The 56,027-nt window shown below is 72.8% G+C and carries 53 protein-coding genes and 1 tRNA gene (2 of these 54 only partly in view); 27 read left to right on the top strand and 27 right to left on the bottom strand.

The genetic code is table 11. The features are described 5' to 3' along the window. A protein-coding gene (locus tag P4R38_RS11455; RefSeq protein ID WP_277192240.1) for an FAD-dependent oxidoreductase crosses the window boundary here: on the top strand, window positions 1-1,422 show its 3' portion. The gene continues 78 nt to the left of window position 1, outside the view; the window shows 1,422 of its 1,500 coding nt (coding positions 79-1,500); its start codon lies beyond the left edge, outside the window; its stop codon occupies window positions 1,420-1,422. 168 nt (window positions 1,423-1,590) lie between these two features. On the opposite strand, the gene P4R38_RS11450 is transcribed toward P4R38_RS11455, so the two are convergent. Continuing rightward, entirely contained in the window at window positions 1,591-2,790 is a 1,200-nt protein-coding gene (locus P4R38_RS11450; RefSeq protein WP_277192239.1) for a zinc-dependent alcohol dehydrogenase, read from the bottom strand. 147 nt (window positions 2,791-2,937) lie between these two features. Between P4R38_RS11450 and fdh the strand changes: the two genes are divergently transcribed. The 9 genes from fdh (at window position 2,938) to P4R38_RS11405 (ending at window position 13,852) form a co-directional block, all read left to right on the top strand. Then, window positions 2,938-6,198: a formate dehydrogenase gene (gene fdh, locus P4R38_RS11445; RefSeq protein ID WP_277192238.1), complete on the top strand. Its 3,261-nt coding sequence runs from the start codon at window positions 2,938-2,940 to the stop codon at window positions 6,196-6,198. Then, the gene (locus tag P4R38_RS11440) at window positions 6,195-6,995 is read left to right on the top strand and encodes a 4Fe-4S dicluster domain-containing protein (protein ID WP_277192237.1); all 801 of its coding nucleotides are present in this window, start codon (window positions 6,195-6,197) and stop codon (window positions 6,993-6,995) included. Before fdh ends, P4R38_RS11440 begins: the two co-directional genes overlap by 4 nt. Next, a complete protein-coding gene (gene nrfD / locus P4R38_RS11435) occupies window positions 6,992-7,921 on the top strand; it encodes an NrfD/PsrC family molybdoenzyme membrane anchor subunit (RefSeq protein WP_277192236.1) in 930 nt (309 codons plus the stop codon). Before P4R38_RS11440 ends, nrfD begins: the two co-directional genes overlap by 4 nt. Before the next feature lie 53 nt (window positions 7,922-7,974). Beyond that, on the top strand, window positions 7,975-8,439 hold the full coding sequence (locus P4R38_RS11430; protein ID WP_277192235.1) for a hypothetical protein: 465 nt from the start codon (window positions 7,975-7,977) through the stop codon (window positions 8,437-8,439). A gap of 51 nt (window positions 8,440-8,490) precedes the next feature. After that, on the top strand, window positions 8,491-8,766 hold the full coding sequence (locus P4R38_RS11425) for a hypothetical protein (RefSeq protein ID WP_277192234.1): 276 nt from the start codon (window positions 8,491-8,493) through the stop codon (window positions 8,764-8,766). A gap of 136 nt (window positions 8,767-8,902) precedes the next feature. After that, window positions 8,903-10,111 carry a carboxylate-amine ligase gene (locus tag P4R38_RS11420; RefSeq protein WP_277192233.1) on the top strand — a complete coding sequence of 403 codons (1,209 nt, stop codon included), beginning with the start codon at window positions 8,903-8,905 and terminating at the stop codon, window positions 10,109-10,111. A 172-nt stretch (window positions 10,112-10,283) separates the two neighbouring features. Further along, window positions 10,284-10,649 carry a hypothetical protein gene (locus P4R38_RS11415; protein ID WP_275238223.1) on the top strand — a complete coding sequence of 122 codons (366 nt, stop codon included), beginning with the start codon at window positions 10,284-10,286 and terminating at the stop codon, window positions 10,647-10,649. Between the two features lie 121 nt (window positions 10,650-10,770). Further along, the gene (locus P4R38_RS11410) at window positions 10,771-12,462 is read left to right on the top strand and encodes a phytoene desaturase family protein (protein WP_277192232.1); all 1,692 of its coding nucleotides are present in this window, start codon (window positions 10,771-10,773) and stop codon (window positions 12,460-12,462) included. Beyond that, complete coding sequence (locus tag P4R38_RS11405) at window positions 12,455-13,852, top strand: SDR family NAD(P)-dependent oxidoreductase (protein ID WP_277192231.1); 1,398 nt, start codon at window positions 12,455-12,457, stop codon at window positions 13,850-13,852. The genes P4R38_RS11410 and P4R38_RS11405 overlap by 8 nt, the downstream gene beginning before the upstream one ends. Window positions 13,853-13,995: 143 nt before the next feature. Here P4R38_RS11405 and P4R38_RS11400 read toward each other — a convergent pair whose 3' ends face one another. From P4R38_RS11400 to P4R38_RS11355, 10 genes are all read right to left on the bottom strand, one after another. Further along, complete coding sequence (locus P4R38_RS11400) at window positions 13,996-14,367, bottom strand: sigma-70 family RNA polymerase sigma factor (protein WP_277192230.1); 372 nt, start codon at window positions 14,365-14,367, stop codon at window positions 13,996-13,998. 122 nt (window positions 14,368-14,489) lie between these two features. Further along, window positions 14,490-14,981, bottom strand: a complete 492-nt coding sequence (locus tag P4R38_RS11395) for a glycosyl-4,4'-diaponeurosporenoate acyltransferase CrtO family protein (RefSeq protein ID WP_277192229.1) — start codon at window positions 14,979-14,981, stop codon at window positions 14,490-14,492. Between the two features lies 1 nt (window position 14,982). Next, window positions 14,983-16,137: a glycosyltransferase gene (locus P4R38_RS11390; protein ID WP_277192228.1), complete on the bottom strand. Its 1,155-nt coding sequence runs from the start codon at window positions 16,135-16,137 to the stop codon at window positions 14,983-14,985. Next, window positions 16,134-17,519: a cytochrome P450 gene (locus P4R38_RS11385; protein ID WP_277192227.1), complete on the bottom strand. Its 1,386-nt coding sequence runs from the start codon at window positions 17,517-17,519 to the stop codon at window positions 16,134-16,136. The genes P4R38_RS11390 and P4R38_RS11385 overlap by 4 nt, the downstream gene beginning before the upstream one ends. Further along, entirely contained in the window at window positions 17,516-19,153 is a 1,638-nt protein-coding gene (gene crtI, locus P4R38_RS11380; protein WP_277192226.1) for a phytoene desaturase family protein, read from the bottom strand. Before crtI ends, P4R38_RS11385 begins: the two co-directional genes overlap by 4 nt. Further along, on the bottom strand, window positions 19,153-20,109 hold the full coding sequence (locus P4R38_RS11375) for a phytoene/squalene synthase family protein (RefSeq protein ID WP_277192225.1): 957 nt from the start codon (window positions 20,107-20,109) through the stop codon (window positions 19,153-19,155). The genes crtI and P4R38_RS11375 overlap by 1 nt, the downstream gene beginning before the upstream one ends. After that, window positions 20,106-20,264 (bottom strand): hypothetical protein, encoded by a 159-nt coding sequence (locus P4R38_RS11370; protein WP_277192224.1) that lies wholly within the window; start codon window positions 20,262-20,264, stop codon window positions 20,106-20,108. The genes P4R38_RS11375 and P4R38_RS11370 overlap by 4 nt, the downstream gene beginning before the upstream one ends. Further along, window positions 20,261-21,154 carry a phosphatase PAP2 family protein gene (locus P4R38_RS11365; protein WP_277192223.1) on the bottom strand — a complete coding sequence of 298 codons (894 nt, stop codon included), beginning with the start codon at window positions 21,152-21,154 and terminating at the stop codon, window positions 20,261-20,263. Before P4R38_RS11365 ends, P4R38_RS11370 begins: the two co-directional genes overlap by 4 nt. A 208-nt stretch (window positions 21,155-21,362) precedes the next feature. Continuing rightward, entirely contained in the window at window positions 21,363-22,001 is a 639-nt protein-coding gene (locus tag P4R38_RS11360) for a UdgX family uracil-DNA binding protein (protein ID WP_277192222.1), read from the bottom strand. A gap of 193 nt (window positions 22,002-22,194) precedes the next feature. Further along, on the bottom strand, window positions 22,195-23,481 hold the full coding sequence (locus tag P4R38_RS11355) for an HNH endonuclease signature motif containing protein (protein ID WP_277192221.1): 1,287 nt from the start codon (window positions 23,479-23,481) through the stop codon (window positions 22,195-22,197). A 346-nt stretch (window positions 23,482-23,827) separates the two neighbouring features. Here P4R38_RS11355 and P4R38_RS11350 point away from each other — a divergent pair, with 346 nt between their 5' ends. The 3 genes from P4R38_RS11350 to P4R38_RS11340 all read left to right on the top strand — a co-directional run bounded on the left by P4R38_RS11350 (window position 23,828) and on the right by P4R38_RS11340 (window position 28,949). Continuing rightward, window positions 23,828-24,694 (top strand): sigma-70 family RNA polymerase sigma factor, encoded by an 867-nt coding sequence (locus tag P4R38_RS11350; protein ID WP_277192220.1) that lies wholly within the window; start codon window positions 23,828-23,830, stop codon window positions 24,692-24,694. 142 nt (window positions 24,695-24,836) lie between these two features. Beyond that, window positions 24,837-26,882 carry a hypothetical protein gene (locus P4R38_RS11345; RefSeq protein ID WP_277192219.1) on the top strand — a complete coding sequence of 682 codons (2,046 nt, stop codon included), beginning with the start codon at window positions 24,837-24,839 and terminating at the stop codon, window positions 26,880-26,882. Between the two features lie 78 nt (window positions 26,883-26,960). Beyond that, entirely contained in the window at window positions 26,961-28,949 is a 1,989-nt protein-coding gene (locus P4R38_RS11340) for a SpoIIE family protein phosphatase (protein ID WP_277192218.1), read from the top strand. Window positions 28,950-28,971: 22 nt separating this feature from the next. Here the strand turns inward: P4R38_RS11340 and P4R38_RS11335 are convergent, their stop codons facing one another. Further along, window positions 28,972-30,102, bottom strand: coding sequence for a baeRF2 domain-containing protein (locus P4R38_RS11335; protein ID WP_277192217.1), 1,131 nt, complete (start codon window positions 30,100-30,102; stop codon window positions 28,972-28,974). A gap of 160 nt (window positions 30,103-30,262) precedes the next feature. On the opposite strand from P4R38_RS11335, the gene P4R38_RS11330 reads away from it, so the two are divergent. Continuing rightward, entirely contained in the window at window positions 30,263-30,565 is a 303-nt protein-coding gene (locus P4R38_RS11330; RefSeq protein ID WP_277192216.1) for an STAS domain-containing protein, read from the top strand. An 88-nt stretch (window positions 30,566-30,653) separates the two neighbouring features. Next, window positions 30,654-31,373 (top strand): GAF and ANTAR domain-containing protein, encoded by a 720-nt coding sequence (locus P4R38_RS11325; RefSeq protein WP_277192215.1) that lies wholly within the window; start codon window positions 30,654-30,656, stop codon window positions 31,371-31,373. Between the two features lie 35 nt (window positions 31,374-31,408). Here P4R38_RS11325 and P4R38_RS11320 read toward each other — a convergent pair whose 3' ends face one another. Both P4R38_RS11320 and P4R38_RS11315 read right to left on the bottom strand, forming a co-directional pair. After that, entirely contained in the window at window positions 31,409-32,428 is a 1,020-nt protein-coding gene (locus tag P4R38_RS11320) for a DNA topoisomerase IB (RefSeq protein WP_277192214.1), read from the bottom strand. Beyond that, complete coding sequence (locus P4R38_RS11315) at window positions 32,425-33,525, bottom strand: FUSC family protein (RefSeq protein ID WP_277192213.1); 1,101 nt, start codon at window positions 33,523-33,525, stop codon at window positions 32,425-32,427. The genes P4R38_RS11320 and P4R38_RS11315 overlap by 4 nt, the downstream gene beginning before the upstream one ends. 206 nt (window positions 33,526-33,731) lie before the next feature. Between P4R38_RS11315 and P4R38_RS11310 the strand changes: the two genes are divergently transcribed. After that, window positions 33,732-34,538 (top strand): sigma-70 family RNA polymerase sigma factor, encoded by an 807-nt coding sequence (locus P4R38_RS11310; protein ID WP_277192212.1) that lies wholly within the window; start codon window positions 33,732-33,734, stop codon window positions 34,536-34,538. Between the two features lie 178 nt (window positions 34,539-34,716). On the opposite strand, the gene P4R38_RS11305 is transcribed toward P4R38_RS11310, so the two are convergent. Continuing rightward, window positions 34,717-35,286, bottom strand: coding sequence for a TetR/AcrR family transcriptional regulator (locus P4R38_RS11305; RefSeq protein WP_277192211.1), 570 nt, complete (start codon window positions 35,284-35,286; stop codon window positions 34,717-34,719). Window positions 35,287-35,392: 106 nt separating this feature from the next. Between P4R38_RS11305 and P4R38_RS11300 the strand changes: the two genes are divergently transcribed. Then, a complete protein-coding gene (locus P4R38_RS11300; RefSeq protein WP_277192210.1) occupies window positions 35,393-36,283 on the top strand; it encodes an SDR family oxidoreductase in 891 nt (296 codons plus the stop codon). 172 nt (window positions 36,284-36,455) lie between these two features. On the opposite strand, the gene P4R38_RS11295 is transcribed toward P4R38_RS11300, so the two are convergent. From P4R38_RS11295 to P4R38_RS11280, 4 genes are all read right to left on the bottom strand, one after another. After that, a complete protein-coding gene (locus P4R38_RS11295; protein ID WP_277192209.1) occupies window positions 36,456-37,481 on the bottom strand; it encodes a hypothetical protein in 1,026 nt (341 codons plus the stop codon). Then, a complete protein-coding gene (locus tag P4R38_RS11290; RefSeq protein WP_275238246.1) occupies window positions 37,478-37,975 on the bottom strand; it encodes a SigE family RNA polymerase sigma factor in 498 nt (165 codons plus the stop codon). The genes P4R38_RS11295 and P4R38_RS11290 overlap by 4 nt, the downstream gene beginning before the upstream one ends. A gap of 217 nt (window positions 37,976-38,192) precedes the next feature. Then, window positions 38,193-38,269, bottom strand: a tRNA-Pro gene (locus P4R38_RS11285). Between the two features lie 57 nt (window positions 38,270-38,326). Then, window positions 38,327-39,283: a metallophosphoesterase gene (locus tag P4R38_RS11280; protein WP_277192208.1), complete on the bottom strand. Its 957-nt coding sequence runs from the start codon at window positions 39,281-39,283 to the stop codon at window positions 38,327-38,329. A gap of 82 nt (window positions 39,284-39,365) precedes the next feature. On the opposite strand from P4R38_RS11280, the gene P4R38_RS11275 reads away from it, so the two are divergent. Continuing rightward, the gene (locus tag P4R38_RS11275) at window positions 39,366-39,821 is read left to right on the top strand and encodes a GatB/YqeY domain-containing protein (RefSeq protein WP_275238248.1); all 456 of its coding nucleotides are present in this window, start codon (window positions 39,366-39,368) and stop codon (window positions 39,819-39,821) included. Window positions 39,822-39,891: 70 nt separating this feature from the next. On the opposite strand, the gene P4R38_RS11270 is transcribed toward P4R38_RS11275, so the two are convergent. Next, window positions 39,892-42,165 (bottom strand): transglycosylase domain-containing protein, encoded by a 2,274-nt coding sequence (locus P4R38_RS11270; protein ID WP_277192207.1) that lies wholly within the window; start codon window positions 42,163-42,165, stop codon window positions 39,892-39,894. A 232-nt stretch (window positions 42,166-42,397) separates the two neighbouring features. Here P4R38_RS11270 and P4R38_RS11265 point away from each other — a divergent pair, with 232 nt between their 5' ends. Further along, window positions 42,398-42,709: a WhiB family transcriptional regulator gene (locus P4R38_RS11265; RefSeq protein WP_275238250.1), complete on the top strand. Its 312-nt coding sequence runs from the start codon at window positions 42,398-42,400 to the stop codon at window positions 42,707-42,709. A gap of 21 nt (window positions 42,710-42,730) precedes the next feature. Here P4R38_RS11265 and P4R38_RS11260 read toward each other — a convergent pair whose 3' ends face one another. Both P4R38_RS11260 and P4R38_RS11255 read right to left on the bottom strand, forming a co-directional pair. Beyond that, complete coding sequence (locus P4R38_RS11260) at window positions 42,731-43,906, bottom strand: ArsA family ATPase (RefSeq protein ID WP_277192206.1); 1,176 nt, start codon at window positions 43,904-43,906, stop codon at window positions 42,731-42,733. Next, window positions 43,903-44,946: an ArsA-related P-loop ATPase gene (locus P4R38_RS11255; RefSeq protein ID WP_277192205.1), complete on the bottom strand. Its 1,044-nt coding sequence runs from the start codon at window positions 44,944-44,946 to the stop codon at window positions 43,903-43,905. Before P4R38_RS11255 ends, P4R38_RS11260 begins: the two co-directional genes overlap by 4 nt. A gap of 200 nt (window positions 44,947-45,146) precedes the next feature. Between P4R38_RS11255 and P4R38_RS11250 the strand changes: the two genes are divergently transcribed. The 4 genes from P4R38_RS11250 (at window position 45,147) to P4R38_RS11235 (ending at window position 48,021) form a co-directional block, all read left to right on the top strand. After that, window positions 45,147-46,430, top strand: coding sequence for an NAD(P)/FAD-dependent oxidoreductase (locus P4R38_RS11250; RefSeq protein WP_277192204.1), 1,284 nt, complete (start codon window positions 45,147-45,149; stop codon window positions 46,428-46,430). 108 nt (window positions 46,431-46,538) lie between these two features. Continuing rightward, window positions 46,539-46,697, top strand: coding sequence for a DUF4177 domain-containing protein (locus P4R38_RS11245; protein WP_275238254.1), 159 nt, complete (start codon window positions 46,539-46,541; stop codon window positions 46,695-46,697). A 3-nt stretch (window positions 46,698-46,700) separates the two neighbouring features. After that, complete coding sequence (locus tag P4R38_RS11240) at window positions 46,701-47,165, top strand: RidA family protein (protein WP_275238255.1); 465 nt, start codon at window positions 46,701-46,703, stop codon at window positions 47,163-47,165. 1 nt (window position 47,166) lies between these two features. Beyond that, the gene (locus tag P4R38_RS11235; RefSeq protein ID WP_277192203.1) at window positions 47,167-48,021 is read left to right on the top strand and encodes an NUDIX hydrolase; all 855 of its coding nucleotides are present in this window, start codon (window positions 47,167-47,169) and stop codon (window positions 48,019-48,021) included. Here P4R38_RS11235 and P4R38_RS11230 read toward each other — a convergent pair whose 3' ends face one another. After that, window positions 48,022-48,846, bottom strand: a complete 825-nt coding sequence (locus P4R38_RS11230) for a lysozyme (RefSeq protein WP_277192202.1) — start codon at window positions 48,844-48,846, stop codon at window positions 48,022-48,024. Between the two features lie 129 nt (window positions 48,847-48,975). Here P4R38_RS11230 and P4R38_RS11225 point away from each other — a divergent pair, with 129 nt between their 5' ends. Both P4R38_RS11225 and P4R38_RS11220 read left to right on the top strand, forming a co-directional pair. Further along, complete coding sequence (locus tag P4R38_RS11225; protein WP_275238258.1) at window positions 48,976-49,770, top strand: MBL fold metallo-hydrolase; 795 nt, start codon at window positions 48,976-48,978, stop codon at window positions 49,768-49,770. A gap of 136 nt (window positions 49,771-49,906) precedes the next feature. After that, window positions 49,907-51,844, top strand: a complete 1,938-nt coding sequence (locus tag P4R38_RS11220; RefSeq protein WP_277192201.1) for a S53 family peptidase — start codon at window positions 49,907-49,909, stop codon at window positions 51,842-51,844. 105 nt (window positions 51,845-51,949) lie between these two features. Here P4R38_RS11220 and P4R38_RS11215 read toward each other — a convergent pair whose 3' ends face one another. Beyond that, window positions 51,950-52,627 (bottom strand): Crp/Fnr family transcriptional regulator, encoded by a 678-nt coding sequence (locus tag P4R38_RS11215; RefSeq protein ID WP_277192200.1) that lies wholly within the window; start codon window positions 52,625-52,627, stop codon window positions 51,950-51,952. Between the two features lie 188 nt (window positions 52,628-52,815). Between P4R38_RS11215 and nth the strand changes: the two genes are divergently transcribed. Both nth and P4R38_RS11205 read left to right on the top strand, forming a co-directional pair. Continuing rightward, entirely contained in the window at window positions 52,816-53,508 is a 693-nt protein-coding gene (gene nth, locus P4R38_RS11210) for an endonuclease III (protein ID WP_277192284.1), read from the top strand. Then, complete coding sequence (locus tag P4R38_RS11205) at window positions 53,505-54,164, top strand: NUDIX hydrolase (protein WP_277192199.1); 660 nt, start codon at window positions 53,505-53,507, stop codon at window positions 54,162-54,164. Before nth ends, P4R38_RS11205 begins: the two co-directional genes overlap by 4 nt. On the opposite strand, the gene P4R38_RS11200 is transcribed toward P4R38_RS11205, so the two are convergent. The 3 genes from P4R38_RS11200 to nhaA form a co-directional block, all read right to left on the bottom strand. Next, entirely contained in the window at window positions 54,151-55,068 is a 918-nt protein-coding gene (locus P4R38_RS11200; protein ID WP_277192198.1) for an alpha/beta fold hydrolase, read from the bottom strand. The two genes, P4R38_RS11205 and P4R38_RS11200, sit on opposite strands and share 14 nt — an antisense overlap. Window positions 55,069-55,161: 93 nt before the next feature. Then, a complete protein-coding gene (locus P4R38_RS11195; RefSeq protein WP_277192197.1) occupies window positions 55,162-55,563 on the bottom strand; it encodes a phage holin family protein in 402 nt (133 codons plus the stop codon). 131 nt (window positions 55,564-55,694) lie between these two features. After that, on the bottom strand, window positions 55,695-56,027 hold the 3' portion of the coding sequence (nhaA, locus tag P4R38_RS11190) for a Na+/H+ antiporter NhaA (protein ID WP_277192196.1). The gene runs 975 nt beyond the window's last position; 333 of the gene's 1,308 nt are visible here — the last part of the coding sequence; the start codon falls outside the window, past its right edge; it ends in the stop codon at window positions 55,695-55,697.

Genomic DNA, 56,027 nt, shown 5'->3' with positions numbered 1-56,027 from the left:
GTGGGAGCGGGCCTCACCGGGCTGATGACGGCGCTGCTCCTGAGCCGATCCGGACGCGGCGTGGTGGTGCTGGAGGCCCGCGAGGTCGGTGCTGTCACGACCGGCAACACGACGGGCAAGCTCTCGCTCCTGCAGGGCACCAAGTACACCCGGCTGACCAGCCGGCACCCGGAGTCCCTCGTGCGGGCGTACGTCGAGGCGAACCTCGAGGGCCAGCAGTGGCTGCTGCGCTACTGCGAGGAGCATGACGTCCCGGTGCAGCGGCGGCCCGCGGTGACGTACGCCCCGGACGACGCGCAGGGGCTGAAGGCGGCGCGCGACGAGCACGAGGCGGCCACGGCGGCCGGGCTGGGCGTGCGTTGGGCGGACGACCTGGACGTGCCGTTCCCGCACCGCGGCGGCACGGTGCTGGAGGACCAGGCGCAGCTGGACCCGATGGACCTGCTGGAGGCCCTGGTCGAGAGCGTCCGGGCCGAGGGCGGGCGCATCGTCACCGGCGCTCGCGTGCAGCACGTGTCGCGGCTGCGCTCGCCCACCGTGCGTCTCGAGGACGGACGGTCGATCCGGTGCGAGCACGTGATCCTCGCGACCGGGACGCCGATCCTGGACCGCGGCCTGTACTTCGCCAAGCTCGAGCCCGGCCGGTCGTACGCGCTCGCGTACGACTACCCCGACGCGCCGGAGCTGATGATGCTGTCGGCATCCGGCCCGACCCGGTCGGTCCGGGACGCGCCGGCGACGTCCGGGCGGGCGCTGCTCATCGGAGGCGACGGCCACGTGGTCGGTCGCACCCGTTCCGAGCGAGCGCACCTCAACCGGCTGCGCGACTGGACGGCCGAGTACTTTCCGGGCGCGGTCGAGACGCACCACTGGTCGGCCCAGGACTACACCTCACACGACGGCGTCCCGTACGTCGGTGGCATGCCGCGTAGCCTCGGAAAGGTCTACGTGGCAACGGGATACGCGAAGTGGGGCCTGACCAACGGGGTTGCGGCTGCCCTCGACATCACCGCGCAGATCCTCGACGGCCGGCTGCGCTGGGCCGACCGGATGCACCACCGGGTGACCCGGCCGCGGAGCGCCCTGGAGCCGGTCCGGATGAACGCCGGCGTCGCGGTGTCCGGGCTCCAGCACGTCCTGGACGCCGCGCTGCGCGGCCGGCCCGAGACGCCGCCCAAGGAGGGCACCGGCGAGGTGGGCCGCTCGGGTGTGGTCCCGGTCGGTGTCTCGACCGTGAACGGGCGCACCTGCGCGGTCCAGGCGCTGTGCACCCACCTGGGCGGCGTCCTGGCGTGGAACGACGCGGAGAAGTCCTGGGACTGCCCGCTGCACGGATCGCGCTTCTCGCCGACGGGCGAGGTGCTCGAGGGCCCCGCCACCCGAGCCCTCCCGCGCCGCGGGCCGGACGGACCGACGCCGTAGACCAGTGACCGGGAGTGAGTCCTGGCCCACTCCCCGTCACCGCTCCGGTTTCGGCGCGGTTCGGGCCCGGACGCGCGATGTCGTGAGAAGTGGCCCCGGGTCAGGCGGATGGCGGGGCCAGGACGCGCGATGTCGTGGCAGGTGGCCCTGGGTCGGACGGATGGCGGGTCAGGCGGCGGTGTGCTCGGGCTTGAGAACCACCTTGATGCAGCCGTCCGCCTTCTCCTGGAACATCTTGTAGCCCTCCGGCGCCTCCCGCAGCGGCAGGTGGTGGGTGGCGAAGGCCTCGACGTCGAACGCCTTCTCGTCCTGCTGCAGGATGTCCAGCAGCTCGCCGGACCAGCGCCGTACGTTGGCCTGGCCCATCCGCAGCGTGAGCTGCTTGTCGAACATGTCCATCAGCGGCATCGGGTCGGCCGTACCGCCGTACACCCCGGACAGGGAGACCGTGCCGCCCCGGCGGACGGAGTCCATCGACGCGTACAGCGCCGCGAGCCGGTCGATGCCCATGGTCTCGATCGCCTTGCGTGCCAACGGTTTCGGAGCCCGTCCGACCAGCTTGATCATCTGCTCGGCGACGGGGTTGCCGTGCGCCTCCATGCCGACGGCGTCGACGGCGCCGTCGACGCCGCGTCCCTGGGTGAGCTCGCGGACCATCCCCGGGAGGTCGTCGACGGAGCGCAGGTCGATGGTCTCGGCGCCGTGGCTCGCCGCCATCGCCAGCCGCTCGGGGACGAGGTCGGCGGCGAGGACGCGCTCGGCGCCCATCTGCCGGGCGGACCGGACCGTCATCTGACCGACCGGCCCGAGCCCGACGACCAGCAGGGTGCTGCCCTCGGTGACGTCGGCGTACCGGGCCGCCTGCCACGCGGTCGGGAGGATGTCGGACAGGTAGAGGTACCGCTCGTCGGGCCCGTCCTCGGGCACCCGGATCGGGCCGTACTGCGCCTGCGGCACCCGCAGGTACTCCGCCTGGCCGCCCGGCACCGAGCCGTACAGGCTGGTGTACCCGAAGAGCGCGGCCCCCTTGCCCTGGTCGGTCACCTGGGTGGTCTCGCACTGCGACTGCAGTCCGTGATCGCACATCCAGCAGTGGCCGCAGGAGATGTTGAACGGGACGACGACCCGGTCGCCGACCTGGAGATCGCCCGTGTCGGAGCCGACCTCCTCGACGACGCCCATCGCCTCGTGGCCGAGGACGTCACCGGACTCCAGGTACGGCCCGAGCACGCTGTACAGGTGCAGGTCGGACCCGCAGATCGCGGTCGAGGTAACCCGGATGATCGCGTCGGTGGGCTGCTCGATCCGGGGATCGGGCACCTCCTCGACCGTGACGTTCTCGGGGCCCTGCCAGGTCAGCGCCTTCATCGTCGCTTCTCCTCCAGATCGACTGCCGGTGTCCGGCCTGCGTACCCGGGGGCTGGTGGCCCGAACCGTGGAGGAGCACGATGTTTGCGTGGCGTGCCCGCGGGTACGGCCACGACAGACCCGCCCTGACTGGAGAGGTGTGTGCCGATGAGTCCCGCGCTGCCGTGGCCCGTCATCCGTCAGCTCACCGGCCGCGACAGGTCGGGTCGAGGCTCCGCCGTGAAGTCCTGGCACACCGCGTCGCTGCAGCCGCGCACCGCGACCGCCGACCGGGTCGTGGACTCCGTCTGCCCGTACTGCGCGGTCGGCTGCGGCCAGCACGTGTACGTCAAGGACGAGAAGGTCGTCCAGGTCGAGGGCAACCCGGACTCGCCGATCAGCCGAGGACGCCTGTGCCCGAAGGGATCCGCGACCCTGCAGCTGACGACGGGCGATGCCCGGGAGCGGTACGTGCTGTACCGCCCGCCGTACGCCCGCGACTGGCAGCGGCTCGACCTCGACACGGCGATGGAGATGGTCGCCGACCGCCTGCTGGAGACCCGCGCCGACACCTGGGAGTGGCGGACCGACGAGGGGCTGGAGACGCGGCGCACGCTCGGCGTCGCGAGCCTCGGCGGGGCGACGCTGGACAACGAGGAGAACTACCTGATCAAGAAGCTGTTCACCTCGCTCGGCATCGTCCAGGTCGAGAACCAGGCACGGGTCTGCCACAGCTCGACGGTCGCGGCGCTCGGCACGTCGTTCGGCCGCGGTGGCTCGACGACGTACTTGCAAGACCTGCAGCACGCCGACTGCATCGTCATCGAGGGGTCCAACTTCGCCGAGGCGCACCCGGTCGGCTTCCAGTGGGTCATGGAGGCCAAGGCGCGCGGCGCGAAGATCATCCACGTCGACCCGCGCTTCTCCCGGACCAGCGCGATGGCCGACCTGTACGTCCCCATCCGCGCCGGCACCGACATCGCCTGGCTCGGCGCCCTGATCAACCATGTCCTGACGAACGATGACTACTTCCACGAGTACGTCGTGAGCTACACCAACGCCGCGACGATCCTGCACGAGGACTTCCAGGACACCGAGGACCTGGACGGCCTCTTCTCTGGGCTCAACACCGAGTCGATGGTGTACGACCAGCACTCCTGGCAGTACGAGGGCTCGGAGGTCGCGGCCGCGTCCGGTGACCGCGACAGCCAGTACGACGACGTGACAGGGGGCGGTCGGAGCACGGCGGAGTCCGGGCACGCCCACTCCCACGGGTCGGGTGGTCCGTCGATCCGCGGGACCTGGCGGCGGGACGAGACGCTGCAGGACCCGCGCTGCGTGTTCCAGGTGCTCAAGCGGCACTACGCGCGCTACACCCGGGAGATGGTCGAGGAGGTGTGCGGCGTCCCGCAGCACCTCTTCCACCAGGTCGCCGAGGCCCTCGTCGCGAACTCCGGCCGGGAGCGGACGACGGCGTTCGCGTACGCGGTGGGCTGGACCCAGCACACCGTCGGTGCGCAGTACATCCGGACCGCCTGCATCCTGCAGCTGCTGCTCGGCAACATCGGGCGGCCCGGCGGCGGCATCATGGCGCTGCGCGGCCACGCGAGCATCCAGGGCTCCAGCGACATCCCGACGCTGTTCGACCTGCTGCCCGGCTACATCCCGATGCCGCACGCGCACCGCGAGCAGGACCTGCACAGCTTCCTGGAGGCGGACGCCGCCGACCGTGGCTTCTGGGCGCTGATGCCGGCGTACGTCACCAGCCTGCTCAAGGCGTGGTGGGGGGACGCGGCCACCGCCGAGAACGACTTCTGCTTCGACTACCTGCCCCGGCTCACCGGCAGCCACAGCACGTACGAGACCGTGCAGGCGCAGCTGGACGGCCAGTGCAAGGGCTACTTCCTGATGGGGGAGAACCCCGCGGTCGGCTCCGCCAACGCCGGCCTCCAGCGGCGGGGGATGGCGCAGCTGGACTGGCTGGTCGTGCGCGACTTCTCCCTCATCGAGAGCGCGACCTGGTGGCAGGACGGCCCCGAGATCGAGACCGGGGAGATGCGCACCGAGGACATCGGCACCGAGGTGTTCTTCTTCCCCGCCGCCTCGCACACCGAGAAGAGCGGCAGCTTCACCAACACCAACCGGCTGCTGCAGTGGCACGACACCGCGGTCGAGCCGGAGCAGGACCGGCGCAGCGACCTGTGGTTCATGTACCACCTGGGTCGCATCGTCCGGGACCGGCTGGCGAGCTCCACGGACGAGCGGGACCGCCCGGTCCTGGACCTCACCTGGGACTACCCCACATCCGGCGCGCTCGACGAGCCGGACGCCGAGGCGGTGCTTGCGGAGATCAACGGACGCGACGCGCAGGGAGAGCCGCTGTCGGCGTACACCGAGCTCAAGGACGACGGCAGCACGACGTGCGGGTGCTGGATCTACTGCGGCTGCTACGCCGACGGGGTCAACCAGCCGCGCCGCCGCAAGCCGCACACCGAGCAGACCGTCTCCTCCCAGGAGTGGGGCTGGGCGTGGCCGGCGAACCGGCGCGAGCTGTACAACCGGGCCTCCGCCGACCCCGACGGCAAGCCGTGGAGCGAGCGCAAGCGGCTGGTCTGGTGGGACGCGGACGCGAAGAGGTGGGTCGGTGACGACGTGCCGGACTTCGAGCCGACCAAGCCGCCGGACTACCGGCCGCCCGACGACGCCGAGGGCATCGACGCCTTGTCCGGCATCGACCCGTTCATCATGCAGGCGGACGGACGGGGCTGGCTGTACGCCCCGGCCGGGCTGCTCGACGGTCCGCTGCCGACGCACTACGAGCCGCAGGACTCACCGGCCGACAACGCGCTGTACGGCCAGCAGCGCAACCCGGTCCGCCAGGTGTTCTCGCGGCCGCGAAATCGCTACCATCCCAGCGGTTCCGAGCCGGGGGCCGAGGTGTTCCCGTACGTCGTCACGACCTACCGGCTGACCGAGCACTTCACCGCGGGCGGGATGACGCGGTGGCTGCCGTACCTCGCGGAGCTGCAGCCGGCGTTCTTCTGCGAGGTGTCACCGGAGCTGGCGACCGAGCGCGGCCTGAAGCACCACGGCTGGGCGACGATCGTGACGGCGCGGGGCGTCGTCGAGGCGCGGGTGATGGTGACGCGGCGGATGACGCCCCTGCGGGTGGGCGGGCGGACGATTCACCAGATCGGGATGCCCTACCACTGGGGTCCGAACGGTCTCACCAAGGGCGACGCGATGAACGAGCTGTCCTCCGTCGCGATGGACCCGAACGTGCACATCCAGGAGGTGAAGGCGCTCACCGCCGATATCCAGCCCGGCCGCCGACCACGCGGCGCGGACGTGCAGGCCCTGCTGGACCGCTACATCGCGCGGGCACGGATCGACGACCGGACCGGGATGGAAGGAGTGTCGAGGCGATGACCAAGGTGGACCTCGGAATGCCGCGGATGGGCTTCTTCACCGACACCACGGTGTGCATCGGCTGCAAGGCGTGCGAGGTGGCGTGCAAGGAGTGGAACGCCGTCCCGGCCAAGCCGCTGAACCTCACCGGCGAGTCCTTCGACAACACCTCCGGGCTGACGGCCGACTCCTGGCGCCACGTCGCCTTCATCGAGAAGACGGTCCCCGCGCCCGGCGACGACGGCGCCAAGGACGTGAAGTGGCTGATGTCCTCGGACGTCTGCAAGCACTGCACGCACGCCGCGTGCCTGGACGTCTGCCCGACCGGGTCGCTGTTCCGTACCGAGTTCGGGACGGTCGTCGTCCAGCAGGACATCTGCAACGGTTGCGGCTACTGCGTTTCCGCGTGCCCGTACGGCGTCATCGACCAGCGCGAGGATGACGGCCGGGTGTTCAAGTGCACGATGTGCTACGACCGCATCGGCGACGGCGGCGAACCCGCCTGCGCCAAGGCCTGCCCGACCGACTCGATCCAGTACGGCGAGCTAGACCTGTTGCGGGACAAGGCTTCTCGGCGCGTCGCCGAGCTGCACGCGCAGGGTCTCACCGACGCGCGGCTGTACGGCCAATCACCGGACGACGGCGTCGGCGGCACCGGCGCGTTCTTCCTGCTGCTGGACGAGCCCGAGACGTACGGCCTGCCGCCGGACCCGGTAGTCACGACGCGCGACCTGCCGGGCATGTGGCGGCGTACGGCGGTGGCCGCGGCAACGCTGCTGGCCGGTGTTGCGGTGTCGTTCGCAGGTGCGCGCCGATGAGCCCGCGGCGCGAGCTGGAGCCCGAGTTCGCCTCGTACTACGGGCGGCCCATCCTCAAGGAGCCGACGTGGGAGGCCCGCGACATCGCTGGCTACCTGTTCGCCGGCGGTCTGGCCGGAGCGTCGTCCGCGATCGCCGCGGCGGCACAGCTGACCGGACGGCCGGCGCTCGCGCGCGTCTCGCGGATCGGTGCGGTGGGCGGCCTCGGGTTCTCCGTCGTCGCGCTGGTGCACGACCTCGGGCGGCCCGCGCGGTTCGTCAACATGCTGCGCGTCGCCAAGCCGACCTCGCCGATGAGCGTCGGTTCGTGGCTGCTCGCCGGGTACGGACCGCTGGCGGGCGCGGCGCTGCTCAGCGACCTCACCGGCATCGCCCGCCCGGCCGGGTACGCCGCCGGAGTGGGCGCCGGCGTGCTGGGTGCGGGCGTCGCGACGTACACCTCCGCGCTGTTCGCCGACACGGCCGTACCCGCCTGGCACGAGGGGCGGCACGAGCTGCCGTTCCTCTTCGCCGGGTCGGCGGTGTGCGCGGCGAGCGGGTTCGCGCTGATCGGTTCGCCGACCGCTCAGGTCGCGCCGCTGCGGACGCTCGCCGTCGGAGGAGCGGCCCTGGAGCTGTCGATGAGCGCGCGGATGCCGCGCAGCGCCGGTCTCGCGGGGGAGACGTTCGGCCTCGGGCGCGCCGGTGCGCTGATGCGCTCCGCCCGCGTGGCCACCGCGGTCGGCGCCCTGGGCGCCGGGGTGCTCGGCGGGCGCAGCCGCGCGGTCGCGGCCGCCTCCGGTCTGGCGCTGCTGGCGGGCTCGGCCCTGACCCGGTTCGGCATCTTCGAGGCGGGCCGGCTCTCCACCCAGGACCCCAAGTACGTCGTCGTCCCCCAGCGCGAGCGCCTCGCGCAGCAGGACCGGGAGGCCGCCACCGTCGGCTGAGGCGACCTTCGATTGCGGGGGTTCGACCGGCGGCGGATGGGTAGCAAGCAGTCATGGGACGAGGAATTCTGCGAGGAGCCGTCGCCGGCGCCGCGGGTACGACCGCCCTTGACGCCGTCACCTACCTGGACATGGCGGTACGCGGCCGCGGCACGAGCAGCACACCGGAGGACACGGTCGAGCGCGGAGCCCACGTCGTCGGTCTGAAGATCCCGGGCGAGGGCGAGACCCGCGCGAACCGGGTGCAGGGCCTCGGCCCCCTCTCAGGGATCGCCGTCGGCGTCGGTACGGGCGTCGCGAGCGGCGTCGTGCAGGCGACCCTGCGCTCCCGCGGGCAGCGGCTGCCCGCGGCGGTCGGCGTCCTGGCCGTCAGCGCGGCGGCGATGGCCCTGGCCAACGGCCCGATGACCGTGCTCGGCGTCACCGACCCGCGCACCTGGTCCGCCACCGATTGGCTCAGCGACGCCGTCCCGCACCTGGCGTACGGGCTGGTGACGTATGCCGCGCTCCAGGACTAGCTCAGCGATCTGCCGATTCCGACCGCCCCGCTCCGAGGAGGACGCACCACCATGGCATCCCAGCGCAGCACGACCACCGATCACGACGAGATCCGTGCGTGGGTGGAGAAGCACGATGGACGCCCGGCGGCCGTGAAGTACACCGCCACGGGCGACGACCCCGGCGTCCTGCGCATCGGCTTCCCCGGAGGGATGGGTCCCGACGTCATCGAGCAGATCACCTGGGACCAGTGGTTCGGCAAGTTCGAGGACGAAGGTCTGGCGTTCTGCTACCCGCGGCGCCAGGGCGAGGAGGACAGCACGTCGTTCCGGCTCGTGGAGCGCTGACCTCGGTCACCGTTCGCCCCGCCGACCGCGGCGCTCGGTGCGCTCGGTGCGCTCGGCGTTCCGCCGTGGACGTCGGGTGCGGCGGTTCTTCCGTCGCGGGCGCGTGAGCGTGCGTGCGCCCGGGTAGAACGGCGAGATGATGGATGAGCGCCTCCAGGAGGCGACCCGTAGCCCTGCCCACACCGAGGACATGAGCGCCCAGTCCGTAGGAACCCTCTCGACCGGAACCCCTCAGGAGGAGGTCACGGCCGGCACCCGCACGGTCGGTGTCGAGGAGGAGTTCCTGCTGGTCGACCCGCACACCGGTCGGACGGTGCCCATCGCGTCCGCGCTGCTGCAGTCGGGCACCGGTCCGGACACCGAGGACGAGCACGTCGAGGCCGAGCTGCAGGAGCAGCAGCTGGAGACCCGCACCGACCCGCACGCCCGTCTCGCCGCGCTGCGGGAGGGCCTGATCGAGCGCCGACTTCAGGCGGACGAGATCGCCCGGACCGCCGGCGCGCGCATCGTCGCGCTCGCGACCGCGCCGCTGCCCGTCACGCCGATCACGACGCCGGCCGCCCGCTACCAGCGGATGGCGCAGCGGTACGGCCCGATCGAGCAGTCCCAGCTGAGCTGCGGCTGCCACGTGCACGTCGCCGTCGCCTCCGACGACGAGGCGGTCACTGCCATCGACCGCATCCGCGGGTGGCTCGCGCCGTTGGTCGCGCTGACCTCCAACTCCCCGTTCTACGGCGGCGAGGACACCTCGTACGCCAGCTTCCGTACGCAGCTGTGGTCCCGCTGGCCCTCGACCGGGCCGATCGAGGTGGTGCACACCCCGAAGGCGTACGAGGAGCTGGTCACCCAGGTGCTCGCGACGGGCTCGGCGATGGACCGCGGGATGGTCTACTTCGACGCCCGGCTGTCCGAGTCGTACCCCACGGTCGAGGTCCGGGTCGCGGACGTGTGCCTCGACGTCGACGACGCCGTGCTGATGGCCGCGCTCGTCCGGGGCCTGGTCGACTCCGCGACCGCCGAGTGGGTCGACGACGAGCCGATCCCCGTCGCCGCCCACGTCCTGCGCGGTGCCGGGTGGCGGGCCTCCCGGTTCGGGCTGTCCGAGGAGCTCTACCACCCGGTGGAGGGGCGCTCGCTGCCCGCGAGCGAGGTCGTCCACGACCTGTACTCCCGCATCCGGCCCGCGCTGGACCGGTACGGCGACGCCGACTGGGTCGGGCAGCGCCTCGAGCACCTGCTGCGCGACGGCAACGGCGCCGACCACCAGCGGACCGTGTACGGGCGTACCGGCTCGCTCGAGGCCGTCGTCGCGGACGCCGTCGAGGTCACGACCCGCCAGCCGTAGTCTCCCCTTCCGCGAATCCCGTCTGTTCGGCCCTCCATGGACGGCCGAACAGACGGGATTCGCTGTCGGTGGGGGCCATCGGGGTCGGCCGGGTTGGAGCGGGCAGCGCGTGGGTAGGGCAGCACAGAGCCGTTGCGAGCGGCGCCCGCACCCCTGTGACCGAGGAGCTGTCATGACCGTCACCAGGTTCCAGGACCTTCCGCTGGCCGACCGGGACCGCGAGTGGGACGGCGACGCCGCCGAGAAGCGCGTCCGCGCGTGGGCCGACGCCGAGGACGGACCCACGGCGAGGTACCGCGACGCCCACGTCTGGTACGACGGCGACCACCCGGACAACTTCACCGCGTACAAGCTGCTGATCGCCGACGTGGTCGACGGCCGGCTGCAGGCGGTCCCGCACGGGATCATGGCCGCCGCCGGAGTCGTCCAGGGCGCGCGGGGCGGGGTCGACATCCCGGCGGGCGACGCCGACCGCGTGCGCAACCACCTGCGCCGCTACTACGAGAAGATGCACGACGACGCCCCATGGGAGGACTGACACCTTCCGCCGCCCGGACTGCCCCCGCGATGATCGTGTGTCGGCACCGATCCACCGGGTACCCCTGTCGAACCGAGGCGGTCGACGGCCGCCACCACGACCGGTCCGGAGGTGGACGCCCGTGGTGAACCGCTCCCAGGAGAGCGTTCCGGACGCTGTCGTCGTCGGGGCCGGACCCAACGGCCTCGTGGCAGCCAACGCCCTCGCCGACGCGGGTTGGACGGTCGTCCTGCTGGAACGCAACGACGAGCCGGGCGGTGCCGTCCGCAGCGCCGAGGTGGCGGCTCCCGGATTCGTCAGCGACCTGTTCAGCGCCTTCTACCCGTTGGCGGCAGCCAGCCCGGTGATCCGCGACCTGCAACTGCAGGACCACGGGCTGCACTGGATGCATGCCCCGGCCGTCGTGGGCCACGCCACACCGGACGGAGGCGCGGCGGTCCTGGAGCGTTCGCCCGAGGACACTGCAGCCGGGCTGGAGGCCCAGGCCGCAGGCGACGGTGAGGCGTGGCTGGCGATGTACCGGCACTGGCGCGCCGTGCGCGACCCCTTGCTCCAGGCGCTGTTCACCCCGTTCCCGCCGGTCCGGGCGGCGCTGCGACTCGCGCGCCGGCAGCGGACGGCCGGTCTGGTCGAGCTGGCCCGGCTGGCGGCGGTGCCCGTCCGGCGGCTCGGGCACGAACGCTTCACCGGGCCCGGTGGACGGCTGCTGCTGACCGGCAACGCCATGCACAGCGACGTGCCACCCGACGGCGCCGGCAGCGGGTTCTTCGGCTGGCTGCTGGCGATGCTGGGCCAGGACGTCGGCTTCCCCGTCCCGCGCGGCGGTGCCGGTGAGCTGTCGGGCGCGATGGCGCGTCGGGCCGCCTCCGTCGGCGTCGAGATCCGTACGGGCACCGCCGTCCAAGAGGTCCTGGTCGAGGGCGGTCGGGCCGTCGGCGTACGCCTCACGGACGGAACGACGGTCCGGGCCCGGCGCGGGGTGCTCGCCGACGTTCCCGCCCCGCTGCTGTACGAGCAGATGCTTCCGGCGGACGCAGTGCCGGCGAAGGTGCGCGCGGACCTGGACCGGTTCGAGTGGGACTCCGGCACGCTGAAGGTCAACTGGGCCCTCGACGGCCCGGTTCCCTGGGCTGCGCCCGGCCTGGACCGCGCGGGCACCGTCCATCTCGGAGTCGACGAGGACGGTCTGCTGGAGGTCGCGAAGGACCTCGCGCTGCGCCGTGCTCCTGCTCGGCCGTTCCTGCTGCTGGGCCAGATGACGACGGCGGACCCGACCCGTTCGCCGGCGGGCACCGAGTCGACGTGGGCGTACACCCACCTGCCGGTCGGCAGCGACTGGAGCGAGGAGGCGATCGCCGAGCAGGTCGGCCGGATGCGGCACGCGGTCGAGGAGGTCGCGCCGGGGTTCGGAGCACGCATCGTCGGGGAGTACGTGCAGTCGCCGGACCAGCTGCAGGACTGGAACCCCAGCCTCGTCGGCGGCTCGATCAACGCGGGGACCTCCGCGATCCATCAGCAGCTGTTCCTGCGGCCCGCCCCCGGGCTGGGTCGCGCTGAGACGCCGGTGGAGGGGCTCTACCTCGCCGGTGCGTCTGCGCACCCGGGTGGTGGCGTGCACGGGACGTGCGGGTGGAACGCCGCACGGGCGGCGCTCACCGCGCACGGTCCTCTCGGCGTGGTCAAGCGGGCGCTCGTTCGCACGGCGTGGGAGCGGCTGCTGCACGAACCCGGCGGTCGGACCGGCCCGGTACCGCTGTCCGCCCGACCGACGGCCGACCACCTGGCAACCTCGAGAGCAGGGATCGATGACTGAGGCACAGCACACAGCACGGCCCGTGGCGCTGGTGACCGGCGCCTCCAGCGGGATCGGGCTGGCGACCGCCCTCCGGCTCGCGGCACGCGGCACGACGGTGGTGCTGGTCGGCCGCAGCGAGGAGACGCTGGCCCAGGCTCGGCGCGCCTGCGAGCTGGTCGGCGGTACGGCCGTGGTCGCGGTCGCCGACGTCCGGGACACCGACGCGCTGCACGCGGCGTTCGAGACCGCGGCCTCGCTCGGACGGCTGGAGACTGTCGTCCACTGCGCGGGCGTCCTCGCGTACGGCCGGTTCGAGGACGTGCCGCCGGAGGTTTTCGAGGCCGTGCTCGACACCACGCTCGTGGGGGCGACGCGGGTCTGCCGTGAGGCGGTGCGGCGCTTCCGCGCGGCCGAGGGCGGCAGCGTCGTCCTCGTCGGCTCGCTGCTGGGGAAGGCGACGGCGCCCGGGATGATCTCCTACACCACCGCCAAGTGGGGGATGCACGGTTTCGTGCGCACCCTGCAGCAGGAGAACCGGGACCGTCCCGACGTCCGGATCTCGCTGATCTCACCCGGGGGCGTCGACACGCCCATCTACCAGCTGGCCGGCACCTACCTGGGGCGGCACGGTCAGGCGCCACCTCCCGTGGCGGGCGCCGACCGCGTGGCCGAGGCCATCCTGAAGGCGCTGGACCGGCCCCGGCGCGACCTCGACGTGGGCGTGGCCAACAAGGTCATCGTGCTCGGCTTCCGCACGATGCCTGGGTTGTACGACCTGCTCGTCGGTCCGCTGCTGAGCCGGCTGGCTCTGCAGCCGGGCAGCGGCGTGCCAGCGGGTTCCGGCAACGTCCTCCAACCCCGGCCGGCGGACGAGATCCGGGCCGGCCGCTCGCTGCTGCTCGGTACCGACGACCGCAACTCCGAAGGAGACGTCATGAGCTCGAACGGCACGTCCGAGGGATGGCGGCTGCACCGCACGGTGGCTGCCCCGACCGACCGGGTGTGGGAGGTCCTCGCCGACGGATGGAGCTACGCCACCTGGGTGGTCGGCACGGCGCGCATCCGCGCGGTGGACCAGGCGTGGCCCGCACCCGGCAGCCGCATCCACCACTCCGCCGGCGTCTGGCCGGTGCTCCTGTCCGACACGACCGTGGTGGAGGCGTGCGAGCCCGGACGGCGGCTGGTGCTCACGGCGCGCGGCTGGCCGGCGGGGGAGGCGCGCGTCCGGCTGACGCTGGAGCCCGACGGCGAGCACGCCTGCACCGTCACGATCCAGGAGGACGTGGTGTCCGGCCCGAGCCGCGTTCTCCCGAAGGTGCTGCGGCAGAGCGGGATCGCCCCGCGCAACACCGAGACGCTGCGCCGGCTGGCCCTGCTCGCCGAGCGGCGCGCCGACGCCGACGAGTAGCCGAGGGCGTCATCGAGACCCGGCGACGCGCGGGGAGGGTCTCCCTGCGGGTCACCGGGTCTCGATACGGGCATCACTTCGTTCGCCCTACTCGACCGGCGTGGGGGCGTTGGCCCTGCTCGACCGGCGTGGGGGCGTTGGCTCTAGTCGGTGGGCGGTCGGGACGGGACGGCGCTGACCTCGCTCGCTTCCGGGGGCGGTGTCGGATCCTGGTCGTGCTCGCCGCGGGGGCAGCGCTGGAGGAGGGCGACGATCGTCGCGGTGGCGTAGGCGGTGAAGCCGTCGGGGTCGCCCGGCCGGTAGCGGCGTACGGCCAGCACGAGGCCGAGCACCGCGGCATCCCGCAGCTGCTCGCGATCGGCGCCCTCGTCGAACCCGTCGGCCAGGCTCAGGGCCAGCGGTCGGTGCAGCTGGACGACCCGGTCACGCACCCGCGCGGCCACGGCCGGCGACTGCCTCGCGGCGTGCCGCAGCAGCTGCTCGGCATCGGTGAGAAGGGATGCTTCCGTGCTCATCGGCGACGACCTCTCCGGACCTGCGCAAGAGAAGGACCAGCCGCTGATTCGAGCTGGAGGATGCCGGGACAGCATAACCGCGCGGGTCGATCTGCGCGCCCGTACGAGAGGTGGTGGGTCCGTCAGACCGTGCGGCTCCTCGCGGCGAGCACCGCCTGGGCGCGGAAGCGGTTGTACCGCTGGATCGCGATGAACGGCGCGTTCACACCGACCCCGTACGCGACGAGCAGGGCGGTCGCCAGCGGCGGGTTCCACAGCGCGAAGAGCGGACCGCAGGCCATCGCCCACCAGTGCGTGAGCTCCGCCCGACGCGTCTCGCGGACGAACAGCGCCAGCCCACCACCGTCGGACACGGGCAGCCGCGCCTTGCTGACGCCGCCGGAGAAGAGGTCGCCGGCCTCGGGGAGCCGGTCCTTCCACCGGTCGATCCGCAGTCGCCGCCGGTACCAGCGGCCGCCGTCCTCGAACCGCTTCGCCCGCAGCAGCGGTCCGTCCCGCCTGAGGCGTCGCTCGTCCAGCCGGTGCGCGAGGTAACCCGTCCCGGCGTGGAAGGCGCCCCAGGCGATCACGTCGACCACGACGGTGAGCGGCAGCGGCATCACCGGCTCGAGCAACTCAGGCGTCCTTCGTGCTCGCAGGACCCCGGGCCAGCTCGACGTCACGGCCCCGCCAGCGCACCGACCGCCGCAGGTACGTGAGCACCAGCGAGCGCGCGAACAGCAGCCCGAAGGCGAGCAGCGGGACCGGGAAGACCGCCCAGGTCCACCACCGGAAGGAACCGATCCGGTGCAGGAACCACCGCAGCTGCAGCGCCGCGCCGAGCCAGGCGAGCAGCCACGCCACCAGCGACCCCGAGGACAGCGGAACCGGACTTCCGGCGACGGCTCCGGCGACCGACAGCAGCGTCCCGACCGCCACGGCGAAGTGCGCGGCGACCCAGACCGCCGCGGCCACCGCCGGACCGGTCGCCGCCTGGCTCGCGCCGGAGGCGATGTTCTTCGTCCACCCCTCGGCCAGCTGCCGGGGGCCGCCCGGGTACATCCGCATCCGCACGAGGTCGCCCCCCGCGAAGCAGCGGACGGGGAGACCGGCCTGCGCGTACGCGGCGGCCAGCCCGGCGTCGTCGAGGATGTTGGCGCGCGCCGCGGCGTGACCGCCGGCTCGTTCGTAGTCGGCGCGCGTGGTGAGCAGGCACGGGCCGAACGCCATCGGACGACGCCGCTCACTGTCGGAGAACGCGCCGCTGCCCATCAGCGACACGACGTTGAAGTAGGCGGACAGCTGCTCGTACGGCCGCTCGACCTGGTGGTACGGCTGCACCGACACGAGCCCGCCGCGGTCCTGGTGCAGCGCGAGCAGCCCGTCCAGCGCGTCAGGTGCGAGCACGGTGTCGGCGTCCAGGAACAGCAGGATCCGCCCGGTGGTGGCCTGCGCGCCGAGGTGGCAGGCGTGCGCCTTGCCGGTCCATCCGGCGGGCACCGCGGTGACCGGGAGGACCCTTGCTCCGCGCGCGCGGGCCACCTCGGCCGTGCCGTCGGACGACCCGTCGTCGACCACCACGACCTCGGCCACCGCTGACTCCAGTGTCGCGAGCGAGGTCAGCAGGGCGGGGAGCCGCGTCGCTTCGTCGCGGGCCGGGACCACGACCGACACCTCGCCGCCGCGGCCGTCCTCGGGTCCGCCCCGAGGGACGGGGCGCAGGCCGGCGAGCTGCCGGTGACCGAGCACGCCGGCGATCACCAGCAGGACGACCAGCAGCGCCGTACTCACGGGTGGCGCCCACCGAGCGGGGTGACGTGCAGGGGCATCCCACCGCGCGGGTGGACCGCGATCAGCGCCTGCGGGACCGGCGGGGACCAGTCGCGCGGCAGGCCGATCCGGTACGCCGTCAGCAGCCGACCGAGCACGATCGTCATCTCGCCGAGGGCGAACTCACGCCCGATGCACAGCCGGGGGCCGGCGCCGAACGGCAGGTAGTCCGACCGGGCGGCCGAGCGGTCCAGGAACCGTTCCGGCCGGAAGGCGTCCGGCTCGGGCCAGGCGTCGGCGCGGCGGTGCAGCAGCCAGGGGCTGATGATCGCGGTCGTGCCGGCCGGGACGTCGTGGCCGCTGAGGACGTCCGGCTGGTGGGAGCGGCGGGAGATCACCCAGGCCGGCGGGTACAGCCGCAGCGCCTCGTCGACGACCGCGCGCGTCCAGGGCAGCCGTTGCGCGGTGCCGACCATCGGGACGGGCCCGATGTGCGCGAGCGCCTCGGCCCGCAGCCGGTCCTGCGCGTCCTGGTCCTGGGCCAGCAGCATGAGCGACCAGGTCAGCGCGGCGGCCACGGTCTCGTGGCCGGCGATGACCATCGTGACCAGCTCGTCGCGGATCTCCTGGTCGCTCAGCCCGCTGTCGACCAGGAGCCCGAGCAGGTCGTCGCCACCGGCTCCGTCGCCGCCGACTCCGGTCGCCCGCCGCGTGGCGATCAGCTGCAGGCACAGCGTGTCCAGCTCGCGCCGGGTCCGTACCAGTCGACGGTTGAGCGGCGTGGGGATCCGCTCCGGCACCGGCACGATGCCGCGGCCGAGGCGGACGACGAGGCGAGCCGCGGCGCTGGTCGCCTCGAGCAGGCGGTGCGCCTGGTCGGACAGGTCGGCGGAGAAGAGCGCGCGTCCGACGACGTCCAGCGCGACGCCGAGGGTCAGCCGTGCGACGTCGACCGTGGCGCCGTACGGCGACGGGACGTCCCAACGGGCCAGCGCCTCGTCGGTCGCCTCGGCCACGTGGACGCCGACGCGGTCCAGGCGCTGGTGGTGGAAGGCGGGCGCGGCGAGACGGCGGTGGTCGATCCAGCTCGGCTCGGAGGAGGCGAGCAGGCCGGGCCCGGTGACGCGGCCGAGAGCGGCGTACTGGACGGTGTCCTTGCCCCAGGTGCGCGCGGAGGTCTGCAGGACGCGGCGGACGTCGTCGGGGTCGGACAGCAGCAGCGCAGGCGGCCCGGGGATGGGGAAGGCGACCCGGTCGCCGTACCGCTCCCGGGTGGCCGCGAGGTAGGACAGCGGGTCGGCGCGGATCGACCAGAAGCCCGTCGCCATGTCGCGCGGGGTGGGTCCCGGGATGCCGACGTCGATCGGCCGACGCGTCCACGCCGGGGCGGTCAGCGAGCTCATCGCGCGCCACCTCCGGTCCCGGCCGGGGACGGACGGCGTGCGGGCAGCGGCTCGGACAGGCGCTCGGTGGACCGGTCGCCGCGGACGGCCTTGAGCAGGACCTCGGCGCTGATCAGGCACATGGGCAGGCCGATGCCCGGGATGGTGCCGTGACCCGCGTAGTACAGGCCGTCGACCGTGCGCGAGGTGTTGCGGCCGCGCAGGAAGGCGCTCTGGCGCAGCGTGTGCGCGAGCCCGAGCGCGCCGCCGGCCCACGCGTTGAGGTCGGCCACGAAGTCGCCGGGACCGATGGTGCGACGGACCACGATCCGCTCGGCCAGGTCGGGAACGCCGGCCCAGGAGGCGATCTGGCGGACGGCGGCGTCGGCGACCCGCTCGACCTGCGGGTCGCCGTCGCCGTCGAGCCCGCCGCGTCCCAGCGCGGGGTCCGCAGGGACGGGGACGAGGACGAACAGGTTCTCGTGGTCGGGCGGCGCGGCGTCGGAGTCGGTCGCCGACGTCCGGGAGACGTAGATCGACGCGGGGTCGGGTACGGGGTCGCCCGAGCCGGCGAGGACGTCGAAGTGCCGCTCCCACTCCCGGGTGAACAGCAGCGAGTGGTGCGCGAGCTGCGGCAGCGAGCCACGGACGCCGAGCAGGACGAGCACCGCTCCGGGGCCGGGGTCGCGCCGGCGCCACCACGACTCGGGCCGGCTGCGCAGCGGCTCCGGCAGCAACCGCGTCTCGACGTGGTGCAGGTCGGTGGCGCCGACCACGACGTCGGCCGGGACCGTCCGCTCCTGCCCCTCGGCGTCGTGCACCCGCACGCCCCGGACCTGCGCCGTACGGCGATCGCCCCGCAGCGGCCGGGCCGCGCGCGGTGCGGTGACGATCTGCGTCGCTGTCGACCCGGTGTGGATGCGGACGCCCTCGGCCTCAGCCAGAGCCGCCAGCGAGTCGACGAGCCGGGCGAACCCACCCTGCGGGTAGAAGACGCCCTCCACCAGGTCGAGGTGGCTCATCAGGTGGTACATGCTCGGCGCGCGCGAAGGGGACGTGCCGAGGAAGACGGCCGGGTAGCCGAGCACCTGGGCGAGCCGGTGGTCGTGGACGTACCGGCCGGCGAACCGGTCCAGCGGCTGCCCGAGCAGCCGGGCCAGCCGGCCGAGCCGCCGCAGCACGTCGGGCCGTGCGAGGGGCAGCATCGAGGCGTACGTCGTGTAGAGGAAGCGTCGGACGGCCAGGTCGTACGTCTCCCGAGCGGACGCGAGGTAGGCGGTGAGCGCGGTCCCCGCGCCGGGCTCGACCCGCTCGAAGGCGGCCGCCACGGCCGCCGGGTCCGAGCGCACGTCCATCGGGCTCGGGTCGCCCTCGAAGAACACCCGGTACGCCGGGTCGAGCCGGACGAGGTCCAGCTGGTCCTGCGTGGTCGTGCCGAGCAGGCGGAAGAAGTGGTCGAACACGTCGGCCATGAGGTACCACGACGGTCCGGTGTCGAACCGGAACCCGTCGCGGTTCCACCGGCCGGCGCGGCCGCCGAGGACGGAGTTCTGCTCGTGCAGCTCGACGTCGTGCCCGTCCCGGGCCAGCAGCGCGGCCGACGCGAGGCCGGCGACGCCACCGCCGATGACGACTGCCGTGGGGCGCGCAGGCATCAGGACCGGTCGCGCAGGTAGGTGGCGACGGCGATCCGGGCCTTGACCGGGCCGGGTACGCGGACCCGTTGCCGCAGGATCTCGGTGGCCGGCGTGGCGCGCAGCCGCTCGGCCAGGTCGGTGAAGACCGCGTGCGCCACCGCGACCGCTGAGCGGCTGCTGTCGGGGAGCAGGGTGACCGCGGTCATCGCCGTGGCGAGGTCGGCGTCGATGTCGTCCAGCAGCAGGTTCTTCTGCGCCTCGGTCAGCTGCTCGGGCCGGACGTCGGGGAAGTAGCGGCGGCCGCGCAGCCGGTAGTCCTCGGCCAGGTCGCGCAGGAAGTTGACCTTCTGGAAGGCCGCGCCCAGGGCCTGGGCGCCGGGAGCGAGCCGGTCGTACGCGTCGCGGTCGTACCCCTCGTCGTGGCCCGGTGTGGCGAGGAAGGCCTTGAGGCACATCAGGCCGACGACCTCGGCGGACCCGTAGACGTACCGCGCGAAGCTCTCGGCGTCGTGCTCGCGCACCGTCAGGTCCGTGCGCATGGACGCGAAGAACGGTGTCACGAGATCGGCGCCGATGCCGCACTCGCGGGCCGTCGCGGCGAACGCGTGCACCACCAGGTTCGAGCTGTAGCCCTGGGCCAGGGCGTCGGTGGTCTCCAGCTCCAGCCGGTCCAGCACCTCGGCCGCGCGGTCGGGGTGGCTGACGCCCATCCGCCCGTCCACCACCTCGTCGGCGAGCCGGACCAGGGCGTACACCGCGGTGATGCGGTCGCGGACCGGCTGCTGCAGCAGCCGGCTGGCCAGCCCGAAGGAGGAGGAGTACGCGCGGATCACCGAGGCGGCCGCGTCGCGGGCCACGTCGTCGTAGAGCCGTTCGTCGTAGAGGTCCTGGCCGTCGACCGGCGGCTGCCCGGACCGACCCGGCCAGGAGAGGCGCCGGGTCCGGCGCAGCGGCATGGACATCCGCAGGCTCATGCTGCGGCCTGCCGCGGCGGCTGGATGGGGTCGGGCAGGTGCCTCGTCACGGCTGGGTCCACACCGAGCAACGCTATCTCGCGGGCGGCGCCCAGCAGGCCAAGGCCACCGGCGAGGATCCCGCCGGCGCCGGGGAGGGGGCGGGATCCGGTCATGTGCTCACCTCGGTCCGGCGTGGACGGTCGTGGGGCGTTCGGGTGCCGATGAACCGGTGGCCGCGGCCCGTGCGCTGCGTGGCTTGGGCCACCGCGACGGCGACGACGGCCGTGGCCCAGCCCGCGACGACGTCGATCACGTAGTGCTCGCCGGTGTACACCAGCGCGACCGCCATCACCGCGGCGTAGGCCGCGAGCGCAGCGCGCCACGGCCACCGCAGCACCGGCCAGAGGAAGAGCAGGAGGAGCACCGGGGTCGCCGCGTGCAGGGACGGCACCGCCGCGACCGGGTTGCTGCCGGCCTGGCCGTCGCCGAGCAGGTGCCGTACGAGCGGCAGACCGAGCGCGTCCCAGCCGAGGCCGGAGATGCGCCGCACCGGGGCGACGGCGCCCTGCTGCGAGGCGAGCCACGGGGGAGCGGCCGGGTACACCGCGTACAGGAGCATGCCGACCGCGGTGAGGGTCAGCACCGCCGTGATCCACGCGCGGAACCGGTCGCGGTAGTGCAGCCACACCAGCGCCGTGCCCACGGGCAGGACGACGAAGTGACTGACGTAGACGAGCGCGGCCACCGCGTCGTACCAGTGCGCACCGCCCCCGACGAGCCGCTGCTGGAGCCACGCCGACGGGACGACGCCGAAGACCGCCCGGTCGACCGCCGGCGGCGCCGTGACGTGCAGCCCGAACCCGAGCCGGTTCGTCACGCCCTGCCGCGGCCGTGCCGTGATCGGCGCGCTGATCCACTGAGCGAGCACATAGGACAGCAGGACCAGCGTGAGCGGGGAGCACGCCAGCAGCAGCTGCACCCAGGTCGGCTGCAACGGCCGGGGGAGGCGACGGGCGGGCTCCTCGGCGCTTGCACTGATCGGCCGAGCCGGCGTCCGCCTCATCCGCATCATCCGCTTCGTGTCGGCCTCCACTCGGCCCGTTGCCGGGCCGAGTCGTGCCGGTCCGCCTTCTACGGGTACCCGGTCGTACCCGAATGAACCAGCCGCCCTCGCGGAGCCGGTCGAGGGTGGTGCCCCGCCCGCGGATACGCGTCCGGTCGGCGCCTCCACCGGCGTTCGGGGCCGCGATGTGGCCGCGGTGGGGCCGCAATCAGGAAGCGACGCGCCTGAGGTCGTCGACGAGGGCGGCGAAGTCGGCGTCGTGGTCGTTCGACCGCAGCACCGACGACGGGTGGACGGTGGCCAGCAAGCGCTCGGGCGGCTCGTCCAGCGGCAGCCGGTCCGGCCAGGTCAGCAGCTCACCGCGCCGCTCGGTCACGCTGAAGTCGGTGCCCATCACGGCCTTCGCGGCGGTGGCGCCGAGCAGCACGACGGTGCTCGGACGGACGTCCGCCAGCTCCGCGTGTAACCACGGCACGCACGCCCTCACCTGCCAGCCGGCCGGCGACTTGTGGATCCGCCGCGTGCCGCTGGGCATTGTGAACCGGAAGTGCTTCACCACGTTGGTCCGGTAGATCGTCGTGGGGTCCAGCCCGGCCTCGGTGATCGCGCGGACGAGCAGCTTCCCGGCCGGGCCGACGAACGGCTGGCCGGCCTGGTCCTCCTGGTCGCCCGGCTGCTCGCCGACCATCATCACCCGGGCGTCCGGCGGTCCCTCACCCATGACCGCCTGGGTGGCGTTCTCGTACAGATCGCACCCGCGGCAGCGCTGTACGGCGGCGCTCAGCGCGTCGTGGTCGGCGTGCTCGGGCACCCACTGCTCGGCCCCCGGCCAGTCCTTCGCGGTCATCGATCCGGCTCCGTTCGCGCTCGTTCGGGCTGGTGGTGGTCGGCACACATGGAGCGGCCAGGCCGAGCAGGGCGCGGGCCGGCGGCCCGGGCCTGGCTGCTTCCCGTGCGTCGTACCCGTCGAGCGGGAGACGAACCAGGGTTACGGCCCGCCGTCCGGGTGGGCCGGGCTGGCGGGCCAGCGGGCGAGGTGGTCATGGCGGTGTGCCTGAGCTGTGGGTGAGATGCCAGCTGACGCCGGCCGAAGTGAGGGTGGCGACGAGGTCGCGGCGGTGGACATGGGTGTGGTGGCGTCCGCACAGCAGGGCTGCGTTGTCGAGATCCGTGGCGCCGCCGCGGGACCACCACGTGACGTGGTGGGCGTCGCACCACTGGGCGGGGATGGTGCAGCCGGGGTAGGTGCAGCCGCGGTCGCGGTGGCACAACGCGCGGCGCTGGGCAGCGGTGAACAGGCGGTGCTCGCGCCCGACGTCCAGGACCTCGCCGGCGGTGCCGAGGACCATCGGGATGATCCCGGCGTCGCACGCGTGCCGTCTGACCTCCGCGGCGGACAGCACCTCGCCGGTGGCGGTCACTGCGGCGCCGGGCCGGTCGGCCAGGAGCTGGTCGAGGGCCATGGTGATGACGACCTGGGCCTTGCTCGTGCGGGGACCGGTGCCGGGGGAGGAGACGCCGCGGCGGACAACCTCGATCAGCGCGTCGCCGCGGCGGCGGGCAGGGGTCCGCAGGTCCGGTTCGCCGTGCGGTCCGGTGACCGGTGCGGACAGCCCGGCTACGGCGGCGTCGATGACGGCGGCGGCATCGGGGTCGGCCAGGAGGCGGTACTCCGCCAGGCCGGCCGGTCCGGGACGCTTGGTCAGGCACCGGCCGCGGGCGCGGGCTTCGTGGGCGGCGTCCAGATCGCGCTGGGGCCTCATCAGCTGCCCGGCATAACGGATCGCGGTGCTCAGCTCGCGCGGCGTGAGTCCGGTCCCGTCGGCGCCGTCGACGGCGGCGTGGACCAGGTCGGTCACCACCTCGGCGACCTGCTCGGGGACCGCGACCGGACTCACCTCGGTCTCGAAGCGGGCGAGCTGGTCGGCCTTGCCCGACCCCAGGTGCCCGGCCGTGAACGCCTCCCACACCGCGCGGGCGCCGGCCCGGTCACGCGTTGCCGTCAGGCGCAGCACCCTGCTGATGTGGCCGGGGTCGCTGACCGCGGCCCCGCCGCCGCGCTGCTGGCAGGAGCGCACCCAGTCCACCGCGCCGTACCCGCGCTCGGCGGGCAGCCCGCGCGACGCCCCTTCTCGGACGGCGGCGACCTCAAGACGGTCCAGCACCGCCCGGATCGCCGCGACCGAGCCGACCAACGCCTCGACCTGATCGCCGGACAGACCCCAGAACGACGCTCCTTCGACGGCGGACAGGCTCGCCACGACAGCCTCCATCGCCCCGGGCACGGAGTGCGCGGGGGTGGCGGTGGTGAGCGACTGAACGGCCATGACTCGAACATACATTCGAACACCGACAGCCGCCGAGAACGCCTCGGAGCGAGGTGGCGACGCCCGCCGTCGCGGGCCATCGAGCCGCCCAGGATCGGTCGTCCGGCAGGCGTACGACCGTTGCGTCCTACCCGATCACGGGGGTGCACAAACCTTGCACAGCCTGTCGATTTTGTTGAAGGTCTCGTCTAGGGTTTTGACCACGGCGGCGCGCTGAGCCACCGCTGTGGCGGTTGGCCACCCGCCGCAGATCCGGACCCCCGACCGATCCCGAGAAAGGCCCGGCGATGGCAATCTTCCCCGATCTTCGACTGCTCGGCACGCCCCGCGAGAGCGGTGGTCGGCGATGAGCACCGCAGCCCTGGAGAGCGCCGGAGCGGGCACGTCCCGGCCGCAGCACGATCACCACCGGAGCGAGGAGCCGGCGCGCCCTGTGCTGCGCGCCGTACCCGACGAGCTCGACACCGACGGCCTGCTCGCCCTCGCGGAGGCCGCGGCCGACCCGCGCGAGGCGGCTCGGCTCCGCGGCGAGGTGGTCCTCGAGCACCAGGGCCTCGCGCGCCGGCTGGCGCGCCGGTACGCCGGACGGGGCGTGGAGCAGGAGGACCTGGAGCAGGTCGCGCTGCTGGCCCTGGTCAACGCCACGCGGCGGTACCGTCCGGGCGCGCCGTGCGGGTTCGTGGGCTACGCCGCACCCACGATCACCGGCGAGATCAAGCGCCACTTCCGTGACCACGGCTGGACGGTGCGGCCGCCGCGCTCCCTGCAGGAGACCGTCCAGGGGTGGCGTCGGGCCCGTGAGGATCTCACCCACCAGCTGGGCCGTACGCCGACCCGCGCCGAGCTGGCCGACCACCTCGGGGTAGCCGTCCACGTCGTGGCGCAGGCGGAGCAGGTCCACGGCGACTACCACCCGGCGTCACTGCACGCCCCGACGTCGTTCGACGCCGACCTCACCCTGGGCGACGCCATCCCCGACGACGCGCCGGACCGGTACGCGGAGGCGGAGACGATGGCCGTCCTCGCGCCCGCGCTGGCCCGGCTCACCCCGCGGGAGAGGGACATCGTGCGGCTGCGGTTCGTGGAGAACCTCAGCCAGCGACACATCGGCGAGCAGCTGGGGGTCAGCCAGATGCAGATCTCGCGGCTGCTGCGCCGCATCCTGGCCACTCTGCGCGAGCAGATCGGCGAGGTGAACGCCCAGCTCGCGTAGAACCCGCGGCGGCGGGCTCCGGGAGGCCGCGGTTCGTCGGCGCTCGCGAGTACGCACACGCACCCCTCGCGCCGGCCCGCCTTCCTGCGCGGGCGGTGCACTCCGGGTCACACTGGAGCTCCACCTCTCGGAGGGAGCGGGTGTGCTGCTGCGTCGATCCGTGATCATGGTGATCGTGCTGCTGGCGCTGGTCGCGTCGGCTCCGGCCCCCGCGACCGCCGCTGCCGGACGGGTGGCGCCCGCCCGCACCACCCTCCCGGCCTCGCCCGCCACGGCACCCGCCGCAGCGGCACACCCCGCCTCGGCACCCGCCGCGACGGCACCGGAGGACGAGGTGCGGCTCGCCCAGCGGTTCGCCCCGGTGCTCCGGCTGGTCCGCCAGGACCGGCCTTGCGACTCCGGCGAGCCGTACGCGCCCGCCGACGTCGCCGCGTTCCTCGACAACGACACCGTGGCGCTGCGCGGGCCGTGGGGTGCCGACGACCTGATCAAGGTCGGGCCGACGGCGCAGGACCTGGCCAAGGGTTTGCCCGACTACCACCTGGACTTCCCGGGCGACCCGTTGCGGCCGGGTTGCGACTACGAGCAGTGGGCGCGCTCGGTGACAGGGGGTCACCGGCCGACGATGTACGCGCACGTGGTGGCCGACCGCGACCGGCCGGGCCGCCTGGCCCTGCAGTACTGGTTCTTCTACGCGTTCAACGACTTCAACAACACCCACGAGGGCGACTGGGAGCTCGTGCAGCTGGAGTTCGACGCCCCGGACGCCGCGACGGCCTTCGCCAGGACCCCCGTACGCCTGGGCTACAGCCAGCACGAGGGAGTCGAGACGTCCGCGTGGGAAGACCCCAAGCTGGCGATCGTCGGCGGCACGCATCCCGTCGTCTACCCGGCCGCCGGCTCGCACGCGAGCTACTACGAGCCGGAGCTGTACCTCGGCCGCTCGGGGCAGCGCGGGTTCGGCTGCGACGACGCCCTCGGGCCGCAGGACGAGCCGGACATGGCGCTGCAGGTCGTCCCGCAGGACCCGCGCGCGGCTGTGGCCGCCTTCCCGTGGCTGGGCTTCCGCGGCCGGTGGGGTGAGCGCCAGCAGGCGTTCTACAACGGCCCGACCGGCCCGAACATGAAGGACCGCTGGACCCGGCCGGCCGACTGGGTTGACGAGAACGGCCACGGCACCAGCTACTCCGTACCGGCGGGCGGCCTGTTCGGCACCCAGGTCACCGACCTGTTCTGCTCGGGCGTCGGCACCGGATCGCGGGTCCTGCGTCGCGCCACCTCCTCGCCGAGCACAGCCCTCGTGCTCGTCGCGATCGTGCTCGTGTTCGCGGTGTGGCAGACGCAGCGGACGTCGTGGGAGGGCTCACGGCCGCTACGGGCGGCGCGTCGCCGCTCCTGGGGCCAGACGGTCGCCGCCGCGGTCCGGATGTACGCGGCCCGTCCCGTGCTGTTCACCAGCGTCGGGCTGCTCACCGTCCCCCTCGTGCTCCTGCTCGCGCTGCTCTCCCGCGCCGACCTCGGCGGCCCGGTCATCGGGGGCGGGGCGGGCGACGCGTCCGGTGGCATCCGCCTCGGCCTGACGGGCGTACTGGCATCGGTGGAGATCGGCGTGGTCATCGTCCTCGTGCAGGCCGCCTCGACCCAGGCGCTCGCCGAGATCGACGCAGGGCGTGACGTGACGGCGTGGTCGGCGTACCGGCTCGCGCTCGCGCACTGGCGTCCGCTGCTGATGAGCTGCGTCGTCTGGGCGGCGGCGGTCGGGCTGCTGGTCCTCTCGACGCGGTACACCGTGCTGCTCGCCGTCATCGTGATCGTGCTGTGGGGACTGTTCGTGCCGGTGCTGATCCTGGAGCGGCGGGGTCCGGTGGAGTCGTTGCGTCGCAGCGCCCGCCTGGTCCTCCCGCGGATGCTGCGCGTCATCTCGCTGATCGCGGCGGCCGTCGTGCTGGCCGGCGCGACCGGGCCCCTCATCGGCTTCGCGCTGCTGCTGCTGATCCCGAGCCTGCCGTTCGCGCTGCTCAACCTGCTCAGCGGACTGGTCTACGTCGTCCTCTTCCCCCTCGTGGCGCTGACCACGGCGTACGTCTACTACGACGCCGCGGTGAACGAGGCGCGTACCGGCGAGGGCGGCCAGGACGTCCTGCCCTCCGAGCTGCCGGACCCGGACCAGGGGGCACGGGCCACCTGACCGGACCTCGGTGAGGCTGCGGCGGCGTACCTCGCCCTCTTCGGTGTCAGCGCCGCTGCGACAGGGAAGGGTGGGCAGGTGAGTACCCCTGAGCAGGAGGCCGGCCGGGCCGGTGACGCCGAGGACGTACGCCGCGCGTTCGACGAGATGCCGCTCGCTCAGGTGGCCCTCGACGGACCGGAGCACCGGTTCGTCGCGGCGAACGCCGCCTACCGCGCGATCGTCGGCCGCGCGGACGTCATCGGCAGGTCGGTCCGGGAGGTCACTCCCGAGGTGTCCGGCCAGCCCTTCTTCGAGATGCTCGACCAGGTGTGCGCGACCGGGGAGCCGGTGGTCGCCCGGGAGTGGCGGGTCCGGCTCAACCGCGGCGCCGACGGTGCGTCCGAGGACCTGTACCTCGACGTGAACGTCCTGCCCCGGCCGAGTGCGACCGGCGAGACCACCGGCCTGCTGGTCTACCTCGCCGATGCGACCGCGCGGGTACGGCAGCAGCAGGCCGCGCAGCGCGAGGCGGCTGAGGCAGAGCGGCGCTACGAGGCGGCCCGTGACGTGGTGGTGGAGCTGCAGGAGGCGCTGCTGCCGACCGCGCTGCCGGTGCTGCCCGGGGCGACGGTGGCCGCCCGCTACCTGGTGGCGGCGGTCGACCAGGCGGCCGGTGACGACTGGTTCGACGCCGTGCCGCTGCGCGACGGCCGGCTCGCGCTGGTCGTGGGCGACATCGTCGGGCACGGCGTGGCCGCTACGGCCGCCATGGGCCAGCTGCGCGTGGTACTGAGCGAGATGCTGCGCGAGACCGCCGACGCCCGGCACGCCGTCGCGTGGGCCGACCGGATGGCTGCCCGGACGCCGACGATGCGCGCCGCCACCGTGGGTGTCGTCGTGCTCGATCCGGCCACCGGTGCGCTCGACTACCTCACGTGCGGCCACCCGGCACCGCTGGTCGTCCAGGCGGACGGATCCGCACGGTACCTGCCGGCGTCCGGGGGTGGGCCGCTGGGAACCGAGGGCGACCGGATCTCAGCGCAGAGCACGCTCGACCCGGGCGCTCTCGTGGTGCTCTACAGCGACGGGCTGGTCAAGCGCCCGGGCGAGGTGCTGTCCACCGGGCTGGACCGGCTGGCGCGGGTCGCCGGGGACGCGGTCGGCAACCGCGCCCTGCCCGCCGGCGCGCCGACGTCTGCCGCGGAGCGCGCCTGCCAGCTGTCGGTGAAGCAGCTCACCCGCACCGGGTACGACGACGACGTGACCATGCTGGCCTGCGAGCGCAGGGCCGAGTCGGTCGGCGCGTGGCGGTGGCGCCGCGACCCGGCCGGGCTGGACGACCTGCGCCCACGCCTGCGGGAGTGGCTGGCGGGCATAGGGGTCGAGCACCGCGACGTGCAGCACCTGGAGATCGCGCTCACCGAGCTGGTCGCGAACGCGGTCGAGCACGCGTACGCCGACCGCCCCCCTGGTGAGGGGCCCGGTCCGGTGGAGGTGGTCGCCGAGCTGGAGGCCGACGGAGTCGCCCGCATCCGGGTCGACGACGAGGGCCGTTGGCAGCCGCCGTTCGGGCCGGTGCCGACCAGCGGCCGCGGGCTGTGGCTCGTCGAGAGCATGGTGGAGGAGATGGCGATCGTGCGTGGCGGCACCTCCGACGATCCTGCCGGCGCCGGCACGGCCGTGACCGTACGGCACCGGCTGCACCGCCCGGCGCTGCCGGGTGCCGAGCCACCCGCCGTCCCGCTGCGTCGGGAGGGGACGTTCGCGGCCGTCCTGGAAGGAGGGCCGCCGCGCCGCCTCGTGGTGTCCGGGCCGGTCGACATCGCCACCGCAGAGGAGCTGTCCGAGCGGGTCGCGTACGCCGGTCGGGGCGGGCTGTACCCGCTGGTCGTCGACCTGTCGGGCGTCGAGATCCTGGCCAGCGCCGGCGTACGGGTGCTGCTGGAGCTGCGGGACCGGCTCGCCGTGCACGGTCATCCGCTGCAGCTCGTGGCGGCCGCGGACACCCCCGCCGCGCAGGTCCTCGACCTGCTGGACCTCGACCACGAGGCGCGGCCGCTCGCCTCTCCGGACATCATCAGCTGACCAGGGGGCAGGTCGGGCGGGCTCACGGCTCGTTCGCGAAGTCGGAGGTCTTTCCCTCCCGGCCCGCCCAGCCGGGGCGCTCGCCGTGGCCGGGCATGCTCGGCGCGGAGTCGTGCTGGGTCTCGGAGTCCGACCAGCGCAGCACCGCGGCGATGCCGTCGGCCAGCTCGTCGCCGTCCGGCAGCAGGCAGACCTGCGCGTGAGTCCGCAGGGCGAGCGCGGCCGCCTCCGCCGACGTTCGGGCGTTGACCGGCGGGTCCACGAGCAGCAGCGTGTCGACCTGCCCGCGCCCGAGGGAGTCCAGCACGGCGGACCGGCCCTGCACCGCGCGCTCCTGCCGGCCGTCCTGCTCGCGGAAGCGGTCCATCCACGCCTCGATGTCGGCGTCGATCACCGCGTCCAGGTGACGGCGGACGTCCTCGGCGAACGCCTCCTCCGAAGTCCCCGCGGCTCGCCCGCCGGACGACAGCAGCCGGGACCGCCCGCGTACGAGGTCGGACACGCTGCCGCGCAGCGCACCGAGGGCACGGTCGTCGCCGGCGACCAGCACGGCCGTCGGCCGTACCCGCCGGACCAGGTCGTCCAGCTCGGCGGCCACCTCGTCGGCGTTGCGCTCCCAGGAGTCCACCGCGCGCCGCTGGAGCCGCTGCTGCGAGGACGCCCCGCCGGGCACCTTGTGCAGCACGTCGTGGTCGCCGTCGACGGTCGTCCGGGCCGGCGTCTCGTCGAACGAGCTGTAGGCGGTGATGTCCGCGCCCGCGCGGTCGGCCTCGACGGTGACGTACGTCGGGTACCGCTGGCCGCAGCGCAGCAGGGGGAGTAGGTCGGGGACGTCGGCCCAGACGACGCGCTCCCGGTCGGGTGCCTCCGGCAGGGAGACGTCCAGGTCGACGCGGGCGTCGCCCTCCGAGCCGACGCTGCCGATGAGGAACCGCCCGTGCTCGCCGGCCCTGCGGTCGCGGCGGACGGCGACGGGCTCGAGCAGGTCGACGAGCGCCTTCGGTGCGCCCGACTCGAGGAGCTCGGTGCGCGCGGCTCGCCAGCGCAGCTCGATCTCGTGGTTGCCCTCCGGCCCCTGGCGCGAGACGTCCAGCGCCACGGTCGCCACCTGCCGGTCGGTGAGGTCCAGGTCCTGCCAGCGGTCGAGTCGCACGGGTCCTCCGATCGTTGCCGATCCCTCCATCCTGACGGCTCGCCGTTCAACCGTCCACGAACCCGTCGTAGGCGCGATACCGTCGCGAGGACCGACCCTGTTCGCTGCATCCCACCTCGACCGGCCCGTTGGGCTGCGTCCGCCGCGAAGGAGCACCGACGTGGAGCTCGCCGTCCACCTGGAGGTGGGCCCGCCCCAGGTCCTGAGGGTGGCCGGTCCGCTCGACATCACCACGGCTCATGTGTTCGCGGCCGAGGTCAGTGCGGCCAGCCGGGGCGGGACTCACCCGGTGGTGCTCGACCTGCGGGGCGTGGACGTCCTCGGCAGCGCAGGGGTGAGTGAGCTGTTCATGGCTCGCGAGGAGCACACGGACCACGGTCACCGGCTGCGGATCCTTGCGTCCTCCGGCAGCCTCGCGGCCAAGGTCCTGGACCTGGTGGGTCTGGAGTACGAGCCGCAGTGATGGTTGACCGTTCGCGTCCCGCCCTCGCCGCACCTAGGCTCGGGCGACGACGGTGCATCCACGAACGGAGCACGGGAAGGGGTGGGCCATGACCGAGTCGGACCCCGCAGGTGACCTGGCGATGGAGTTCGCTGAGCTCAACGACCACCTCCGGACCGCCGACCAGCGCGAGGTCGCGCTGCAGCGGGTTGTGGACCTGGCCGTGAAGTCGGTGCCCGGCTGCTCCTCGGCGGCGGTCACCGCCTGGCCGGTCCAGCGCCAGCCACGCAGCCTCGCCACCTCGGACGAGGTCGCCGCCGCGATCGACCAGCTCCAGTACGACCTCGGCGACGGTCCGTGCCTGTCCGCCGCCAGCGAGCACGAGTCCGTCCGCATCGCCGACATCCGCACTGAGCGCCGCTGGCCGACGTTCGCCGAGGCCCTCGCGACCGACTTCACGATCCGCGCGGTGCTGTCGTTCCACCTCGTCGACGAACCGCAGCGGTCGGCGCTCAACCTCTACGCCGAGGACGCCGAGGTCCTGGACGAGGAGTCGTTCGCCACCGCAACCCTGTTCGCGGCGCACGCCCGGGTGCTGCTGATGCACGCCGCGAGCGCGGGACGGGCCGGCAACCTCGAGCACGCCCTCACGACGAGCCGCCAGATCGGCTCGGCCGTCGGCATCCTCATGCACGCGTACAAGATCAGCGACGAGGAGGCGTTCCGGCTCCTGCGCGTCACGAGTCAGCGGCTCAACCGTAAGCTGGCCGACATCGCCCAGGACGTCGCCGACACCGGCACCCTGCCCCGCCGCGACCCGGCGGACTGACCGGAGCCCCGCTCGCCGGCCGGACCGACCGCGGCTCAGCCGGCCTCCTCCAGCGGCGAGGCGGTGTCGGACAGCAGGCGTGCCAGCTCCCGTTCGATGCGGCGTCGTACGGCCGGGGAGTGCTCTTCGCCGGGACGCCGGGGCGGCGTGACCGTCCGCCCCTCCCGGTAGGCCGACAGCAGGCGCGGGTCGACGTAGCTGTTGCGGGCGACGGAGACGGTGTCGCCGAGGGAGTCGGCTGCGACCTGGACGGCGTCCCTGATCGCCGCGTCGACGCCCCTCTCGTCGTCGGCGGGTCCTGTGGCCGCCAGCGCTTCCGCGGCGGCGACCGTCGCGGCCCAGGTGCGCAGGTCCTTGACCGTGTGGTCCGGGCCGACCAGCGCGGCGAAGCGGTCAGCCACCATGGTGGCGCTCACCTCGACGGTGCCGCCCTGCCCGTCCCGGTATCGCATCAGGTGGTCACCGTGGCTGCCCGCCCGACGGAGCGCGCGCAGAGTGCGCACGGTGGGCGGATGGTGCAGCAGCATGGTCGAGGTCTGCCCGCTCTTGGCGGGGAACTCCAGCTCCACGCCGTCCCCCCGGTCGCGGACGTGGTCGACCAGCAGCGTCGTCGCCCCGTGCGAGCCGTGCTCGTCCTCGTACGCCGTCGAGCCGATGCGCAGCGCGCCGGTGTCGAGCAGCCACAGAACGAGGGCGATCACCCGGGCCCTGCTCAGGCGACGCTCGCCGAGGTCGGCGTCGACGGCGCGGCGGAAGCGGGGGAGCCGACGGGTCATGGCGGTGACGCGCTCGAACTTCTCGGCGTCGCGCTCGACCCGCCACTGCGTGTGGTAGAGGTACTGCGTGCGTCCCGCGTCGTCGACGCCGGTGGCGAGCAGGTGCACGTCGGGGTCGGTGCTGATCCACACCTCGGTCCAGGCGGGCGGGATGGCCAGCTCGCCGATGCGGGTCCGTACCTCGGCGCTGACCAGCCGCCCGTTGGGCAGGTGGTAGCTGAAGCCCTCGCCACGCCGCCGTCGGCTGATGCCGGGCGCGTCGGGATCGGTGCGTCTCACGCCTGAGCTCCTCGGTGGGCGGCGAACGTGCGGACGGCGCGCTGCAGGTTCACGGCGACGTCCAGGGCGTGCTGGCGCTGCTCCCATGGCTGGGCCTTGTCCTCGACGTGCTCGATGAGTGCGCGGACTCGCTCCTCGACCTCGGTGACGCGCCGCGAGTGGGGGCCGATGTCGTCGGTCGTGGTCATCACCTCGGCGAGGCTGCGGGCCCCGACCGCGGCAAGGTGGGCCGTCCGGCGATCAAGGGACGGGTTCTCGGCCCGGTCGAACTCCATCATCGTGATGCTGACGTCCTCGACGAGCCAGGCGATGCGTTCCAGTGCCGCTGCCGCTGCGAGCGACTTCGCCTGGGGCTCGGTCCAGCGGCGTCGCCGCAGGTTGCCCCGGCGGGCGCGACGAGAGCGGTCAGCGCTGTAGTGGAGTCGCTCGCGCGGTGCGGAAAGGTCACCGAGAAGGCCGCGCCACTCCTCCGCGGACGGGCTGGAGTCGCGAGCCAGCGCGTCGGCAAGCGCCTCCAGCTGGGCGGCCACCCGATGCCGGACGTCCACGACGGCCCGGTCGAGGTCGTGCAGGGCCAACGGAGGGAACACGATCGAGTTGATCGCCAGACCGACGGCGGCACCGAGGGCGACCTGCACGACGTACGCGGCCACGAAACCCTCGGTGTCCGCGCCGCTCGCGGTGAGCACGAACAGCGCCGCGAGCGGGATCCATGAGCTCTGGTCACCGATCAGGGGGATGCTTCGCAGCGCGGTGGCCACGCCGACGACCAGCATGACGGTGAGGGCGCCGGGCTCCCAGACCAGCAGGACTGGCAGCGCGACCGCGGAGCCGATCATCAGCGCGGTGAGGGTGCGCAGCGCCTCCTTGGTCGAGTCGCTCAACGTCAGGTACATGACGGTGAAGGCACCGAGTGGCGCGTAGTAGGGGTAGTGCGAGATCGGCTCCGGCATGAGGGTGCCGAGCTGCCATGCGATACCCGCGGCGAGCGCTGACTTCAGCGACAGCGCCGTCATCGGGTGCTGGGTCACGCCGGTCGTCCGCAGGAGCGCTCGCGTCCGCGACGAGGTGCTGCGGACCCGTTCCCCGGTGCTCACACGGGACCTTCTACCCGCACCGGACCGGACGCAATCCTCCCGCTGCGGCGGTCGGCGACGGCCTGCAGCGCAACGGTTCTCGCCGCACGCCGGACCCGCGCACCGGCCCGGAGCACCCTTGTGGTCTGGGTCAAGGTGTGTTGTCCTGGGGAACAAGCCCAACTCAAACAAGCGGTTGGATTCCCTTTTCGTGAATCGAGCCGCGCATGTTCTCTGGCACCCCGTCGGGCTCTCAATCGGAGGACCTCGAGGTCCGCACCGAACGGCTCCTGCAGGCCGCCGTATCCGCGACGGATCCGCAGCGGGCGGCACAGTACCGCGACGAGGTCGTCCTCCTGAATCGTGGCCTTGCCCTGCGGCTGGCCCACCGTCTCGGCCATCGGGGGATCGATCCGGACGACCTGCACCAGGTCGCGCTGCTCGGTCTCGTCCTAGCCGTCCGCCGGTACCGGCCCGGAGCAGGGCCTGGCTTCACCGCCTTCGCGGTCCCCACCATCACCGGCGAGCTCAAGCGTCATTTCCGCGACCACGGCTGGGCGGTCCGTCCGCCCCGTGCACTGCAGGAGGCGCACCGGGACATCCGTACGGCACGCGAGGACCTGGAGCACAGCCTGCGGCGCGAGCCGACCACGCCCGAGCTCGCGGACGCGATGGGCGCACCGGTCAGCACCATCCGGGACGCGCTGCTGGTCGAGAGCCAGTACCGGTCGGTCTCGCTGGACAGTCCCCTCGGTCCGGCGAGCGCGGTCTCGCTGAGCGACGTGCTGCCCGCCGCGCACGGTGAGGACGACCTCGAGCGGGTCGACGCGCTCGTCACGCTGCGGCCGGCGCTGCAACGCCTCAGCGCGAGGGACCGCACCATCGTGCGGCTGCGGTTCGTGGACAACCTCACGCAGCGGCAGATCGCCCGGCAGATCGGGGTCAGTCAGATGCAGGTCTCCCGGCTGCTCGGGGCGATCCAGCGCCGACTGGCCCGCGAGCTCGCCGACCCCGCACCCGCCCGCGCCTCCTGACCCCACCACGGCCCTTCTCCGCCGCTCCACCACACCACCCCGCCCTTCCCCGCCGAGTGCGCGTGTCCTGTCACTTCTCGAGCTCGACAGTGACAGGACACGCGCACTCGACCCGGCGTACGGGTGGGCGTGCTGGCCGGGGTTCGACCGGGCGTACGGGGTGGGCGGGGACCCGCGGTCAGGCGGAGGTGCCGAGCCGGGTCAGCTCGCCCAGGACGGACTGGGCGATGGCGTCCAGGGAGCGGCGCTCACCCGGACGGATCCACGTGGTGAAGGCGATCCCGAACACCGTCGCGCCGGACTCCGCCGCCAGCGTGGCCGCGGGCTCGGGTACGTCGCGGGCGCGCAGAGCCTGCCCGACCGACGTCGCGAGGCCGGCCATCTTGTGACGCTCGCGCTCCTGCAGGGCGGGGTGCTGGTCGATGACCGACTGACGCGTCAGGGCGTGCTCGCGACGCTCGTCGGGGAAGAAGGTGGCGGCCGACCTCAGCGCCGCGGCGATCAGGCCGAGGGGCGGGGTGTCTGCCGGCGCGGAGTCGATCCCGTCGACGAACACGGCGGTGAACTCGTCCTGGCCGTGGAAGAGGACGTCGCGCTTGTCGCGGAAGTGCCGGAAGAACGTGCGCTCGGTGACTCCCGCCCGCTGCGCGATGTCGGCCGCGGTCGTCTGCTCGTACCCCCGGGTCGAGAACAGCTCGAGCGCGGCGTCCTGCAGCCGTCTCGGGGTCTCGGGTTGCCAGCGCGACACGGGGGCATCGTAGGTGATGACAGCCGCTGACATGAAGTGCTAGCGTCATGTCAGTCACAGACATCAAGGCGAGCGGCGCCCGAACGCCCCGCGAAGGAGGATCCTCATGAACGTCTTCATCACCGGCGCGTCCGGCTGGATCGGCTCGGCCGTCGTCGACCAGCTGCTGGAGCACGGTCACCAGGTCACCGGCCTCGCGCGCTCCGACAGCTCGGCAGCCGCCCTGGAGGCCAAGGGCGTCACCGTGCAGCGCGGCGACCTCGACGACCTCGGCGGCATCCGCTCGGGAGCGGACCAGGCCGAGGCCGTCATCCACCTGGCCAACAAGCACGACTTCTCCGATCCCGCCGTGTCCAACGCCGCCGAGCGCGCTGCGGTCCAGACCATCGCGGACGCGCTGGAGGGCAGTGGCCGCCGGTTCTTGTTCGCGTCCGGAGTCGCGGCGCTGGCCCAGGGTCGGCCGGCGACCGAGGAGGACCCCTCGCCGTTCCACGGCCCCGACTCACCACGCGGCGGCGCGGAGAACCTCGCGTTCGAGTACGTCGACCGCGGCGTCGACGCCATCAGCCTGCGGTTCGCCCCGACCGTCCACGGCATGGGCGATCACGGGTTCATCTCGGTGGTCGCGGGCGTCGCGCGGGAGAAGGGCTTCTCCGCCTACCCCGGCGACGGCACGAACCGCTGGGCCGCCGTGCACCGCGTCGACGCCGCCCGGATGGTCGCGCTCGGCCTGGAGAAGGCACCGGCGGGCGCACGGCTGCACGCGGTCGCCGAGGAGGGCATCGCCACCCGCGACATCGCCGAGGCCCTCGGTCGCGCGTTCGACCTGCCGGTGCGCTCGGTCTCGCCCGACGACGCGGCCGACCATTTCGGCTGGATCGGGAGCTTCTTCGGCATGGACCTGTCGGCCACCAGCGCCGCGACCCGCGAGTTGCTCGGCTGGACGCCCCACGAGCCCGGTCTCCTGGACGACATCGCCGCCGGCGCCTACCGCTGAACCGCACCCCCCGCCCGCGTTTCCGCCGACTTCTCCGGCCCACCTTCCCGGCCGACTTTCCCGGCCGAGTGCGCGTGTCCTGCGCGATTCCGGCTGTGACGGCACAGGACCCGCGCACTCGGCGGAGCGCGGCGCAGGACACGCGCACTCGGCCGGGCACGGCGCGGGCGGGTCAGCTCAGGTGCACCGTCCCCGCGGCATCTCGCCAGCGGAGGGAGACCGATCCGGACCCGCCATCGGTCGACCGGCTCCTCATGAACCAGGCGACGGTATGGTCGGGCCCCAGAGGTGCGTGCTGGACGGCGTCGACGGTGACGGCGCGAGCCCGGCTCGGCGGGACGACCGGCCCGAGGATCGTGGATCCGGGCGGCAGGATGCCGGCCGTCGTCCAGACCCGATTCCGCGTGGCGGACGCGAGGTGCCCGTCTCCGGGTGCCCCGTGCCAGCTACCCGACAGGCCCGGCAGCGACATCCCGTACAGGCCCTGCCCGACGAACTGGTACATGACGCCACCTCCGATGCCGACGGTGGCCGCGTGCTCGCCCGTGGACGCGACGACCTCACCGCTGCGCGTCCGCCACCACCAGCCCTTGACCGCCGAGGGCGCGATGTGGTGCTCGGTCACGAAGACCGCCGCGGTGCTGCCGCTTCGGGTGATCACGCCGCCGCTCTCCATGCCACCCGGGTCGACGCCGCTGCTGATGTCAAGCGAGGCCTCGAGGGTGTCGGCCGGGACGGGTACGACGACGACCGTCCGGTCGTGGTCGTTGGTGCTGGTCCCGATGCCCGCCTGGTTGCGGAACGTGCCGACGACAGGCAGGTCCACGTAGCTGCGGTCGTCGCCGCGCCGGATCCGCAGGACACCGCTTCTCTCGACGATCGAGTACGTCGCGGTGCCCGAGCCCACGCTCGACTGGAACTGGTTCGTGGCGACAGTGGGGTCGTGGGTGAAGAACGGGCTGGTCGTCCGGGCCGTCGGGCTGTGCCGCGCGGGCTGGAGGGATCGGGTGTCGTACGACTGCCACCCGGCGACGCCGGCCACGAGGACCAGCAGGGCCGCCGCCAGCCCGGCACCGACGTACGTGAGCCGGCTGCGCGCGACCCGACGCCGGCCGCCGTCGACGACGCGGTCGGGGTCCACGCGCATGGCCGGGGCGGGGGAGTCCTGCAGGATGCGCTCGATCTCGCTGGTGTTCATGACTGCTCCTGTGCGGCCAGCGCGGCTCGCAGCGTGGCGAGGCCGTGGGATGCGGTGCTCTTGACGGTGCCGACGCTGATGCCGAGGAGGTCGGCGACCTCACGCTCGGGCAGGTCGGCGTAGTAGCGCAGCACGACGACCTGTCGCTCGCGCGGCGGCAGCGTCCGCAGCAGGCGGGTGGCCTCGTCGCGCTGGTCGGCCACGCCGAGCGCGTCGGGGGCGGCGACGTCCCGCAGCACGCCGGTCGCGCTCACGGACTCCGCGCCCGAGCGGCGCCAGCGGCTGATGTTGAGGTTGACCAGGATGCGCCGGGTGTACGCCAGTGGTTGCTGGTGCTGCACCCGGCGCCACTTCGGGTACAGCCGCTCCAGCGACTCCTGCACGAGCTCCTCGGCGAGATGGTGGTCCCCGGTGAGGAGCCACGCCGTCCGCAGCAGACCCGGCGACGCGCTGGTCACGAAGCCGACGAACGTCGCCTCGTCACTCGCGCGCATCGAGGTCCCCCCTGATGTCGATGTTCATGCCCCTCCCAACCGCAGGATCACTGAAAAGGTTGGGTCATGAGCGGACCGTTCGATTCCGAGCCGCGTACTGGTGCGACCGCGGGCACCCGTCTCACGCGCGAACACGGTCGCGGCGGCGCCGGGTCTACGTCGGGCAGCGCAAAACCGGCCCCGACCCGCGATTCCGCAGGTCAGAGCCGGTTCTGGTTGGTCGGGGTGACAGGATTTGAACCTGCGACCTCTTCGTCCCGAACGAAGCGCGCTACCAAGCTGCGCCACACCCCGGTGCGCCCGCACAACCGTGCGGGCACGAGAGCACACGATACCCGCTGCCCCCTCCAGTCATGAAATCGGTTCGGCACCTCGGGGGACGAGGGTCAGCAGACTGGCCTCCGGACGGCACGCGAACCGCGCGGGCGCGTACTTGCTGTGCCCCAGCCCGGCCGACACGTTCAGCAGCGACGCGCCGGTCGGTGCCTCGGAGGAGGGCCGGCCGTGCGCGCCCGGCCACCAGCGTGAGACGCCCTTGGCGCGCCCGCGGTCGAGGTCGCAGTTGGTCACCAGCGCCCCGTAGAACGGCACCGCCAGCTGTCCGCCGTGGGTGTGCCCGGCCAGCAGCAGCTGGGCGCCGTCGGCACTCATCCCGTCCAGGACGCGGGTGTACGGCGCGTGCAGGACTCCCAGCGTGAGCGCGGCGTCGGTGTCGGCCGCCGCGGACACGTCCTCGTACCGGTCGTAGTCCAGGTGCGGGTCGTCGACGCCGACGAGCTCGACGTCCAGGCCGCGGATGTCGACCCTCGTACGCCGGTTGTTCAGGTCGGTCCAGCCGCCCCCGGTGAACCCGGCGACGAGCTCGTCCACGGGCAGCGGGGTGGACCCGAGGTTGGCCCCTCGCTCGTGAGAGAGGTTGAAGTAGCGCATCGGGTTCTTCGGTGTCGGCGCGAAGTAGTCGTTGGACCCCAGGACGAAGCAGCCGGGTACCTCCAGCAGCGGCTCGAACGCCCGCAGCACCGCCGGCACCGCCTCCAGGTCCGAGCAGTTGTCGCCGGTGTTGACGACGTAGTCCGGCTCGAGCCCGGCCAGCGCCTGCACCCACCCGATGCGGTGCTCCTGCCGCGGCACGAGGTGCAGGTCGGACACGTGCAGCACGCGCAGCGGCCGGCTACCGGGCGCGAGGACGGGCAGGGTGGTCCGGCGCAGCGCGTACCAGTGCCGTTCGACGAGCGTGGCCCAGCCGAGCGCCGCCGCTCCGGCGCCGACGGTGAGGGCAGCGGCACGGCGTACGGACATGGCGGTCATCCTCGCACCGCCACAGCCGAGCGAGGCATGGGGCGCGGGCAACTCGATGGAGCCGACTCCAGCCGCCTGCCAGACTGGCGCCATGACCGACCTGAAGGCCACTCTGCGTTCCGACCTCACCGACGCCATCCGTGCCCGTGACCAGCTGCGCTCCGGCACGCTGCGGATGACCCTCGCCGCCATCGGCAACGCCGAGGTCGCCGGTACGGAGTCGCGGACGCTCTCCGACGACGAGGTCCTGACGGTCATCACCAAGGAGGCCAAGAAGCGCCGCGAGGCCGCGCTGGCCTTCGACGGCGCCGACCGCTCCGAGCTCGCCGACAAGGAGCGGGCCGAGCTGGCGGTGCTGGAGACCTACCTGCCCAAGCAGCTCAGCGACGAGGAGCTGGACGCCCTCGCCGCCGAGGGGGTCCTCGAGGCCGGCGCGTCCGGGATGGCCCAGATGGGCGACGTGATGAAGGTCGTGCAGCCCAAGGTCGCCGGCCGCGCCGAGGGTGGTCGGGTCGCCGCCGCCGTACGCCGCGCGCTCAGCGCCTAGTCGCAGGACCTACGCACGACGAGGCCCGCCGGAGCGATCGCTCCGGCGGGCCTCGTCGTGCACGCCCGGACTACTTCTTCTTGCCCTTGGTGCCGGTCGGCTGGCTCGTCGGCGAGCTGGTGGGGTTGCTCGCGCCCGGGTCCTTGATGGTGGTCATGGCGTCCGGCGGCGCGGTACCGACCATCGTGGCCGGAGGCGCCGGGAACCGGAGCATCGGCTGACCCTTGAGCGTCTCGTCCATGATGGTCTTCCACATCGGGGCGGCCAGCGTGCCACCGAAGACGTACTCGTCACCGGTGTCCAGGCCGGGCAGCTTGATGCCCTTCATGGCGATGAGCGTGCCGTCGTCGTTGTGCTTGCCGCCGTTCGGGCCGTCGTCCGCGCGGCCGACCCACACCGCGGTGGTCAGCTGCGGCGTGGATCCGACGAACCAGGTCGAGATCGCCTGGTTCATGGTTCCCGTCTTGCCGAACGCGTCGCGCCCGCCGGCGAGCTTGGACTTCGTGGCGGTGCCGCTCGGGACGTTGAACGGTGCGTGGAAGATGCTGACCGTGCCGGCCGCGATCTGCGGCGAGATCACCTGCTTGCACGGGTCGACCTTGAGCGGCAGGGCCTTGCCCTGGCTGTTCTTGATCGAGATGACGGGGCGGGGCGAGCAGTACTTCCCGCCCGCGGCGACGGTCGCGTACGCGTTCGCGAGCATCAGCGGCGAGCTGTTGTCTCCCAGGGTCACGGCCGACGGTCCGCGGTAGATCGGGTCGCCGTTGACCCGCTTCATGCCGAAGTCGGTGACGGTCTTGTGCACGTTGCACGAACCGACCTCCTTGACCAGCTCGGCGAAGCCGGTGTTGATCGACTGCCCGAGGAGCACCGGCAGCGTGCGCGGTCCGGGGGAGAAGGTCGTGTCGTTGCGGACGTGCCAGTCACCCCGCGGACTGCGACCGAGGCCGCAGGCCTTGAGCGGGAAGTCCTTGGAGGTGAACTTCACCGCCGGGTCCTTGTCCTCACCGCGCGTCTCGTTGTACGCCGGCACCTTGACCGTCGAGTTGATCTGCCGGCCCTCCTTGAGGGCGGTGACGATCGAGAACAGCTTGGCCGACGAGCCGATGTTGAACCCGCTGCTGGACGGCGTCGGAACGACGTAGTTGAGCCCGGTCTTCCCGGCGCCGCGCGTGTTGCTGTAGACGGTGTTCTGGCCCATCGCCTGCACGAGTCCGGTGCCGGGCTGGATCATCACCGCGGCGGTCTGGATGTCAGCCGGGTCCGCGACGGGCACGCGGCTCTTGAGCGTGCGGTCGATGGTGGCCATCTTCTTGGGGTCCATCGCCGTCTGCACCTGCAGGCCGCCGGCTTGCAGGGCCCGCAGGCGCTCGCGCGGCGTCTTGCCGAGGGCCGGCTGACCGAGCAGCCAGTCCTGGACGTAGTAGCAGAAGTAGGCGTACTGCTTCTTCTGCGCGCAGCTCTGGTCGAAGTTCGTGACGCGCAGGTCGTCCGACATCTTCCGGGCGCGCGCCTGGGCGTGCTGCTCCGGGGTGATGTACTTCTGCTCCAGCATCCGGTCCAGGACGGTGTTGCGGCGGGCGGTGGACGCCTGCGGGTCGTGGATCGGGTCGGTCTGCCCCGGCCGCTGCACGACACCGGCGAGCGTCGCCGCCTGGCTCACGCTCAGCCTGGACGCCGGCACGTTGAAGTAGTGCTTGGCCGCCGCCTCGACGCCGTACTGCTGGTCGCCGAAGTAGACCGTGTTGAGGTAGCCCTCGAGGATCTGGGTCTTGGACATCTTCTGCTCGAGCGTCACCGCGTACTTCAGCTGCTGCAGCTTGCGCAGGTAGCCCTCGGTGCCGGTCCGGGAGATGGCGTCCTGGGCGGCCTGCTTGTCGCCGGACTTCAGCGCCTGGCTCTGCATGACGACCTTGACGTACTGCTGCGTCAGCGTGGAGGCGCCCTGGGTGCCGCTGCTCACGACGTTGGAGACGACCGCGCGCGCCAGGCCCTGGGGGTCCACACCGCCGTGCTCGAAGAAGCGCTTGTCCTCGATCGCGACCTGGGCCTGCTGCATGAGCGGCGAGATCTTCGACAGCGGGACCACGATCCGGTTCTCGTCGTACGGCGTCGCGATGACCGAGCCGTCGGCGGCCAGGATGCGGGACTGCTGGTTCAGCGGGTTGAGCTCGAAGTCGCTCGGCAGCCCGTTGAACATCGAGACGCTCTTCTTGGCGGCCTGGCCCGTGGCGCCCACCGCCGGTAGGACCAGTCCCGCGGCGAGCAGTCCGAGCACCATCGAGGTGGCGAGCAGTGCTCCGAGAAGGCTCAGGACATTGGCCATCCGGGTCGCTTGACGCATGGTCATCAGGGTAACCCGCCGACCCGTGCGCTCCGGCCAGGGCGAGGGCGGGGCGTCGCCGGGGTGTCCCCGTCGCGTGATCCCGGTCGCACGACCTGGTCACTAGTCCGAGTAGTCCTAAAGGACTACTCGTAAATGGTCCCAGCGGGCTCTACCGGGGTGCTGCCCGCCCTTCGTAGCCTTTTTGCACCCGTGGGGGCGGGTACGACAATTTATTGGAGGCCACACCCTCATGACCGCGATTGCTCCGGAAACGCAGCTGTGGGACGACAACTGGGCCGCCCGGGCCGTGTGCCGCTCGGGCTCACCGGACGAGCTCTTCGCCAAGGGCGCCGCACAGCAGACCGCCAAGGTCATCTGCCAGCGCTGTCCTGTCGTGGCGGAGTGCCTGGCGGACGCCTTGGACAACCGCACCGAGTACGGCGTCTGGGGTGGGATGACCGAGCGCGAGCGTCGTGCGCTGCTGCGCCGTCGCCCGGACGTGCGTTCGTGGGCGTCCCTCTTCAAGACCGCGCGTGCGGACGAGGCGAACAGCCTCACCTGATGCACGACCGCCGCCCGGCCGTCACGCGCCGGTCAGGCTCTCACCGATCTGACGTAGCTCCTCGACGTCGTTGACGTCGTGTGCCGCTGACGGCACCTGCACCTGGGCGATGTCCGGGTGGGAGGCCGTGAAGCGGCCCACCGCGGCGGCGTGCCTGACCGACTGCTCGGCGATGTCCGCGTGCAGCCGCAGGAGGGCTGCCGAGTCGGCCGGTGACCAGCCAGAGCGGGACGGCTCGTCGTCGAGACTCTCGGCGGCGGCGACCGCACGCGCGGCGGACAACGACGGCACGTATGTCATCTGCACCCGGTTGACGACCAGCCCGGCCAGGGGCATCCCCTCCTCGGCGAGCCGGTCGACGAAGTAGGACGCCTCGCGCAGGGCGTCCCGCTCGGGGGTGGCCACGACGAGGAACGCCGTGCCGGGGTTCTGCAGCAGCGCGAACGTCTGCTCAGCCCGCTCGCGGAACCCGCCGAACATCGTGTCCAGCGCGGCGACGAAGGTCTGCACGTCGGCGAGGAACTGGGCGCCGAGGACCTTGGCCATCGCGCCGCTGACCGCTCCGACGCCCACGGAGACGACCTTGAGGTAGGCGCGGCCGCCCACCTTGGCGGGCGCCGTCAGCAACCGGATGAACCGCCCGTCCAGGAACGACCCGAGCCGCTTGGGGGCGTCCAGGAAGTCCAGCGCGGACCGCGACGGAGGGGTGTCGACGACGATCAGGTCCCAGCGCGGACGTCCGTCCACCCGCTCGGCCATCAGCTGGCCGAGGCGCTCCATCGCCATGTACTCCTGCGTCCCTGCGAACGAGCTCGACACCGCCTGGTAGAAGGGGTTCGCCAGGATCTGCTGCGCCTTGTCCGGCGCGGCGTGGTTGAGCACCACCTCGTCGAAGGTGCGCTTCATGTCCAGCATCATCGCGTCGAGTGAGCCGCCCGCCGAGCGGTCGACGGTCGGGACGGGGACCGGCTCGTTGCCCATCTCCTCCAGGCCCAGCGCCTGAGCGAGCCGACGGGCCGGATCGATGGTGAGCACCGCGACCGTCCGGCCGGCCTCGGCGGCGCGTACGGCGACGGCCGCGGCCGTGGTCGTCTTGCCGACGCCGCCGGACCCGCAGCACACGATGGTCCGGGTCGCGGAGCTCTCGATGAGCGTGTCGACGTCCAGAACGTCCACCTCGTGGGTCACTGCGGTCATCCGGCCGTCCCCTCGCTCTCGTCCTGGTTCGCGCAGATGCCCTGACCGGCGAGCGCGTCGGCCAGCTCCCTCAGCCCGCCGGCGTCCAGGCCGTCCCGCAGCAGCGGCAGGTGGTACGTCGGTCGCTCCAGCCGGGCGATCTCGGCGCGCTCCTGCGCCTCCAGCTCCAGCCGGTCGCCGAGGTCGAGGCCGGTCTGGACCAGCCCGCCGGTGAGCACCGGCCCGACCCGTAGGCCGGCCGAGCCGAGGTCCTTCTCCAGCAGGGTCGTGCCGTCGGGGTCCTCCCGCAGCGTGGCGACCGCCTGCGGGCTCAGCAGCGGCTGGCGCTCCTGGTTGACGATGATCGCGCCGACGCGCATCCCGATGCGCTCCAGCTCGGCGGCGGCGTCGATGGTCTCCTGGACCGGCATCTCCTCCAGGAGGGTCACCAGGTGGACCACGGTCTGGGGCGACTGCAGCAGCCGGGTGATGGAGTCGGCCTGCTGCCGTACCGGCCCGACCTTCGCCAGACCCGCGACCTCGTGGTTGACGTTGAGGAACCGCCCGATCCGTCCGGTCGGCGGTGCGTCCAGGACGACGGCGTCGTACGTCCGGTCCCCGCCGCGCCGCTTGCCCTCGCGACGCCCGACGGCCTCGTACACCTTGCCGATCAGCAGGACGTCCCGGACGCCCGGCGCGATCGTCGTCGCGAAGTCGACGACGCCGAAGCGCTCGAGCATCCCGCCGGCGCGCCCGAGCTTGTAGAACATCTGGAGGTACTCCATCAGCGCGGCCTTGGCGTCGACCGACAGGCCGACGACCTCGCCGCCGTGCAGCCCGCGGGCGACGCGGCGTTCCTCCTCGCCCAGCTGCGGGACGTCGAAGGTCTGGCTGATGCCCTGACGGGCCTCGACCTCGACGAGCAGGACGCGGCTGCCCTCGGTGGCGAGTGCCATCGCCAGGGCCGCCGCGACGGTCGTCTTGCCGGTGCCGCCCTTGCCGCTGACGATGTGCAGCCGGACGCCCGCCCAGTCGGATGAGGTTGGTCGGCGGTCGCTCACCCGTCCGAGACTAGATGTCGACTCGGCGCCCGGGGGAGGGGGCGTCCCATGGCCTACTCGCGAGTACGCGCCAGACATGACACGGTGCCGACGATCGTCGCGGCATCGCGTGCACCATCGTGGACGAGATGTCAGGTCGATCATCAAGGAACGATCGCCGGGCCCGCGCGGACGCGCCCCGACGGAGGCAGGAGGCAGCAATGAGCTCGGAACGGCTGACCCCGGTACGACCCAACGGTCGCGCGCACGTCGTCGTGGTCGGTGCGGGAATGGTCGGTCTCTCGACCGCCTGGTTCCTGCAGGAGCACGACGTCGACGTGACGGTCATCGAGCGCAGCGGCGTCGCGGCCGGCAGCTCGTGGGGCAACGCCGGCTGGATCTCGCCCGGCCTGAGCGTGCCGCTGTCCGACCCGTCGGTGCTCAAGTACGGCCTCAAGGCGGTCCTGGACCCCAACTCGCCGCTGTACGTGCCGCTCCGGCCGGACCCTCGCCTGGCCCGCTTCCTGCTCGGCTTCGCCCGCCGCTGCACGCCGGGTCAGTGGATGCGCACCATGCACGACTTCGTCCCGGTGAACCGCCGGGCGCTCGGGGCGTACGACGCCCTGGAGGCCGGTGGCGTGAAGGCCATCTCGCACGAGGCGCCGATCATGGCCGCCTTCCTCAAGGCCGCGGACGCCGCGGGCCTGGAGCACGAGATCGAGCTGATCCACCAGGCCGGTCTGGACCTGGAGACCACCGAGGTCGACAACGCCACGCTGCGCGCCGAGCTGCCGATCGTCTCCGACCGCGTCGAGCGCGCGATCCGCATCGGCGGCCAGCGCTACATCGACCCCGGCGCCTACGTCGACGCGCTCGCCGCGGCCGTGCAGGAGCGCGGTGGCGAGGTGGTCATCGGCTCGAACGTCCGGGCGCTGCGCCACGGTCCGCAGGGCGTCACCGTCGAGATGGTGTCCGGCGAGCCGGTCCACGGCGACGCGGTCGTCCTGGCCACCGGCGCCTGGCTGCCCGAGCTCGCCGCCCGCTGCGGCGTGCGGGTCCCGCTGCGCGCCGGTCGCGGCTACTCCTTCTCGGTCGCGGTCACCGAGCCCGCCGCCAAGCCCGTGCCGTGCCCGGTCTACTTCCCGTACGAGCGGGTCGCGTGCACGCCGTACGGCGACCGGCTGCGGGTCGGCGGCACGATGGAGTTCGCCGACACCGAGGCCCCGCTCAACGCCGACCGCGTCGACGCCATCGTCCGCTCCGGCCGGCCGCTGCTGTCCGGCGTCGACTGGGACGACCGGCAGGACGTCTGGGTCGGCGGCCGTCCGGTCACCGTCGACGGGCTGCCGCTCGTCGGGGCGACCAAGGTCCCGCGCGTCTGGGTCAACGGCGGTCACGGCATGTGGGGCATCACCCTCGGCCCGCTGTCCGGCCAGCTGCTCGCCGAGCAGATGGTCAGCGGTGTCGTCCCGTCCGAGCTGCGCCCGTTCGACCCGACCCGCTAGCCCCCGCCCCCTCCGGCAAATCTTGATCGCCGGCACAGGCATGCATGTGCCGGCGACCACCTTCTGCCGGGGGTGGGACGTCCCGGGGCGGTCGTTAGTCTCTCGCTCATGACTGCATGGGAGTACGCGACTGTCCCGCTCATGATCCACGCGACCAAGCAGATCCTCGACCAGTGGGGCGAGGACGGCTGGGAGCTGGTGCAGGTCGTGCCGGGTCCTGACGGCACCGGCCTGGTGGCCTATCTGAAGCGTCCGAAGGAGAGCTGATCCATGTCCGTCGTCGAGGACAACCTCGCCGCCCTTGGCCTGTCCGTACCCGATGTCGCCACGCCCGCGGGGTCGTACGTCCCCGCGCTGCGGCACGGCGACCTCGTCTACACCTCGGGGCAGATCCCCGTCGCCGGCGGTGAGCTGCAGGCGGTCGGCAAGGTCGGCGCCGAGGTGTCGGCCGAGGACGCCGCAGCGTGCGCGCAGACCTGTGTCCTGAACGCCCTGGCCGCGGTCAAGGCTGTGATCGGTGACCTCGACAAGGTCACCCAGGTCGTGAAGGTGCTCGGCTTCGTCGCCTCCGACCCGGCGTTCGACGGTCAGCCCGGTGTCATCAACGGCGCGAGCGACCTGATCGGGAAGGCGTTCGGCGACAAGGGCGCCCACGCCCGCTCGGCGGTCGGCGTCGCGGTGCTGCCGAAGAATGTGCCGGTCGAGGTCGAGATCGTCGTCGCGGTCCAGGACTGACGTGAGCGCTGAGCCGAGCACCACGGCCGTCGACTTCCCGGTCGGCGGCCGGCTCGGCGAGGCGGCGCTCGCCTCGCTCGACGGTCGTGCCGACCCGCCTCCCGCCCCGCGGCTTGCCTCGACGGTCATGCTCGTGCGGCACGGATCCGCCTGTCCCGTCGAGGTCTTCATGCTCCGCCGGGTGCCGACGATGGAGTTCGCGCCGTCGATGTGGGTGTTCCCCGGCGGCGGCGTCGACGCCCGCGACGCCGATGCCGGTCTGCCGTGGGCCGGTCCGTCGCCGGCCGAGTGGGCCGCGCGCATCGGCGTCGACGAGCCCACCGCGAGACAGCTCGTCATCGCCGCGGTCCGCGAGGTCTTCGAGGAGTGCGGTGTGCTGCTGGCCGGGACCGACGCCGACCGGGTGGTCGGCGACGTGTCCGGGGACGAGTGGCAGGCCGAGCGCGAGGCGCTGCTGTCGCGCGAGCAGTCGTTCGCGCAGCTGCTCTCCCGTCGCCGGCTGGTGCTGCGCTCGGACCTGCTGACGCTGCAGGACCACTGGCTGACCCCGGAGTTCGAGCCGAAGCGGTACGACACGTACTTCTTCGCCGCGCTCCTGCCCGAGGGACAGATCGCCGACGACGCGACGACCGAGGCGGACACCGCGGTCTGGGTCGACCCGAAAGACCTTCTGGCGCAAGCCGACTCGCGCGAGGCCCGGATGCTGCCGCCGACGGTCGTCAACGTCCGCCGGGTGGCCGGTGCGACGAGCCCTGAGGAGCTCGTGGCGGCCCGGCCGCCCGTCGTCCGCGTCATGCCGGAGCCGGTGCGTACCGACGGCGGCGTCGTGCTGCGGGCCTACCTGCCCGACCGGTGATCAGCCGTTGGCGAGGGCGGTCAGCCGCGACAGGTCGCCGTTGAAGTAGTCCTTGTCGACCGGCGTGCTCGTGTACTGCCAGAACGTGTAGTACCCCCACCCGTTCGGGAGGGTGCCGGCCGAGCCGGCGTACTTCGCGATCCACAGCGGGTTCGTGCCGCCGAAGGCTGCGCTGTTGCCGGTGCAGGTGGTCCACCAGTCGGTCGTGCTGTAGATGATCGCGTCCCGGCCGGTGCGGGAGCGGTAACGATCGGTGAAGGCCTTGATCCAGGAGACCATCGCGCTCTGCGAGAGGCCGTAGCAGGTGGCGCCGTACGGGTTGTACTCGATGTCGAGCACGCCGGGCAGCGTCTTGCCGTCGCGCGACCAGCCGCCGCCGTGCGAGATGAAGTAGTCGGCCTGCGTGGCGCCGCTGCTGTCGTTGGGGGTGGCGAAGTGGTAGGCGCCACGGATCATGCCGACGTCGTACGAGCCGTTGTACTGCTGGGTGAAGTTCGGGCTGACGTAGTAGTCGCCCTCCGTCGCCTTGGTGTACGCGAACCGCACCCCCTGGCCCCAGTAGGTGGCCCAGTCGACATCGCCCTGATGGGAGCTGACGTCGATCCCGTTGACGACGGCGGCGAGTCCGGGTGACGGCGCGGACGCCGGTGCCGCGCCGGCGGTGTCGGACCAGCCCATGTACGCCTCGCCGCGCTGGTCGACCCCGTGCGCGCGGGCGTTGGGGGTCGGGCCGGACCGGGTGGCGGCCTCGGCGACCGTGGAGGTGGCCAGCCCGAGGGCGGCGACGATGCTGATGGCGGCGGTGAGGGGTCGGGTGAATCTCATGGGGCACTCCCGGAGGATGAGCGGCCTGGCCGGATGATCAGCCTTGCCCAAGGTAAGAGTGAGAATGTCAAACAGTTACCAATCTCGGGTCAAGGCCTGGTCAGAGGCGACGTTGCTAGCGTTCCCGCTGTGACGACGAACTCCGCGAGCGAGGCCTGGTCCGGCGGCCGGGTCGGCGAGCGCGCCCTCTGCGTGCGCTGCCCCAACCCCGGCCCGATGACGTTGGAGGGCACCAACACCTGGGTCCTGGCCGAGCCGGGCGCCGACCGCGTCGTGGTGGTCGACCCCGGCCCGCTCGACGAGGACCACCTGGAGCGCGTACTGGAGCAGGTCGGGACGCGTACGGTCGCGCTCACCGTGCTGACCCACAGCCACGACGACCACGCCGGGTCCGCCGAGCGGTGGGCCGAGCTCACCGGCGCTGCGGTGCGCGGCGCCGGCCGCGGTGAGCCGTTCGCCGACGACGAGCGGATCACGGTGGCCGGCCTGGAGCTGCGGGTGATCCTGACCCCCGGCCACACCCGTGACTCCGTGTCGGTCGTGCTCCCGGCGGACCGCCTGCTGCTCACCGGCGACATGGTCCTCGGCCGGGGCACCTCGGTGGTCGCGCACCCGGACGGCGACGTCGCCTCCTACCTCGCCTCGCTGGACCGGATGATCGCTCTCACCGACGAGGAGGTGGACGCGATCGCGCCGGGCCACGGGCCGTTCCTGCCGGACGCACGCGCGGTGCTGCAGTACTACCGCGACCATCGCCGGGCCCGGCTGGAGCAGGTCCGCGCCGCGCTGGACGAGGGCGCGGCCGAGGCCGACGACCAGGTCGAGGCCGTCGTCGAGAAGGTGTACGCCGACGTCGACCGTGCGGTCTGGCCGGCGGCCCGGCTCACCGTCCGCGCCCAGCTGGACTACCTCGCGCGGGCCTGACCCAGGGAGCGGTCCGAACACCTGACATCTGTCATGGGCGGGCGCGCGGCGTCCGTTGTTCGATCAGCGCACCGGCGTCATCCACCGGTGCCGCCCGTCGGGGGAGGACGGCAGTCATCACCCCGAGGGAGTCTTCGTGTCTCATCCATCATCCCGTCTGCTCCTCGCCGCCGTCGGCGCCACCGCGCTCGCGGCTCTGTCGGTCGGAGCAGCCGACGCCTCCTCGTCCGGCCGCCACGACCTGGCCGGCAGCAAGGCGTCCTGGGCGACGTCCGCCCACCGCGCAGGTGCGTCCGACCCGGCCACCACCGTGAACTTCCGCGTCTACCTGCAGGGCCGCGACGACGCGGGCGCGCAGGCCTACGCCGCGGCGGTCTCGACACCGGGCAGCCCGCAGTACCGCACGTTCCTCACCCCCGCGCAGTACCGTCAGCGGTTCGCGCCGACCGCCTCGCAGGTCAGCGCGGTCAAGCAGTGGCTGCACGCGCAGGGCCTCACCGTGGGCTACACCCCGGGCAACAACCGGTACGTCGAGGCGCACGGCAGCCTCGGCAAGGCGGCCACGGCGTTCGGGACGTCGTTCTCGCAGTACAGCTACGCCGGCCACACGCTGCGCTCCAACGACACGCCGCTGTCGGTGCCGAGCACGCTCGGCGGGGTCGTCGCCGTCATCGGCCTGGACGACTCGACCGAGCTGGTCCAGCACCAGACCGTCCCGCCGGCACCCGTCTTCGTCAACGCGCAGCCGTGCTCGGCCTACTGGGGCGAGAAGACGGTCGCCAACACCCCGACACCGGACGGGACGAGACTGCCGTCCTCACCCAGCGCGTTCGCCCCGTGCGGCTACGCCGGCGCCCAGCTGCAGAAGGCGTACGGCGTCAACAGCGCCATCGCCTCGGGCAACGACGGCCGCGGCGTCACGGTCGCGGTGATCGACGCGTACGCCTCGCCGACGGCCGCCCAGGATCTCGAGACCTACTCGGCCGCGCACGGGCTGCCGTCCACCAAGGGCCTGTTCACCCAGGACGTCGCGCCGGGGACCTACAACCGGGCGACCAACAAGAAGCAGGACCCACAGGGCTGGGCGGGTGAGGAGAGCCTGGACCTCGAGGCCGTCCACACGACCGCTCCGGGCGCGAACATCCGTTACGTCAGCGCCCCGAACAACTACCGCGACCTGGACGCCGCGCTGAACCACGTCGTCGACAAGCACAGCGCCGACATCATCACCAACTCCTACGGGTACGGCGGTGAAGCGCTGCCGCAGGGCTACATCAAGCCGCAGCTGGACGCCCAGATCCAGGCGGCGACCGAGGGCATCAGCGTGTTCTTCAGCTCCGGCGACTCCGGTGACGAGACCGGCGGGGACTCCTCCGTCGCGCCGACCCCGGACTGGCCGGCGTCGAGCCCGTGGGTGACTGCCGTCGGCGGCACGTCCCTCGGGGTGGCCCAGGACGGCAGCCGGCAGTTCGAGCTCGGCTGGGAGACCGCGCGCAGCACCCTCTCCGGCGGCGCCTGGACCACGCCGGCGTACCAGTACGGCTCCGGAGGCGGCACGTCGCGCCTGTTCGCGCAGCCGGCGTACCAGCAGGGCGTCGTGCCGGACTCGCTGAGCCGGACCTACGGCGGCGGCGCGATGCGCGTCGTGCCGGACGTCTCGGCGCTGGGCGACCCGACGACGGGCATGCGGGTCGGGCAGACCCAGACGTTCCCCGACGGCCACACGGCCTACTCGGAGTACCGCATCGGCGGCACGAGCCTCGCCTCGCCGCTGTACGCGGGCATCTGGGCGCTGGCGGTGCAGAAGCACGGCGCCTACGGCCTGGCCAACCCGACGCTGTACGCCGCCCGCGGGGTCTCGTACGACATCACCAAGAACGACCGGGCGGCCTACCCGGGCGCGGTGCGCGTCGACTACAAGAACGGGGTGGACGCCGCCCAGGGCTACGTCTACACGGCGCGCTGGTTCGACGTCGACGAGCCGCTGACGATCCACGTGCGCTCCGGCTACGACGACGTCACCGGTGTCGGCTCCCCGAACGGCCAGGCCTGGCTGGACGCCGTCACGCGGTGACACCGATGTCCTCCGGTCGCGGGAGGTGACGGGCTCGCGACCGGAGGCTGCACGACGAAGCGGCCGACCCCGAGGACAGGGTCGGCCGCTTCGCTGATGCTGCGGTCAGCGCGCGCGGCGCTGGAGGCGCTCGACGTCGAGCAGGGTCACCGCGCGGGCCTCGAGCTTGAGCCAGCCGCGCGAGGCGAAGTCGGCGAGGGCCTTGTTGACCGTCTCGCGGGAGGCGCCGACCAGCTGGGCGAGCTCCTCCTGGGTGAGGTCGTGGGCGACGAGCACACCGTCCTCGGCCGGTCGGCCGAAGCGGGAGGAGAGGTCCAGCAGGGCCTTGGCGACGCGGCCGGGCACGTCGGTGAAGACGAGGTCGCCGAGCGCCTCGTTGGTGCGGCGCAGACGGCGGGCGAGCGCGCCGAGCATGGTGATGGCGACCTCGGGGCGGCCGCCGAGGAACGTCGTGAGGTCCTTGTGGCTGAGGCCGACGAGCTCGGTGCCGGCGACGGCCGTCGCGGTCGCGGTGCGCGCGCCGGGGTCGAACAGCGAGAGCTCGCCGAGCATCTCACCGGGGCCGAGGATGGCCAGGAGGTTCTCGCGGCCGTCGGGCGAGCGGCGGCCGAGCTTCACCTTGCCCGCGGTGATGACGTACAGGCGGTCGCCCTGGTCGCCCTCGCGGAACAGCTCCTCGCCGCGCTCGATCCGGTTACGGGTCATCTGCCCCAGGAGCGCCTCGGCAGCCTCGTCGTCAAGGGGTGCGAACAACGGTGCACGGCGTACGACATCCATATCCACGCGGTCAGTCTGCCACGCACGCCGGACCACCGGTCGTACGTCAGGGCCGTGCGCCGCGCCCGGCGGCCACCGCGGACCCGTCGGCGGCCGGTGCGCGGGTGTCGGCCGCTGCACTTAGGGTCGGGAGGGTGAAGCGTCTCGACGTCTCCCAGGAGACCCCGGTCGGCCGGACCCGTCGCGCCCGCAAGATGTATCGCGCCCTGCACGAGAAGTACCCGTACGCCCACTGCGAGCTCGACTTCGAGAGTCCGCTCCAGCTGCTGGTCGCCACGATCCTGTCGGCCCAGACGACCGACGTGATGGTCAACCGGGTGACACCTCGGCTGTTCGCGCACTACCCGGACGCGGCGGCGCTCGCGGCGGCCGACCGGACCGAGATGGAGGAGCTGCTCAAGCCCACCGGCTTCTTCCGCGCCAAGACGAACTCGGTGATCACGCTCGGCCAGGCCCTCGTGGAGCGGTTCGACGGGGAGGTGCCGCCGCGGCTGAAGGACCTGGTGACGCTGCCCGGCGTCGGCCGCAAGACCGCGAACGTCGTCCTCGGCAACGCCTTCGACATCCCAGGCATCACGGTCGACACCCACGTCGGCCGGCTCGTCCGCCGGTTCGGCTGGACCACCGAGACCGACGCCGTGAAGGTCGAGCACGCCGTGGGCGCGCTCTTCCCGCGCAAGGACTGGACGATGCTCAGCCACGTGCTGATCTTTCACGGCCGCCGGATGTGCCACGCCAAGAAGCCCGCCTGCGGTGTGTGCCCCGTCGCCCAGTGGTGCCCCTCGTACGGCGACGGCGAGACCGATCCAGTCAAGGCGGCCAGGCTGCTGAAGTTCGAGCTCGCCCCCGGCGCGCCGGCCGCGGGGGAGCAGGTCCGCACCGCATGAGCACGTCCACCGCCGCGGCTCCCGTGCCCGACTGGCTGCAGCGCGTGGCCGACACCTCGCACGAGGACATGCCGCTCGTACGCCGCCTCGCGGGCGCGCCGCTCGGCCGCCAGTCCGCGGTCCTGATGCTGTTCGGGCCGGGCGACGGCGCCGGACCGGACGTCGTGCTCACCGAGCGGTCCTCGACGCTGCGCCGGCACGCTGGCCAGGTGTCGTTCCCCGGCGGGGTGGTCGACGACACCGACGCCGACCTGGTCGCCGCCGCCATGCGGGAGGCGCGCGAGGAGATCGACCTGGCGCCCGACGGTGTCCGCGTCGTGGGCGAGCTCCCGCGGCTCCCGCTGTCGGTCACCGGCTACTCCGTGACGCCTGTGCTCGCCTGGTGGGAGCGCCCGTCCACGATCCGCGCGGTCGACCCCGCGGAGGTCGCGCGGGTGGTCCAGATCCCGGTCGCGGCGCTGGTGGACCCCGCCCACCGGTTCACCGCCACCCACCCGTCGCGGGCGTTCAAGGCGCCGGCCTTCGAGGTGGGCGACGTCTACGTGTGGGGGTTCACGGCGATCGTCCTGGCCGAGACGCTCGACCTCGCGGGTCTGACCCGGCCGTGGGACGTCGAGGACGAGCGGGTCGTCCCCGAGCGGTTCATGCGGCGCTGACCGTCCCCAGCCAGCGGGTGAGCAGCGCGTTGGTCTCCGCGGGCGCCTCCTCGGGGATGAAGTGGCCGACGCCGGGGAGGGTGACCTCCTCGTACGACCCGGTGCACCACTCCTGCGAACCCGTCGAGCTGCTGGGCAGGACGCAGCCGTCGGCGTCGCCGTGCACGTGCAGGACCGGGACGTCGATCGGCTGGCTGAGCCGCGAGACGAACCGGCGACCGTCCGAGCGCAGGACCGAACGCGCGACCCAGCGGTAGTACTCGGCCGCTGAGTGCGCGACGAACGGGAGGGTCAGGGCGTCGGCGTACAGCTCGCTGACCTCACCCGGCGGCCAGCTCGGACGGCCGGACCAGGCGGACATCAGCCGGCGGACGTACCGCGGCCCGGCGACCATCTGCCGCTCCGGGACGAACGGCCGCTGCAGGGCCAGCAGGTAGGCGTTGGCGCGGACCTGGCGCATGCTGCGGGCCGAGGCCTGGCGCATCACCATCGGGTGCGGCATGCCGAGCGAGGCGACCGCCTGGGTCACGTCGGGTTGCATGCTCGCCATCGACCAGGCGATCCAGCCGCCCCAGCCGTGCCCGACCACCGTCGCCCGCCGGACGCCGAGGCAGCGGATCACCGCGGCGACGTCGGCGGCCAGGGTGAACGTGTCGTACCCCTGTGGCGGCTTGTCGGACGCGCCGTACCCCCGCAGGTCCATCGCGGCGACGCGGTAGCCGGCCGCGGCGAGTGCGGGGATCTGCTCGCGCCAGGCCCACCAGAACTCGGGGAACCCGTGCAGCAGGACCACCAGCGGGCCCTCGCCGGCCTCGACCAGGTGGAACCGCGCGCCGTTCGCGGCGACGAGGCGGTGCTCCCACGGACCGTCGATCATGACGCGGGAGACGTCGACGGAGCTCATCGGCCGCGCATCCTCCTGCGGCCCGGGCGCGGGATCACCAGGTCGCGGTCGTCGACGCGGCGTCCCCGGAGGGACGCCGCGTCTGAAGTGGGGTCAGCCCTTGGCGGGCTTGATGGCCTTCACGGTCTGCTGGGCGTTGGCGATGGTCTTCTTCGGGCCGCCGCGCATCTTCTTCAACGAGCTGCGCCCGAGCAGCGCCAGGATCAGCGTGATGAGCAGCAGCACGCCGGCGACGATCAGCAGGCTGAGCCACAGCGAGAGCCCGGCGGCGTGGATGCCCCAGGCCGCTGCCAGCAGCAGGAACATCAGCATGTACAGCGCGAACAGCCCTGCTGCCGCGAGCAGTCCGCCGCCCTTGCCGGCCTTGCTCACCTCGGACTTCATCTCGAGCTTGGCCAGGTCGATCTCGCCCTTGACGATGCCGGAGAGGTCGGTCGAGGCGTCCGCGACCAGCTGGCCGAGCGTGCGTTCGGACCCGTTGGTGCTGATGGCCATCGCTTCCTCCTGTTACGTCGCTTCACGGGCGTCGGCCCGTGCCGGTGCTTCCCAGACACTACCCATCGGTCGCGGATGCAAGCGAGAGCGTCCCCATGGTGTGTACATCACGGGCCGGTGGGACGGCCAGATCACGCCTGCGCCGGGTGGTCGTAGCAGTCCGGTACGCCGTCGCCGTCGTCGTCGCGGGTCTCGTACTCCTCGATGCGCCGGTAGGTGGCGTTGCGCAGCCGGAGCACGACGGCGGCGAGCAGCGCGGCCAGGACCGAACCGGCGAGGACGCCGATCTTGACGTGCTCGTCGGCTGCGGAGCCCGTTCCGAACGCCAGCTCCCCGATCAGCAGCGAGACGGTGAACCCGATGCCGGCGAGCAGGCTGAGCCCGAGCACGTCGGACCAGGCAAGGTCGTCGCTCAGCTCGGCGCGGGTGAACCGCGCGACCAGGAACGTCCCGCCGAGGACACC

The organism is Luteipulveratus flavus, assembly GCF_029439465.1.
GTDB classification, from domain to species: Bacteria; Actinomycetota; Actinomycetes; order Actinomycetales; family Dermatophilaceae; genus Luteipulveratus; species Luteipulveratus flavus.
This window is presented reverse-complemented; position numbering and strand designations above follow the sequence as displayed.

Bases quoted from the DNA above. Each gene is read 5' to 3' on its own strand.
- P4R38_RS11450 (WP_277192239.1), bottom strand. From the start codon at position 2,790: ATGAAGGCGCTGACCTGGCAGGGCCCCGAGAACGTCACGGTCGAGGAG.
- fdh (WP_277192238.1), top strand. From the start codon at position 2,938: ATGAGTCCCGCGCTGCCGTGGCCCGTCATCCGTCAGCTCACCGGCCGC.
- P4R38_RS11440 (WP_277192237.1), top strand. From the start codon at position 6,195: ATGACCAAGGTGGACCTCGGAATGCCGCGGATGGGCTTCTTCACCGAC.
- nrfD (WP_277192236.1), top strand. From the start codon at position 6,992: ATGAGCCCGCGGCGCGAGCTGGAGCCCGAGTTCGCCTCGTACTACGGG.
- P4R38_RS11430 (WP_277192235.1), top strand. From the start codon at position 7,975: ATGGGACGAGGAATTCTGCGAGGAGCCGTCGCCGGCGCCGCGGGTACG.
- P4R38_RS11425 (WP_277192234.1), top strand. From the start codon at position 8,491: ATGGCATCCCAGCGCAGCACGACCACCGATCACGACGAGATCCGTGCG.
- P4R38_RS11420 (WP_277192233.1), top strand. From the start codon at position 8,903: ATGATGGATGAGCGCCTCCAGGAGGCGACCCGTAGCCCTGCCCACACC.
- P4R38_RS11415 (WP_275238223.1), top strand. From the start codon at position 10,284: ATGACCGTCACCAGGTTCCAGGACCTTCCGCTGGCCGACCGGGACCGC.
- P4R38_RS11405 (WP_277192231.1), top strand. From the start codon at position 12,455: ATGACTGAGGCACAGCACACAGCACGGCCCGTGGCGCTGGTGACCGGC.
- P4R38_RS11400 (WP_277192230.1), bottom strand. From the start codon at position 14,367: ATGAGCACGGAAGCATCCCTTCTCACCGATGCCGAGCAGCTGCTGCGG.
- P4R38_RS11385 (WP_277192227.1), bottom strand. From the start codon at position 17,519: ATGAGCTCGCTGACCGCCCCGGCGTGGACGCGTCGGCCGATCGACGTC.
- crtI (WP_277192226.1), bottom strand. From the start codon at position 19,153: ATGCCTGCGCGCCCCACGGCAGTCGTCATCGGCGGTGGCGTCGCCGGC.
- P4R38_RS11375 (WP_277192225.1), bottom strand. From the start codon at position 20,109: ATGAGCCTGCGGATGTCCATGCCGCTGCGCCGGACCCGGCGCCTCTCC.
- P4R38_RS11370 (WP_277192224.1), bottom strand. From the start codon at position 20,264: ATGACCGGATCCCGCCCCCTCCCCGGCGCCGGCGGGATCCTCGCCGGT.
- P4R38_RS11365 (WP_277192223.1), bottom strand. From the start codon at position 21,154: ATGAGGCGGACGCCGGCTCGGCCGATCAGTGCAAGCGCCGAGGAGCCC.
- P4R38_RS11360 (WP_277192222.1), bottom strand. From the start codon at position 22,001: ATGACCGCGAAGGACTGGCCGGGGGCCGAGCAGTGGGTGCCCGAGCAC.
- P4R38_RS11355 (WP_277192221.1), bottom strand. From the start codon at position 23,481: ATGGCCGTTCAGTCGCTCACCACCGCCACCCCCGCGCACTCCGTGCCC.
- P4R38_RS11350 (WP_277192220.1), top strand. From the start codon at position 23,828: ATGAGCACCGCAGCCCTGGAGAGCGCCGGAGCGGGCACGTCCCGGCCG.
- P4R38_RS11325 (WP_277192215.1), top strand. From the start codon at position 30,654: ATGACCGAGTCGGACCCCGCAGGTGACCTGGCGATGGAGTTCGCTGAG.
- P4R38_RS11310 (WP_277192212.1), top strand. From the start codon at position 33,732: ATGTTCTCTGGCACCCCGTCGGGCTCTCAATCGGAGGACCTCGAGGTC.
- P4R38_RS11300 (WP_277192210.1), top strand. From the start codon at position 35,393: ATGAACGTCTTCATCACCGGCGCGTCCGGCTGGATCGGCTCGGCCGTC.
- P4R38_RS11295 (WP_277192209.1), bottom strand. From the start codon at position 37,481: ATGAACACCAGCGAGATCGAGCGCATCCTGCAGGACTCCCCCGCCCCG.
- P4R38_RS11290 (WP_275238246.1), bottom strand. From the start codon at position 37,975: ATGCGCGCGAGTGACGAGGCGACGTTCGTCGGCTTCGTGACCAGCGCG.
- P4R38_RS11280 (WP_277192208.1), bottom strand. From the start codon at position 39,283: ATGACCGCCATGTCCGTACGCCGTGCCGCTGCCCTCACCGTCGGCGCC.
- P4R38_RS11275 (WP_275238248.1), top strand. From the start codon at position 39,366: ATGACCGACCTGAAGGCCACTCTGCGTTCCGACCTCACCGACGCCATC.
- P4R38_RS11270 (WP_277192207.1), bottom strand. From the start codon at position 42,165: ATGCGTCAAGCGACCCGGATGGCCAATGTCCTGAGCCTTCTCGGAGCA.
- P4R38_RS11265 (WP_275238250.1), top strand. From the start codon at position 42,398: ATGACCGCGATTGCTCCGGAAACGCAGCTGTGGGACGACAACTGGGCC.
- P4R38_RS11260 (WP_277192206.1), bottom strand. From the start codon at position 43,906: ATGACCGCAGTGACCCACGAGGTGGACGTTCTGGACGTCGACACGCTC.
- P4R38_RS11250 (WP_277192204.1), top strand. From the start codon at position 45,147: ATGAGCTCGGAACGGCTGACCCCGGTACGACCCAACGGTCGCGCGCAC.
- P4R38_RS11245 (WP_275238254.1), top strand. From the start codon at position 46,539: ATGACTGCATGGGAGTACGCGACTGTCCCGCTCATGATCCACGCGACC.
- P4R38_RS11240 (WP_275238255.1), top strand. From the start codon at position 46,701: ATGTCCGTCGTCGAGGACAACCTCGCCGCCCTTGGCCTGTCCGTACCC.
- P4R38_RS11230 (WP_277192202.1), bottom strand. From the start codon at position 48,846: ATGAGATTCACCCGACCCCTCACCGCCGCCATCAGCATCGTCGCCGCC.
- nth (WP_277192284.1), top strand. From the start codon at position 52,816: ATGTATCGCGCCCTGCACGAGAAGTACCCGTACGCCCACTGCGAGCTC.
- P4R38_RS11205 (WP_277192199.1), top strand. From the start codon at position 53,505: ATGAGCACGTCCACCGCCGCGGCTCCCGTGCCCGACTGGCTGCAGCGC.
- P4R38_RS11200 (WP_277192198.1), bottom strand. From the start codon at position 55,068: ATGAGCTCCGTCGACGTCTCCCGCGTCATGATCGACGGTCCGTGGGAG.
- P4R38_RS11195 (WP_277192197.1), bottom strand. From the start codon at position 55,563: ATGGCCATCAGCACCAACGGGTCCGAACGCACGCTCGGCCAGCTGGTC.